The organism is Streptomyces sp. NPDC031111 (assembly GCF_055570675.1).
Genome location: NZ_JBVIGS010000004.1, coordinates 220,612 through 275,869 on the forward strand (window position 1 = coordinate 220,612; position 55,258 = coordinate 275,869).

Genomic DNA, 55,258 nt, shown 5'->3' on the forward strand with positions numbered 1-55,258 from the left:
GGCTTCGGCCTTCGGCGCGGCGGCCGCGGGCTCGGCGGCGGCTTCGGGCTGCGGCTCGGCGGTCGCGGGGTCGGCGTCGGTCGCAGCTTCCGGCTCCGGGGTGGTCTCCGGTTCGGGCTCGGGGGTGGCCTCGACCTTCGCCTCGGGGGCGGCTTCCGGTTCGGGGTCGGGGGCGGCCTCGGCCTTCGCCTCGGGGGCGGCTTCCGGCTCCGGGGCGGCCTCGGGCTTCGGCTCCGGGGTGGTCTCCGGCTCGGGGGCGGTGGGGGCCTCGGGCTTCGGCTCGGGGCGGGGGGACGTGACCTTGTCGAAGGCCGCTGAGACCAGGTCGTGCTCCTCGCGGGGCTCCGGTACGGAGACCGTGCGGGGCGGCGGGGTGGGCTCGGGGGACGGGGACGGAACCTTCGGGGTCGCCGGCGCTTCCGCGGCGGGCTCCGGGGCGGGCGAGGACGGTGACGTACTCGCCGGCTCGGCGGCGTCCACCGCACCCCCCGCTTCGGCGGACCTCGCTTTGCGTGACCGGCCGAACGCGTTCCGCAGGAGAGTGAGAATGCCCATGTGCGCAACCCTTCGCGTGAGTTGATGCCCGTCAATCCCTGGCCAGGACGGACACGTAAGGTTAGCGGCCCGCGAGGGCGATCTTGGGCAGGGTTGGGTTTGCGGAATCGTATCTGTCAAGAGGGCGATTCGGCCCGGCGGCAACTTCCTTAACGCTGACGCAGGTTCACTCACCGTTCACCCAGGCGCCCGGCTACCGCACGTATGTGCCCCTACGGTCGCGCTGACACCACGGGTACCCAAGGAGAGAAAACGTGCGAAAGCTGCTGCCGTTGATCGGAACGCCGTCCGGTTCCCACCCCGGCGGCCGGTCCGCCATGACCTGTCGTTTCCGGTGTGGTGACGCCTGCTTCCACGAGGTGCCCAACACCAGCTCCAACGAGTACGTCGGCGACGTCATCGCCGGAGCCCTCAGCCGCCGGTCCATGATGCGCGCCGCCGCCGTCGTGACCGTCGCCGCGGCCGGTGCCGGGGCCGTCGGTGTCGCCGCCGCTCCTGAGGCGCAGGCCGCCGCGGCCACGAAGGGCCGCCACCACGACCACAAACCCAACGGCGCCCGCGGTCTGCGGTTCGCCCCCGTCGCGCCGAACACGAACGACGCCGTGACCGTGCCGGAGGGCTACCGGCAGAACGTCGTCATCCGCTGGGGCGAGCCCATCCTGCGCGGCGCGCCCGCCTTCGACCCGGAGCGGCAGAGCGCCAAGGCGCAGGCCGGGCAGTTCGGGTACAACTGCGACTTCCTCGCGCTGCTGCCCCTGCGCGGCGAGCGCGACCGGCAGCTGCTCGTCGCCAACCACGAGTACACCGACGAGATCCTCATGTTCCGGGACTACGACCCCGAGAACCCCACGCGCGAGCAGGTGGAGATCGCCTGGGCCGCGCACGGCCTCGCCGTGGTCGCGGTGGACGAGGACCGCAGGAGCGGCGAGCTGACGGCCGTCGGCCGGCACCACCTCAACCGGCGGCTCACCGCCACCTCCGAGTTCCGGCTCACCGGGCCCGTCGCCGGGTCCGACCTGGTGAAGACCTCCGCCGACCCGAGCGGCCGCAAGGTGCTCGGCACCCTCAACAACTGCGCCGGCGGCACCACCCCGTGGGGCACCACCCTGCACGGCGAGGAGAACTTCAACCAGTACTTCGCCAACGGCAGCAGCGCCACCGACAAGCGGTACGGCATCGGCACCGGCGCCACCGAGCGCAAGTGGGAGCGGTTCGACAAGCGGTTCGACCTCGCCCAGGAGCCCAATGAGGCGCACCGCTTCGGCTACGTCGTCGAGCTGGACCCGTACGACCCCGACTCCACGCCCCGCAAGCACACCGCTCTCGGCCGGTTCAAGCACGAGGGCGCGACCGTGCGGCTGACGCACGACGGGCGCCCGGTCGTCTACACCGGCGACGACGAGCGGTTCGACTACTTCTACAAGTTCGTCGGCAGCAAGCGGATGCGGCACGGCAACAGCCGCTGGGCGCGCGAGCACAACCTCACGCTGCTCGACGAGGGCACGCTGTACGTCGCCAAGGTGACCGGTGACTCGCCCGCCATCGAGATCGACGGCACGGGCAAGCTGCCGAAGGACGGCGAGTTCGACGGCAGCGGCGAGTGGATCCCGCTGGCCACCGCCACCGCCGACGGTGCCGTCTCGCACGTCGAGGGCATGACCGCCGAGGAGGTCTTCGTCTTCACGCGGCTCGCCGGTGACAAGGTGGGCGCCACCAAGATGGACCGGCCCGAGGACATCGAGCCCAACCCGGTCACCGGCAAGGTGTACGTCGCCCTCACCAACAACTCCAACCGCGGCAAGACCGGTTACGCCGCCGCCGACGAGGCCAACCCGCGCAACCTCAACAAGCACGGTCACGTCCTGGAGCTGACCGAGCGCTGGAACCGGCCGGAGAGCACCCGCTTCGCCTGGTCGCTGTTCCTGGTGGCGGGCGACCCGGAGGACCCGGCGACGTACTTCGCCGGTTTCCCGAAGGACTCCGTCAGCCCGATCTCCTGCCCGGACAACGTCGCCTTCGACGACCACGGCAACCTGTGGATCTCCACCGACGGCGCCGCCCTCGGCTCCCACGACGGCCTCTTCGGTGTCGCCACGCGCGGCGACCGGCGCGGTGAGCTGAAGCAGTTCCTGACCGTGCCGAAGGGCGCGGAGACCTGTGGCCCGGTCATCCAGGACCGGCGGGTGCTGGTCGCCGTGCAGCACCCGGGCGAGCTGGACGGGGCGACGGTGGACCAGCCGGCCAGCACCTGGCCCGACGGGCCCGGCACGTACGTCCGCCCCGCCGTGGTCGCGGTGTGGCGCGCGGACGGGCGGGACATCGGCGTCTGACGCCGGATTCCGGGAGGGCCGGGTCAGGGCCCGGGCACCAGGTCCTGATCCAGCCACTCCCGGTACGCCGGTGCCTGCCGCGCCACCTCCCGGTACGCCTCGGCCAGATCGGGATAGACGCCCTCCAGCTCCGCCTCCGTACGCGCCGCCAGCAGCAGCCGTACGCCCAGCGGGTCGCCGTGCAGCCGGCGGACCGCCGTCTCGGGGCGGGAGGGCGAGGTCGGCTGGCACACGGTGACGACCTCGCCGATGGCCACCAGGGACGCGGCGGTGTGGTAGTCGCCGTGCAGTACGGGCGGGCTGATACCGGCGGCGCGCAGCACCCGGCGTACGGCGTCCCACTCGCCGTCGACCGCCGGGTCGATCATCCAGCGGTCGCCGGCCAGGTCGGACAGGTGGACGACCGGGTGCGCGGCGGCCGGATGGTCGGCCGGCAGGGAGACGCACTGCGGCTCCCGCTCGACGAGGACCCGGGTGCGCAGGCCCTCGGGGAAGCGCAGCGGGAAGCCCTCGACCTCGTGCACGAAGGCGACGTCGAGATGGCCGTCGGCGACCATGCGCAGCAGCGTGTTGGCGGAGACGTCCATGTGCAGGGTGGGCTCCTGCCAGTGCCGGCGCAGTCGGCGCAGCCAGCCGGCCAGGGCCCGGCTGGCGGTGGAGCCGATGCGCAGTTGACGGCCGTCGACGGCGGCGGCGCGGGCCTCGGTCACCAGGGAGCGCAGTTCGGCCACGAGCGGGCGGGCGCGGCTGAGCACCAGCCTGCCCAGCGGCGTGGGCCGGCAGCCGGTACGCGCGCGAACGAACAGCGCGCCGCCCAGCTCCTGTTCGATGCGCCGCAGCTGCGTACTCAGCGAGGGCTGGGCAACGCCGAGTTGGCGAGCGGCTCGATGCAGACTGCCGGTGTCGGCGATCGCGCACAGCGCCCTGAGGTGCCTGACCTCAAGCTCCATGCCCTGGGAGCGTAAGGCGGAAGTTCAGGTTTCACCAGACATACAAATCCCGCTTGTTCAGGCGGAGTCGGGCGCGTGCGCAGGGGTGGCCGGAGTCGGGCGATAGGGCGGTCCTATCAGCGGTTGCCATCATCACAGCCGCGGCAGGGGCCCACACACTCACCGATGACATGTGACTCACCCCCACCTCAAGGAGTCATCGATGCGCATGCGCATGCCCATGTCCGTCCTCGCCGCCGCCGGTCTGAGCCTCACGGCGCTCGGTCTCGGCACGGCCCCGGCGACGGCGGCCCCCGCGCCCGTCGACGCCGGTTCGGCCGCCTCGTACGCCTCGTACGCCGCGTACGCCGGTTCGTCGGAGGAAGCGGCCGCGAACCGGGCCTTCTTCGAGGCCGTGCTGAAGTCGGCGGCCGAGAAGCGGGCCGCGAACCCGACGAGCACCGCCGCCGTCACCGTCGTCTACAACGCCTCCCGGGCGCCCTCGTTCGCCACGCAGATAGCCCGCAGCACGCAGATCTGGAACAGCTCGGTGTCCAACGTGAGACTCCAGGCCGGCACGTCGGGCGCCGACTTCTCGTACTACGAGGGGAACGACTCGCGCGGGTCCTACGCCTCCACCGACGGTCATGGGCGGGGGTACATCTTCCTCGACTACCGGCAGAACCAGATCTACAACTCCACGCGGGTGACCGCGCACGAGACCGGGCACGTGCTCGGGCTGCCGGACCACTACTCGGGGCCGTGCAGTGAGCTGATGTCGGGGGGTGGGCCGGGGCCGTCCTGCACGAACGCGTATCCGAACTCGGCGGAGCGGTCGCGGGTGAACCAGTTGTGGGCGAATGGGTTCGCTGCGGCGTTGGATGAGGCGGAGAAGGCGTTGCAGAAGTCTGCGCGGTAGCCGGTAGCCGCACGTTGTGGGTGGCCGGGGGGTGTGTCGGCTCGCGGCGCTTGCCGGTGCCGCTGCGCCCACCCGTGCCGCCCCAGCGGCACGACTGCCCGCAGCTAGGGCTACGTGGCATGCAGGGTCAGGTCGGCCAGGACTGTGCGGTGGTCGGTGTTCGGGAGGTTGAGGAAGCGGGTTCGGGTTGTGGTGAACTCCTCCGAGACCAGGACGTGGTCGATCTGGGTGCCGAAGGCCGGGGCCGTGCGGGACGGCCAGGTCGGGGTGCGGTCGGCGCCGTCGAGGCGGGCGGCGTCGCGCAGACCGGTGTCGAGGATGCGGCGGAAGGCCGCGTGGTCCTGGGAGGCGTTGAAGTCGCCGGCCAGCACGGTCGGGGTGTCCCGGGCGGCGGCGGCCGCGTCGCGCAGCCGGCCGAGCTCCCGCTTCCACAGGCCCACCTGGTCGGGGAGGGGCGGCATGGGGTGGGCGAGCTGGAGCCGTACGGTGTGACCGTCGACGTCCGCGACCGCGCCGGGCATGCCCATGGTGCCGGTGACGCCCTCGGTGGGCCGCAGCGCGAAACGGCTGAGGATCACGGAGCCCGCCGACCCGCCGCCCTCCACGGCCTCCCGGTGCGGGTGGGTGTCCGCCAGCTCCCGCTTCAGGGACGCGCCGCAGGTGTACTCGCACTCCTGGACGAACACGACGTCCGGGTTCTCGCGGCGCACCGCGTCGATCAGGGCGTCGGTCGCCCGGCCGAACTCCACGTTGGAGGTCAGCACCCGCAGCTCGGCCACGGGCGGCCCGGTCGGCTCGCCGGTCTTCCCGTACGGCTCGATGAACCAGGCGAGCAGACCGAGCAGGATCACGCCCCACACGGCGCCCGTCCACCAGCGGGCGAGCACTGTGAACAGCAGCCCGGCGGCCGTGGGCACGAGGAGCCAGGGCAGGAACGCGAGGAGCTGGGGCACGGGGGTGATGCCGTCGGTGTCGGCGGTGCGGCAGCCGACGACCACGCTCACCCCGGCGAACAGCAGGGCCGCGCATCCGGCGCCGAACCGCCGGCGTCCTCGTCCCGGCTTTTCGCCGCCGTCGCCGTCCCCGTCCCCGGTGACCGTCGGGTCGGCAGTCGCAGTGTCCAACGTCCCGGCCTTCCGCTCGCGGGTGGGATGCCCGAATCCTCCCTCAAAGACGACCATCGACGGCGGCGGGTTGCCGAATCAGGCCCGGGCTTTCGGTGACGGTCGGGGCGGGGCGGCCGGGGTGGGGGCAGCCGGGCGTTTGCGGCGGGTGCCGACGCGGCCGGTCAGCCAGGAGGCCAGGGCGACCGTCAGACCGAGCGCGAGGAGGAGCCAGGAGGCCGTGCGCAGGGTGGCGGTGAGGGCGTCGTAGACCGCGGCCGCCGCCGGGCGGTGGAGGCGGTCGGGCAGGTCGGCCAGGGTGAGCCGGCGGCCGACGGAGATCGCGACGGCGAGCAGGGCGCCGCCCAGGGCCGTGCCCAGACCGATGGCGGTGAGCGCGCGCCGGCGGCAGGCGGCGACGGCGATCCCCGCGACGGCGAGGGAGACGGTGGCGAGCGGCAGCCAGAAGGCGGCGGCGTCCAGCACGTGATACCCCTTCCGGAGTCCGGCCACCTCCCCGGCCGGCACCACCGCGACCTCGGTGTGTGCGACGGGGATGCGGTGGGCGAAGGGCATGTGGTCGGCGGCGAGCCGCTGTTTCACCTGCTCGGTGACGGGCGCGAGGTCGACGGTGACCGGGCCGGGGGCGGCGGTCTTGTCACGCAGGGCGTGCAGGACCGCGGCGTGGACGGCTCTGTTGCCCGCCTCCCACGCGGTGCGGAAGGCGGCGGTGTGGGTGAAGGAGCGGGCCGCGTCCCGTACGAACGGGCCCGCGGCGGCTGTCGCCTCGGCGTCCAGTTTGCGTACGACCTCGTCCCCGAGGGTGTCGGCGACGGCGTCGCGTACGGCCGGGTCGGTGGCGAGGGGGGTCATGGTGCGGACGTAGTGGGTGGTGTCGGCGAGTTTGTAGGTCGCCCAGGTGGCCAGGGCGGTGCAGGGGGTGAGGAGGCAGGCCAGGGCGAGCAGGGCTGCGGAGATGGCGGTGCGGGGGGCCACGTGTTCAGTGAAGGTGGGGGGTGGCGGGGGCGCGAGTGCGGGTGGGCCGAATGGGGGCGTCCGCGTGGGTGTGGGCCGGGGGTGGGTCGCGCGGCCCGGCGCTTACGGGGTGCCGCTGCGCCCACCCGTGCCGCCCCAGCGGCACGACTGCCCGCAGCCGGGCGGACTATCGCAGGCGGTGGCCTGTGGCGTCCTCGTGGGTGTAGAAGCGGTAGAACATGACCGCGAAGACGCCTGCCGCGGTCAGTAGGGCCAGGCCGGTGGAGCGCAGTACGCTCCAGTCCGCCTGGTTGATCAGGAAGCCGATCGCGATGCCGCTGAAGGCGGCCCACAGCACCGCGTGCAGTTCGCGCCGCAGTTTCGGGGCCAGGGTGAGGAGCGCCATGAGGACCACGGCGAACACCAGCGCGGTGAGGAACCCGAACAGCAGGTTCCAGCCGGTGATGGGCCCGGCGTCGCGCCGGTTGGCCGCCGCCCAGTAGCCGTACACCAGGCCGAGGAGGACCGGTACCGCGACCTTCGCGGCCCGGTGGGTCCGTGCGCTGAAGATGTCGGGAGTCGTCGTGCCGGCCCGCTCGATCGTGCCCCGGGGCCGGGGTGCCGCGTGCGCCATGGGGTACTCCTCTCTCCTCGCCCCACCAGGGCACACCTTCCCGGGCCGACCGGCAAGTGGAGAACGGATGCGGGCGGCACCGCCCCGTGTTTCGCTGGGGCCGTGAGTCCGGGCAACGGGGGACACGGCCTGCACGACCGGTACCCGCGGGCCGGCCGGCGGGACGTCGTGCACCGGCACGAGATGCTCCGGGTCAGGGGCCGCAGCGTCGCCTGGGTGCCGCCGTTGCTGCTGCTCACCGCCATCGCGGTGGCCGACTACAACACCACCGGCGAGTTCCGGATCATCTCCTGGATCGTGCTGGTGCCGGGCACCGCCGCCGCGATCTGCGGAGTGTGGGGCACGGCCCTCTACGCCGTGCTCGCGATGGCCGTCTACACCCTCGTGGACAACGCCTGGCCGCACCAGTTCCAGGCGGGGCTGCCCGACTTCATCCTCGTCGCCGCCGGTGGCATCCTCGCCACGCTGGCCTGCGTGGTGCGGGTGCGCGGTGAACGCCGGGCGCTGCACATGCGGGACGTCACCGAGACCGTACGGCGCACCGTGCTGCGCCCCCTGCCACCGCACTGGGGCGGCCTGGAACACGCCGGGATCTATCTCACGGCGGACGCCGAGGCCCGCGTCGGCGGCGACTTCTACGACATCCAGCCGGGCCCGCACGGCACGCGGGTGTTCGTCGGTGACGTCCAGGGCAAGGGGCTGGGCGCGGTGGAGACGGCGGCGGTGCTGCTCGGCACGTTCCGCGAGGCCGGCTACCACGAGGCCGACCTGACGGTCGTCGCCGACCACCTCGAGGAACGGATACTGCGGCACCGCGCGTACACCACGGCGCTCGGCCGGGGCGACCGCGACCGGTTCGCCACCGCCGTACTGCTCGGCTTCCCCGCGGACCGGACCGATGTCGTGGACGCCGTCGTCTTCGGGCACGAACCCCCGCTGGCCGTCGGCCCCGAGGGCGTACGGACCCTGCCGGCCCGTGGCGGTCTCCCGCTCGGCTGCCGCGACCTGGCGCCCGGCCCGCTGCCGGTGTGCCGGGTCCCGGTCGCCGCCGACGAGACGCTGCTGGTGGTCACCGACGGGGTGACCGAGGCCCGGGACGGCCACGGGGACTTCTACCGGCTCGCCGACGACCTGTCCCGGGCGGTGTCGGCGGACCCCCGGGTCGTCGCGCCGGGCCGGCTGGTCGCCGCCGTACGGGACGGGACGCTGCGGCACAGCCGGGGGCATCTGGTGGACGACACCACCGCCTTCGCGGTGCGGCGGAGTCGGGCGTCCGGGGGCGAAGACCCCGAAGGGGGACGTTCACCGCGGTGACACCACCCTTTGCAGCCGCAGCGGTTACCGTGCTGCCGTAGATGATCGACAGGGGGAGGGGACCATGCCCGGAACCGTGCTGCTGCTGGCGGCCTCGCCGCTGGGCCGCGGGCGGCTGGTGGACGCGGCGTCCGTGCTCCCGGTCCTCGCGGCGGTGCCGCCCGCCGTGCTGTCCGGCACGGACACCGCGAACGTCGTCGAGCTCGCCGACCCGCTGGAGCCGCAGGCCGTGCTGACCCGGCTGCGCGCTGCCGCCGCCGCCCCGGGGCCGCTGACGGTGTACGTCACCGGCCAGCTCCAGCTCGACCGCCGGCAACGGCTGCCCCATCTGGCGCTGGCCCGCACGACCGCGTCCACGGTGCGGTACACCGCGCTGCCGTGGCACTGGTTCCGCGAGGAGCTGCGGCTGCGTCCGGCGGCGGCGACGACGCTGTTCCTCGACCTGCACGCCGACGCCGAGACGTGGCAGGCGCTGTGCGCGCAGCGCCCGCCGGGCCCGTCCCCGCTCGACTGCGGCCGGGACAACGCCGTGTACGGCCGTGTCGCGCCGCCGCCGTCCCGGCGCGGGGTCGCGGCGCCGTCGTACATGAAGGCGGTCGCGACGATTCTGCGCAGCGGGTTCCGTCCGCCGGAGGAGGACCTGCACCAGCAGGCGCTGGCGCGGATCGCGCCGGAGAGCGCGGGCACGGACCTGCTGCTGGCGCAGCGGGGGCCGCTGCCGGGCGATCCGCACGCGGCCGTCACCGCAGCCGTGCGCGCCGGCCGGCACGCGGACGCCGACGCGCTCGCGGCGCGGCTGGAGCAGGCCGCCGGTCTCGCGCACGGGCCCGCCTCCGAGGAGGCGCTGCACTGGACGGAGGTCCGGGCGGACCTGGCCATGCTGGCCGGGGACGCGGCGCGCAGCTGCCGGGCGTGGATGGCGGTCGCGGGCGCTCGTCTGACGGCCGGTCAGCCGGCGGACGCGCCCGCGGTCGAGGCGGCCGTGGACCGGGCGCACCACCAGTGGGGCCGGATCGGCGACCCGGCCCGGGCCCGCGAACTCGGCGTGGCGCTCGCGGAGCTGCGCGGCCGGGTGCCGGGGCGGCGCGAGGGCGCCCTGGACCATGTGCGACGGCAGCTGCGGCAGTTGCAGACGCAGGGCTGACGGACCCTCCCCAGCGGGCAACCGTGGTGCCATGATGGTGAGTTATGGCTGAGGGGGACGGTGTGGCCAACCAGGGCATTCGGGTACGGCTGGACGGGAGCGCGACCGAGAGCGACATCGGGGCGCTGCGCAAGTGGCTGGAGCGGGAGAAACCGCTCGACGAGCGGGTGCGCGCGGGCGAGTTGCGGATCCACGAGCGACCCCGGACGGACGAGACCGGCGCCCCGATGGGCGTCGGCATGGACATCGTCCTCGTCGTCACCGGAGCGGCCGCGAGCGTGTTCTTCCAGGAGCTCCTCGACCAGGTCAAGCGGGCGGTGTCGGCCTGGCAGGCCAACCGGCGCGACGTCGAGGACGGCGACCCGCCGGAGGACAGAGTCGAACCGGTGCACCTCGACGACAGGTAGACCGGTGATCCCTCTCGACCCGCGCGGGCTGGTGAACAGGGCGCTGCTGGTCGGCGTGTCCGAGTACGACCTCACGGAGCCGCCGCACGGCGTGCCCGGCGACCTCCCGGCGGTCAAGCACAACCTGAACCGGATGCGCGAGGTGCTGGCGCGCGGGCGGGTGTTCGGCGAGCGGGAGATCAGGGTCGCCCACTCGCCGTCCCTGGACGACTTCGGGCGGGCGCTGCGCTCGGCGGCCGAGGAGGCCGAGGGGGTGCTGCTGTTCTACTTCGCCGGGCACGGCGCCATTCCCAGCGCGGGCGACGAGCTGTTCCTCCAGATGCGCAACGCCAGTGTGGTCGCGGGCGGGCACGCGGTGTTCCCCGGCGCGGAGATGTTCACGACCGTGCTGACGGTGCTGGCGACCAGCCCCGCCCAGCGGATCGTGGTGATCCTCGACTGCTGCTTCGCCGGCAACGCGGCGTGGATCTGGGAGACCTTCCGCGACAAGCGGCGCGTGCTGCTGCTGATGAGCGTGCAGGCCAACCACCGTATCGACGCGGGCGATCCGGGGACGCCGACGCCGTTCACCGCGGAGCTGGCGGCGCTGCTCGACGAGGGCGGCGGGAGGGGTGGCGGGGCGGGTCTGCCGGCCCTCGCCGACCGGCTGCGGGAACGGATGACGGAGCTCGGCCACCGCACGGTGCGCGGCGAACCGTGGGAACCGCAGTTGCGGGCGGAGCCCGACGCGGACGTGCTGCTGGCACCGGGCGCCGGGGAGGGCGTACCGAGGGAGGGCCCGCCGAGGGAGGGCCCGCCGGGGGAGGGGCCTTCGGGGGAGGGGCCGCCGGGGGAGGGGCCTTCGGGGGAGGGCCCTCCGGGCCCCTCCCCCGGCCCTCCGGAGCCCGTCCCGGCTCCCTGGTCCCTCCGTGCCCGTCTGACCGCGCTCCTCGCCCCGTCGCGCGCCCTGTTCGGCGCGCTGACGGACCGCTTACGCGGGGTCCGTCCGCCGCGCCCGTCCCGGCGGACCGTGACCCGGGTCGTCCTCCCGGCGTTCCTCGTCGCCGGGCTGCTCGGCCTCGGCGTCCACGTCCTGTCGGCCCTCGTCCGTGGTGACGACCCCGTCTGCGCGCCGCCGGTCGAGCTGCGGGTGCTGACCGACCCGGACCTGGAACCGACGGTGCGGGCCGCCGCCGACACCTATCTCACCTCCGACGAGAACACCACCGGCGACGGCTGCCGGCGCACCGGGATCACCGTGTACAGCGCGGGCTCCTCCGACGTGGTCGCCGCGCTGCGCGGGCGGACCGTCGCCTGGCAGGAGCCCGAGGACGAGGACGTCAACCCGCAGCGGGACATCGGCCCGCAGCCGGACATCTGGATCCCCGCCTCCCGGGCCGACGCCGACCGGGTCGAGGACGGCCAGGACACGGACGCCGTCGCCACCCTGGAGCCGGCCGAGGACCCCCTCGCCTACTCGCCGGTCGTGCTCGCCGTCCCGCAGGCCATCGGCTCCGACGCGCTGGACGACCGTACCGGCCACTCCCTGGGCGAGATGATCGACGATCTGACCGCGCGGGACGAGGACGCCGCGGTGCACCGCCCGGACCCGGAGTTCACGGACGTGGGACTGCTCGCCTCGGTCGGCCTGTACGGCGAGGGCGCGACGGCCGTCGCCCGCGGCGAGCGCATGGTCGCCCAGCCCGGGTCGCCCTCCCCCACCGCCGCCGACCTGCTGTGCACGCTGCCCGACGACGACGCCGTCGACCGCCGCACCGCCGCCCTGGTCCCGGAGTTCCTGCTGCGCAGCGGCGTCGGCTGCGACCGCACCACGCGCACCCCGCGCTACGCCCTGTACCCGGAGGACGTCCCCGGTGTGGAGCCGGTGTTCGTGCGGGTCCGCTGGCGGGACGCCGACCGCGACGAGCAGGCCCGGGACGCGTCGGCCGCCGGGTTCGCCGACTGGCTGGCCGGTGAGCGGGGCCGCGCGGTGTTCGCCCGGGACGGTTTCCGCTCCGCGTACGACCGGGAGCTGCTGGACACGGGCGAGGTCGCCGCGGGCGTGCTGCGCGCTCCCACTCCGCTCGACGAGTCGGCCGGCCGGGACGCGATGGAGCGGGCGCTGCGGGCCTACCAGGAAGCGGGCGGCCCGGGGCGGGTGCTGTACCTGCTGGACAGCTCGGGTTCGATGGCCGGTTTGTGGAAGGGCCCGAGCGGTGGCCCCGGTCTGCTACGGCAGTCGCTGGGCGGACTCGGCGGCCGGGACGAGTACGGCGTGTGGGCGGTGGCGGGCACCGGCGACCGCCGGCACCGTACGCTCCTGCCCCTCGACGCGCACGGCCGCGCCGACGCCGAGCGCGTCCTCGCCACCGGCGCCCGGGTCGAGGACGCCGAGGCCGATCCGCACGCGGCGCTGCTCGCCGCGCTGGAGGAGATGAGGAACCGCGGGGAGGACCGGCGGCCCCAGCTGATCGTGCACATCACCGACGGCGAGGACAACGACGTGCTGACCGATGAGCGGCTCGGCGACGTCCTGACCGAGGCGCGTACGTCCGGCGTCCCGGTGACGGTGGTGTCCCTCCAGAGCGGCGGCTGCGACCCGGACCGGCCGGACCGCCGGATCGCCGACGCGAGCGGCGGCCGCTGCCTGGACGCGGGCGACGACCTCGGCGCGTCCCTCCACGACGAGGTCGCCCGTACGGGGACGGGGGAGGGCTGATGACACGAGGGTTCACCGTGCCGCCGACGGCTGTAACGGCGTCCGGCGCCCGCACCGGGGCGGGGGAGAGGGCGATGGTGCGAGGGTTCGCCGCGCCGCGGGCGGCGCGCACGGGCACGGGCGGCGGGGGCGGTGACCTCGGCGGGGCGCTGCACGACGGTCGCGGCGCGGCCCCGCGCGACAGGGGCGCCCGCACCGCGACGGTGGAGCGGGCGATGGTGCGAGGGTTCGCCGTGCCGCGGGCGGCGCTGGTGGTGGCGGGCCGCACGGTTACGGGCGGTGGGGGCGGTGACCTCGGCGGGGCGCTGCACGACGGTCGCGGCGCGGCCCCGCGCGACAGGGGCGCCCGGACCGGGGCGGGGGAGAGGGCGATGGTGCGAGGGTTCGCCGTGCCGCGGGCGGCGCTGGTGGCGGGCCGCACGGGCACGGGCGGCGGGGGCGACGGTCGCGGTGCGGCTCCGCACGGCGGGGTCGCCCGGACCGGGACGGGGGAGGGCCGATGATGCGACGGCTTGCCGTGCTGCTGGCCGCGCTGCTGGTGTTGGCCGGCTGCACCGGCGGTGGGGACGGTGACGGGAAGCCGGCCGTGTCGTCGGCCGGGGACGTGCCCGGCACCATCGTCGTGGCCAGTGGCCGTGACGTCACCGGCAAGAACGGTGTGCGCCAGCAGCTCATCGACGCCTGGAACCTGCGCCAGCAGCGGGCGGGCTCGCACTTCCGGGCCCGGCTGGTGGAGCTCCCGGGCAGCGCCGACGAGCAGCGCAGCCAGCTGCTCGGCGCGCTCCAGTCGCGCAGCGCCGAGTACGACGTGGTCAACCTGGACGTCACCTGGGTGCCGGAGTTCGCCGCGGCGGGGCTGATCCGGGTGCTGCCGGACGACCTGGTCGACGACGACGTCATCCCGTCCGTGGCCGACACGGCCCGGTGGGACGGGAAGGTGTACGCGGCGCCGTTCAACAGCGACGTCGGCCTGCTGTACTACCGGCGCGACTACCTGGCGCGGGCCGGTGTCGAGCGGCCCGACCTCGGCGACGGCCTCACCTGGGAGGGGCTGCGGGACCTCGTCGACACCCTCGACGCCCAGCCCGCGCAGGGCTCCTACAGCAAGGGCTGGACCACCCAGCTCGCCGCGTACGAGGGCCGTACGGTCAACGCGGTGGAGGCGTTCGCGTCCGCCGTGGAGGACTTCGCGCTGGTCGACGCAGAGGGCCGGTACACGGGGACCGTCGAGGACCTGGCCGCGGGGATCGCGGAGCTGCGCCGGCGCACCGAGACGGCGTACACGCTCCAGGACGCCGCCGGCTCCGACGAGGCCGCCTCGCTGAGCGACTTCGCCGAGGGCCGTACGGCCTTCCTGCGGCACTGGCCGTACGTGTACCCCACGCTGTACCGGACCTTCACGCGGGAGCAGCTCGGGGTGGCCCCGCTGCCGGGGCGGGCGGTGCTCGGCGGGCAGAACCTGGCGGTGACCAGCGCGTCGCAGCGGTCGGCGAAGGCGGCCGACCTGATCCGGTTCCTCACCGGGCGGGAGAGCGAGCGCTGTCTCCTGGACGCCGGGTTCGCGGCGACGCGGATCTCGGCGTACGGGGACGGCGTGCGCTGCCCCACGGCCGCCGCGGCGCCGTCCGCGTCCCCCACGGGCGAGGGCGCCGACCCGGTGCCGCGGGACGGGGGCGGCCGTCCGGCCTACGCCCGCACCATCCTGCTGCCGGCGCTGCGGGACGCGGTGCACCGGCCCAGGACCCCGCTGTACGGGGCGTTCACCCAGACGTTCACCGCCCAGCTCGGCCCGCTGCTCGGCGACGACCCGCCGCGCGACGAGTCCCTGGCCGAACGGCTGGACGAGGCCCTGCGCAAGGCCCTCCCCGACTGATGGGGCGCGTGACAGGAGCTACCGGACCGCCGCTTCCACCGGTGCCGTGGTCTGCCGGTCCGGCTCGGGGTCGACGGCCTTGGCCGGACCCGCGTTGGCCGCCAGAATCAGTGCCGCGACCGCCGCGACGGCCGCGGCGAAGCCTCGGGCGTAACGCTCGGTGGTGCGTGTGCGTTCCAGCACGGCGACCTCGCAACAGCAATGGGTTAAGCAGGTTTAATTCGCGGTTTAACCTAGGGGCTGTCGGTCGCGAACGGCAAGAGGGGCTGGGGGAGTTGGCGTGGGGGAGCGGGACGAGCCGGGAACCATCGGGCGGCGGGTGCAGCAGTTACGGGTGGAGCGCGGGCTGACCCAGAGACAGCTGGCCGAGCCGGTGTACACCCCCGCGTACATCTCCACGCTGGAGGCGGGGCGGGTGCGGCCCTCCGACGACGCGCTGCGGCATCTCGCCGCCCGGCTCGGAGTCGCGTTCGACGAACTGGCCACCGGGCGGCCCGCCCGGCTCGTGACCGAGCTGCACCTGCGGCTCACGGAGGCGCAGCGCACGCTCGCCGTCGGTGAGACGGAGGCCGCGGTGGAGCAGTACGCCGGACTGCTCGCCGAGGCGGAGGCGCACGGCCTGGCCGAGGAACAGGCCGCCGCGCTCCTCGGACTCGGCGAGTGCGCCCTGGAGACCGGTGAACTCGTCGAGGGACGCCAGTACTTCGAGCGGGCCGAGACCCGGCTCGCCGACGCCCCGCTGCCCGCCCGGGTGCCGGCGCTGCGTGGCCGGGCCGTCGCCCACTACCTGGCGGGCGAACTGCGGTACGCGGTCTACCTCCTCGAATCCACGATCGACGAGCTGAACCGGGGCGGTCTGCACGACCCGGACGCGCTGCTGCTGCTCTACGCCAGCGCGATCGGCCCGTACATGGACATGGGCGCGCACGCGCGGGCCGCGCAGGCGGCGGAGCTCGCGCTGGCGCTCGCGCCGCGGTCCGGCGACCCGGCGCTGGTGGCGCGCATGCACCGGTCGGTGGCGCGCACGCTGCTCGCCGAGGGCCGCCTCGCCGAGGCGGACGCCTCACTGGCGAAGGCGGCGGAGCTGTACCGCGGGCTGCAACTGCGCACCGAGCTGGCCAACTGTCACTGGATGCGCGGGTACGTGTACGCGCAGAACGGCGAACTGGAGCGCGCCGAGACGGAGATGCGCGAGGCGCTGGCGATGCTGTCGGCCAAGCGGGCCTCCCTCTACATCAGTCAGGTGACCGTCGAGCTGGCCGACGTACTGCGCCGGCGCGGCAGCTCCGAGGAGGCGGCGGCGCTGCTGGAGGACGTGCTCGGCGGGCTCTCCCCCGAGCGGGGCGCGGTGCACGCGGCGGCCGCGCACCGGCTGCTCGGCATCATCGCCGAGGACGCCCGCGACGCCGAGCGGGCCGAGGAGCACTACGTACGCGCGATGAGCCTGCTGGAACGCGCGGGTGCCGCCGGTGACCTGGCCGACCTGTGCCGTCTCCTCGGCGACCTGCTCCGCCGTACCGGCCGGGTCGAGGCGGCCCTGGACGCCTACCGGACCGGCCTCGGCCACCGGACGGCCCCTGGCACGACCACTCTGGGCCCGGCGCCCGCCCAGCCTCCGCTCTGACCGTTTCGGACGGGTCCCGCCGGGTAGTCGGGGCTCGGTTCTGCGGGAGAGCGGCGAAGGAGGCGGTGGGCGTGCGGCCCGGGGACGGCCCTGGGGGCGAGGGCCGGCGGAACGAGCGGGCGGTCGCGGCGATCGCCGCGGGACTGCGCGGTGCCGAGCCGGCCGCCGTACCCGGGAGGCTGTGCGCGGTCGCCGTCGAGCTGCTGCCGGTCGACGGCGCGTCCGTGTCGCTGCGCGGTGACGGCATGCCCGTACAGCTGGGCGCGTCCGGGGTGCGCGCCGCGTACCTCGCCCAGATCCAGGCCACCTTGGGAGACGGCCCCTGCCGGCATGTCCTGCGGACCGGCGCCCCCGTGCTCGCCCGCGACCTCTCCGCCCCCGTCTGCGCCGGCCGCTGGCCCGTCTTCGCCCAGCAGGCGCTCGGCGCCGGCGTGCGCGCCGTGTACGCGCTGCCGCTCGGCACCGGCGCGGTCTGCGTCGGCACCCTCGACCTCTACCGCGGCACCCCCGGCGGACTCACCGACGGGGAGCTGGACGTCGCCCGGCTGGTCGCCGGTGTCATGACGGCGGCGGTGATGGATCTGCCACACGGCGAGGAGCACGACCTCCGGGACGGCGGAGAACCCTGGCTGAGCGGACTGGCCGCCGACCACGACCGCGTCCACCAGGCCGTCGGCATGATCATGGCCCAGCTGGGCGTCGGCGCCGACGAGGCCCTGGCCCGGCTGCGCGGAGACGCCTTCGCGCACGGCCGCACGGCCCTGGACGTCGCGCTGGACGTGGTCGCCCACCGTCGCCGCTTCGACACCCCCTGACGCGATTCCCTACCCTTTTGGTCATGGACACAGCCGTACTCTTCCTCACCTGCGTCGTGATCCTGGGCATCGCGACCCTCCAGGGCAGCCTCTCCCGGACCGAACGCCGCGCGGCCCGCGTCGAACGCAAACTGGACCTGGTCATGGACCACTTGGGCCTGCGCGAGGAGATACCTGGGCGGGACGAGATCGTCGCGCTCGCCCGGGACGGCAGGACGGTCCAGGCGATCAAGCTGTACCGCGAGTCCACGGGCACCGGCCTCGCCGAGGCCAAGCAGGCCGTGGACCGCCTGACCGACGACGCCGGAAGGACCTCCTGACGGTCGTTCGACGGCGGGCGCTCAGCGGGTCGCTCCCGGCAGGTCCTGGGTGCCGATGACGGACAGCAGGCCGAGCAGTTCCGCGCTGTCGGTGCCGACCGCCGGGGTGAACCAGAGGAGCCGCTGCCGGCCGTCCTCGCTGAACAGGTTGAGGCAGTTGACCTCGATCACGCCGAGGGCGGGGTGGACGATGCGCTTGCGGTCGTCGCGGCGGAACGCCACGTCGTGCTCGGCCCACAGCGCGGCGAACTCGGCGGAGCCGTCGAGCAGCGCGCCGATCAGCGCGCGTACCTCCGCGTCCTTGGCGCTCCGCCGCGCGGCGGCCGCGCGCAGGTCGGCGACGAAGGCGCGGGACTGGGCCGCGTGATCGGCCCCCGGGTACAGCCGCCGGGCGTCGGGCTCGGTGAACCACCGGTGGACGAAGCTGGCCCGGGTACCCCGGTATCCGGACTGGTCCCCGAGCAGCGCCACGGCGAGCGGATTCTGTACGAGGGTGACGTGCAGGTCCGTGATGACCTGCGCCGGTGTCGACGTCAGCCGGGTGAGCAGGTCGAGCATCCCGGGGTGCACGTGCGAGGCGGCTCCGCCCTGCACCGGAACCGGACGGTTCGCCAGGTGGAAGAGGTGGTCGCGCTCGTCGGCGGTCAGCCGCAGTGCCCTGGCCAGCGCGGCGAGCATCTGCTCCGACGGCTGCGAGCCGGCCCCGCGCTCCAGCTCGTTGTAGTAGTCCACCGACGCCCCGGCGAGCTGTGCGACCTCGTCGCGGCGCAACCCGGGCACCCGGCGCCGGGGCCCGGAGGGCAGCCCGACGTCGGCCGGGCGGATCCGCTGCCGCCGCGACCGCAGGAAGGCGCCCAGCTCGGCGTGTTTCACAGAACCCATGCCCCCCATGCTCCGTCCGACCGGGCCGTCGGCACAGGGGATGACATCCCCTGGTTCCGCCGGCGGGCGGCGGGCACCGTTGAGGACATGACCACGAACCACACTTCCGAGGCGGCGGCGGTACGGGCCGCCGTCGTCACCGGCGGATCACGCGGCATCGGCCGCGCGGTCGCCCTGCGGCTCGCCGAGGACGGCCTCGCCGTCGTGGTGAACTACGCCAGGGACGAGGCCGCGGCCGAGGAGACGACGACGGCGATCACCGCCGCGGGCGGCCAGGCCGTCGCCGTGCGGGCGGACGTGGCCGACGAGGAGGCGGTCACCGCGCTGTTCGACCGGGCGGAGCGGGAGTTCGGCGGCGTGGACGTCGTCGTGAACTGCGCCGGCCGGGCCGCCACGTCCACCGTCGCCGACCTGGACCTCGCGCAGTTCGACGCCATCCACCGCACCAACGTCCGCGGCACGTTCGTGGTGGCCCGGGAGGCGGCACGGCGCCTGCGCGCGGGCGGCTCCTTCGTCGGGTTCTCCACTTCCGTGGTCGGTACGGCGTTCCCCGCCTACGGCGCGTACGCGGCGAGCAAGGCCGCCGTGGAGGCGATGACGCTGATCCTCGCCCGCGAGCTGCGCGGCCGGGACATCACCGTGAACACCGTCGCCCCCGGGCCCACGGCCACGGACCTGTTCCTGGAGGGCAAGACCCCGGAGCAGGTCGACCGGCTCGCGAAGACCCCACCGCTGGAGCGGCTGGGCACCCCGGAGGACATCGCCCGGGTGGTCGCCTTCCTCACCGGCCCCGAGGGGCACTGGGTCAACGGCCAGGTCCTGCGGGCCAACGGCGGCATGGTCTGAGCGGCGTCCACGAACACCTTTCACCCCTGGATCGAAAAGGAGCAACAACCATGCCTTTCGCCAACTTCAAGGTCCCCGCGGGAACCCTCACCGCCGAGGACAAGAAGAAGATCGTCGAACGCACCACCGACCTGTACGCGGAGATCTACGGTGAGCGGGCCCGGCCCACCACCGTCGTCCTCGTCGACGAAGTCGTCGACGGAGGCTGGGGCGTGGCCGGCGACGTCCTGACCGCCGCCATGCTCAACGGCGACGCATGACCTCCGCCGGCAGGGGGCCGGCCGTCAGACCCGTACCCGCGCCTGCCGGCCGACGTCCGCCAGGCGGTCCGCGCCGAGCTGGGTCATCGCCTGGGTGACCTCGGGGAGGACCGCGCCGAGGCCGCCGTTGGTGAGGGTGATCGTGTCCTCGCCGACGCGGGCCGCGGCGAGGTTCACGGTGAGGTACGTCGGGGCTCCGTCGGACGCCTCTCCGGTCATCGTCAGCCGCAGTCCCGCCCGCGCGTCGCCGGCCTCCGGGAGCGGGAGCTCCGCCACCTCGACGAGCTGGGCGCCTGCCCGGGTGGTCGTCGCCTCGAACCGTTCGCACTTCTCCGGGAGCGTGGCCATCCACTCCAGGACACGGTCCACGTCGGCGGGCGGGTGCGCGGCGACCTGGTACCGCAGCTGGCTGTCGTTGTAGGCGTCGTCGAGCGTGACCGTGGCGCTCGGTCCGGACGGCGGGCCGAACAGCTCCTCCGTGTAGAGGGCGTCGAGCAGCCGGTGGCAGTCGGCGTCGTCCGTCTTCGCCTTGAGCATCCCGTCCCGCCAGGTCGCCGCGCCCCGGCTCGCCATCCACGGCTCGCCCAGGTCCGTCTCGGTGATCAGCGCGGCCCGCAGCTGCTCCTCGTTCAACGCCTGCGCGGAGGGCGAGGGCCGGGCGGCGGGGGACGCCCCGGCGGACGCGGAGGCCGCCGGCGCCTCGGGCACTCCCTCGGGCAGCGCGCGGGGCACGTCCCGGGTGACCGAGGTGCAGGCCGCCGTGGTCAGCAGGGCCGTCACCGACAGCGCCGAGGCGAGGAGGACGCGGGCGGCGGCCAGGGCATGGGTCATCGAGGTGCCTCCTGGGGGAACCGGGCCGTCCACGGTCGGACGTGCTCTTACGGCACCACCGCCCCGACCACCCCACCAGCGCGGCGAGCCGTCCGGGTGAGACGAGCCCACCGTGCGGGGCCATCGCCGCCTCGTCCGCGAGCGCGGCCCGTGCGACGCCGGCCGTCCGGGTGGGCCGAGCCCGCTGTGCGGGGCCATCGTCGCCTTGGCCGCGAGCGCGGCCTGTGTGACGTCGGCCGTCCGGGTGGGCCGAGCCTGCTGTGCGGGGCCTTCGTTGCTTCGGCTGTGAGGGCGGTCTGTGTGATGTCGGCCGCCGGGGTGGGATGGGCCTGCTGTGCGGGGCCATCGTCTCCTCGGCCGTGAGCGCGGCCTGCTCGACGCCGATCCGCCGATGGGCGCGCGGGCCTGCCGTACCGGCTCCCGAGGGCGCCCTCGTACGGCACACCTGGAGCCGCGGGCACGGCGCGGCGCCCTGCCCGCGGAGGAGCCGGTGCGGCATCGCGGGCCGGGGGCCCGCGTAGGGTCGCAGGCACGTGCCCAGGCGGAAGGAGTCCTCGTCGTGACCCACGGTCGGCCCATCCCGGTGATCATCGACTGCGACACCGGTGTCGACGACGCCCTGGCCCTGCTGTTCGCCGTACGCCACCCGGGGATCGACCTGCGCGCGGTGACCTGCGTGGCCGGGAACACCGACGTGGACGGCGTCGTCCGCAACACGCTGACCGTGCTGGAGCGGGCGGGCGCGCCGGACGTCCCGGTGGCGCGGGGTGCCGAGCGCCCGCTGATCGAGGCGGCGCGCTCCGCCCGCCATGTCCACGGCCACGACGGCATGGGCGACCTCGGCCTGCCCGCCCCGCGCCGCCGCCCCGTCGACGTCGACGCGGTGACCCTGCTGCGCCGGGAGATCCTCGCCTCCCCGCGCCCGGTCACCCTCGTGCCCACGGCCCCGCTCACCAACATCGCCCTGCTGCTGCGGACCCACCCGGAGGTCACCCGCAACATCGAGCGGATCGTGTTCATGGGCGGCGCGGCGGCCGTCGGGAACGCCACCCCGGTCGCCGAGTTCAACGTGTGGCACGACCCGGAGGCCGCCGCGATCCTGCTCACCGCGGGGGTGCCGATCACCATGTACGGCCTGGACGTGTTCACCCGGGTCGTCGTCCCGGCGGCGGACGTGCGAAGACTGCGCGCGAGCGGCGAACCGGGCACGCGGCTGGCCGGTGAACTGCTCGCCCATCGGCCCGCCACCCCGGGCAGCCGCCCCGACGACCCCGCCGAGGACGCCGGCGGCCTCGGCGACGCGGGCGCGCTGTGCGCCGTCGCCGACCCGGAGGGCCTGACGACCCACCGCCTCCCGGTCGAGGTGTCCCTGGCCCCCGGCCCCACGCGCGGCCAGACCGTGGTCGACCGCCGTCCCTGGGTCGGCGAGTCCGAGATCCACGAGGGCACCCGCGAGCAGCCCCTGGTGGACGTCGGTCTGGACGTGGACGTCGCCCGCTACGTGGGGCTGTACCTGGCCACGGTCGAACGCGCGGTGGTGTAGTCGGTCGCGGATTCGATTCCGGTATGTGGGACGAACGTGCCGCGCGCCACACCCGCAGGGAATGGCTCCACGCTGCCGGTGTGTTCGCTTTTACGGTGTTCTGGACAGATTCTCTGCCGGTACCCCGCACGCACCCAGAGGAGACCGCGTGACCGATCGCATCACCACGCCCGACCCCCGGCCGCCGCACCCCGCCCCCGCCGCCACGCCCGACCTCTCCTCCAAGAACCCGGACTGGTGGCGGCAGGCCGTCGTCTACCAGGTCTACCCCCGCAGCTTCGCCGACGCCGACGGCGACGGACTCGGTGACCTGCGCGGCATCACCCGGCGCCTCACCCATCTCGCCGCGCTGGGCGTCGACGCCCTGTGGATGAGCCCCTTCTACCCGTCCGAGCTCGCCGACGGCGGCTACGACGTCGCCGACCCGCGCGACGTCGACCCCCGGCTGGGCACCCTCGACGACTTCGACGCGCTCGTCGCCGAGGCCCACCGGCTCGGCCTGAAGGTGATCGTCGACATCGTCCCCAACCACAGCTCCGACCAGCACGTCTGGTTCCAGGAGGCGCTCCGCGCCGGCCCCGGCTCCCCGGCCCGCGACCGCTACGTCTTCCGGGACGGCCGGGGCGCGCGGGGCGAGCTGCCGCCCACCGACTGGCAGTCCGTGTTCGGCGGCAGCGCCTGGCAGCGGGTGCCCGACGGACAGTGGTACCTGCACCTGTTCGCCGCCGAGCAGCCCGACCTCAACTGGGGCCACCCGGACGTCCGCGCCGACGTCCGCACCACCCTGCGGTTCTGGTCCGACCGGGGTGTGGACGGCTTCCGCGTGGACGTCGCGCACGCCCTGGCCAAGGACCTCGACGAGCCGCTGCGCGACCTCGGCGCGCCCGAGCTGAGCCGCGAGAGCGCCCTCGCGGACTTCCCGCCCGGCACCCACCCCTTCTACGACCGGGACGAGGTGCACGAGATCTACCGCGACTGGCGCAAGATCCTCGACGCCTACTCCCCGCCCCGGATGGCCGTCGCCGAGGCCTGGGTCCCGGGCGCCCGGCGCGCCCTGTACGCCCGTCCCGACGAACTGGGCCAGGCGTTCAACTTCGAGTATCTCCAGGCCGCGTGGGACGCGGAGGAGCTGCGCCGGGTCATCACCGAGTCGCTGGAGACCGCGCACGCCGCCGGTGCCTCGGCGACCTGGGTGCTCTCCAACCACGACGTCGTCCGGCACGCCTCCCGTCTGATGCTGCCGCCGGGCACGGACGAGAACGCCTGGCTGCTGTCGGGCGGTCACGCCCCCGCCGTCGACCCGGACGCCGGACTGCGCCGGGCCCGCGCCGCCACCCTGCTGATGCTGGCCCTCCCCGGCTCGGCCTACGTCTACCAGGGCGAGGAACTCGGCCTGCCCGAGGTCGCCGACCTGCCCACCGAGGTCCTCCAGGACCCGATCTGGGAGCAGACCGGGCACGTCCGCAAGGGCCGCGACGGCTGCCGGGTGCCGCTGCCGTGGACGACGACCGGACCGTCGTACGGCTTCGGCGCGGCCGGTGCCTGGCTGCCGCAGCCGCCCTCCTTCGCCGCGTACGCCGTCGAGGCGCAGGACGGGGTCGAGGGCTCGACGCTGGAGCTGTACCGCACGGCGCTGCGGCTGCGCCGCAAGCTGATCGACGGCGAGGGGATGACCTGGGCGGAGGAGACCCCGGCGGGGGTCCTCCAGTTCGACCGGGGTGACGGCTGGCGCTGTGTGGCCAACCTGTCCGCCGCACCGGTCTCCCTCCCGGCGGGCGAGCTGCTGCTGACCAGCGCACCCCTGGAGGACGGCCGGCTCGGCCCGGACAGCACGGCCTGGCTCAGCCGCTGAGTGCGATCGGCGCCCCGTTCCCGGCCGTCCGGGAGCGGGGCGCCGGCCTCAGGACGGGCCCCCGGCCCGCCGGTACGCCGGGGGTTCCCTGGGTGGCTGCGGGTGCCCGTCGGCCTTCAGCAGGGGCACCCGATGGCGCTCGGGACGGTGCAGGCCGTCCGGCGGGACCCGGCTGCGCGGCGCGTCGGACACACCGGGCAGCGGTATCGGGCGGCGCGCGACGAGGTGCCCGACCCAGTGGTGTCCGCAGCGCGCGCAGGACCGGGCGCCGTCGGGGGTGTACGGGGACGGGACCGCGGTGTTGTCCCGGTAGAAGTACTCCCACTCCTCCCCGCGGCCGTCCATGTTGCGCTGGACGTCGTAGTCCACGCTCCAGTGGTGCCAGCACGTGCCGCACGTGAACTCGACCCGCTCGACGGCAAGCTCGGTGATCACATCGGAACACCTCCCGCGCCCGTTCCGCTGCCTCTTGTTCCACCTTGCCCCTTATGTCGACCCCGTGGCCACACTCACCTGCCGTCCCGGCCACCCGTCCGGCCGTTCAGCGCGGGCGGCCCGCGCCGGCACCCGGCCAGAATCGGTCCGGGGGTGTCCGTGACCGCCGTACAGGGAGCCCGCCGACGATGAACAGGTCCAGCAAGACAGCGGCCGCCGCCGCGCTGACGGCGGCCGGGATCCTGGCGGGCCTGTGGCCGCCGGCCGCGGCGTCCGCCGCCGAGGGCGCCCGCTCACCCGCCGCGCACGACCGGGTGCTCTGGGGCTCCGTGACCATTCCGCCCGGCCGGGACGGCATCATCGAGGCCGCCGGGTTCACCGGACCCGCCCTCGGCACCGGTTCCACGCTGACCCTGACCGCCCCCGCCGGGACCCGGGTGTCGGGTGTCCCCCTCGAATCCCCCGGTTACCGCGGCGCGGTCGCCGCCGACGGCCGTACCGCCCGCTACACCGCGACCTCGGCGGAGCGGCCCTGGCGGGCGGGGACCTTCCCCTTCGTACTGGCGGTGCCCGCGGACGCGGTGCCCGGGACCCGGCTGGACGGATGCGCCCTGCGGCTCGCCGACGCGGACGGCGCGTCCCGGGCGGCCGGCGGCTGTCAGGTGACCGTGGGGCTGGCGGAGCCGGTCCTGACCGGCCCGGAGTCCGGAGTGCCGCTGGGCGCACGGCCGGCGATCGCCGGCACCGCCCATCCGGGCGCGCAGATCACCGTCTCCGACAAGGACGGCCACGAGGTGTGCGCCGACACCGCCGGGGCCGACGGCCGCTGGGGCTGCACCCCCGGGGCCGCCCTTCCCGACGGCCCCAACCGGCTCCAGGCCACCGCCGCCCTGAACGGCGTGAGCGCGTCCAGCGAGCAGATCCAGATCACCGTGGGGGACGCCGACCCGCTCCGGTGACCCTGCCCGGTTCAGACGTGCCCCGGGCCCCCACTGCCGAAGGCGCCGCTGGATCCGGGCAGCCAGCGCCTGCGCTTCTGGTCCTTGCCGGTCCTGGTCGCGGCGTGATGGAGCTCGTAGGGCATGAGCCGTGAGCCGCTCTTCGACATGTCCGGCATCTCGTCCGGCTCCCGCATCTCCCGCATCTCGCGGACCGCACCGCCGTCCGGCAGCTTCGGCTGGTCCTCGGCGGTGGGACGGGGCTCCTCCTGGTCCATGTACCGCATTCCGACACGTACGGCCCAGATCAGCGCACCGGCCACGATCAGCCCGCCGATGAAAGCCGCGATCACAGCCCACCTGTGCTGGCTTGCGGCCAGAACTACATACGTTGCCGTGTCCATGGTTCCGAGTATGGACGAAGAAATGAGATAAAGCGCCCGGAATGCCCGGCCGGATGTGGGCCGGAACTCCGCCCGGACGGACCGGTCCCGTCACGCTCCTGGCCGTCCCGGCGGGCGGCCGGTCCCGTGCCGTGGCAGATTTCGGCCAGAGGGAAGGCCGGGACGGGCCGTCGCGTCCCCACGTGTGCAGCTCGGGGCCCGGCCCCGGCCTTCCCGCCTTCCCCGCGCCGTCGTCCGGTCATTCGATCTCGCGCATCATCTTCTCCATCGAACCCACCGACAGCCTGGTCTGCGTCAGCTCGTCCGCGGTGCGGCGCTGGAGCTCCACGGTGTCCTCCAGGAGCTGTGCGTACCGGGCGGCGAGTTCCTTGTACTGCTCCTCGCGGGCGGCCAGCATCCGGGCCCGCCAGGTGGCGGCCACCTGCCAGACGATCACGATCATCAGGCTGAAGAACCCGGCCGCGCCGACGGCGCCGACCAGGACGCCCAGCTCCTCGGCTCCCGCGGCCTGCGTCACCAGTTCGTCGTTCACTTGGCTCCTTCTTTCGCGCTTCGGTCCGACCGGTCCTTGCCGGGGTCGTCGGTGCCGGCGGCCCCGGCGTCGGTGAGCGTCGCGGCCGCGCGGGCGACGGTGTGCGGGGTGAGTTCGCAGACGAACGGCGTGACGTCGTAGTACTTCACCGTCCTGCCGTCCTCCGCGGACTCGAGCGTGCCGATGACGAGCCCCGCCGCCTCCAGCCGCTGGAGGTGCATGTGCAGCAACGGGCGGCCCATGCCGATCTCGCGGGCCAGCGCGCTGACGTAGTTCCGGTTCTCGACGAGCGCCGCGACGATCCGCATGCGGTGCGGGTTGCCGAGCGCGGAGAGCACCTTCAGGAGCTCGTCGCCCGTGCTCGCCGTCGGCGGGACCTCGGGCATCGCGGCCCCTTTCCCTCGTACCTGTCAGAAAACGCTGACAGCCCCCGGTGGGACCTGTCAAAGATTTCTGACACATCTCAGGGGCGGATCGGGGACGGGTGGGGGACACCTCAGGGTCGGCCCGGGGACATGGTCAGCAGAGTTGCCGCCGCCCCGGCAGTTTTTCCGGTGAGGCGACTAGAGTTTCCCCGTGGGGAACCCGTCCCCGTGGCGGACCGTGCCCACGTGGTCCGCGGAAAGGTGCGTATGCCAGCGGAGAGTCAGCCGTACGCCGACGGCCGGCAGCCCGACCAGGACCGGCTCCCCGTCGCCGACCGGCTCGACGACGACCACTTCCCGGCCTACACCATGGGCAGGGCCGCCGAACTGGTCGGAGCCACACCCGCCTTCCTCCGCGCCCTGGGCGAGGCGCGGCTGATCAGCCCGACGCGCTCGGAGGGCGGCCACCGCCGCTACTCGCGTCACCAGCTGAGGCTCGCCGCGCGGGCCCGCGAGCTGGTCGACCAGGGAACACCGGTCGACGCCGCGTGCCGCATCATCAGCCTCGAGGAACAGCTCGAACAGGCCGAACGGGTGAACGAGGAGCTGCGCCGACGGGACGCCGACGCGGTCCGCGGACCGCGGTGAAAGTCTGCCCCCGCCGGAACAGAAATTGCGCTCCCGCTGACGAATATCTCTTTCCTCAAACACGCCGACGGTGTTTTATTCCAGTGATTTTCCTCGCTTGGCGTTGACAATTTCCGTGCTAGGCTGACGTCAGTTGCAGTTGTGGTTGCCAGTTTGCTACCGGGTCTCCGGGCAGGTGATCATCGCGACGATGAAGGGATTCGTAAAGTGCGAGTCCCCGCACTGTCTCAGGAGAATTGATATGGCCACCGGTACGGTGAAGTGGTTCAACTCGGAAAAGGGCTTCGGCTTCATCGAGCAGGACGGCGGCGGCGCCGACGTCTTCGCCCACTACTCGAACATCGCCACTTCGGGCTTCCGTGAGCTGCAGGAAGGTCAGAAGGTGAGCTTCGACGTCACGCAGGGCCAGAAGGGCCCGCAGGCGGAGAACATCGTCCCCGCCTGACCAGCGCGCAGGGATTCAGGAGCAGGGGTCCGCACTTCGGTGCGGGCCCCTGCTCCCTGTTTTTCCCCGCACTTATTCGCCCGCATTTCGTGCGAGATCAACGTGACCGCAACCCTTTTGCCCGCAGCGCGTCCACCGCGATCCGCGCCGCCGTCCCGATCACCGCGTCGGCCGCCGGAAGGGTGGCCGCCGTGTGAGCGGTCCGGGTGAACACGGCGACCGCGTAACGGCCGCCGTCCGGATACTCGACGACACCGACCTCGTTCCGCAGGGTCGGCAGGCTCCCGGTCTTCCCGGCCACATGCACGTCGTCGAAGGGGAAACCGGAGGCCAGGCGGTGCGGCCACACCTGGAGCCCCATGATCCGCCGGACGGCCGCCCCGTGCTCCGGCGTACACGCCTCGTCCCGCCACACGGCGCCCAGCAGCCGCGTCATGTCGCGCGGCGTACTGCGGTTGGTGCGGGCCGGGTCGAGCGCCCGCAGCCGGGTGATGACCCGGGGGTCGGCGAGCGCCCGCGCGCCGTCGGGGCCGGCGTCCTCCTTCACGGTGGCGAGCATCTCGCCGAAGGAGTGCACGGCGAGCGTCCGCGTGAGGCCCAGCCGGGCCGTCGTCGCGTTGACGGCGTCGAGACCCACCCGGCGCAGCAGCAGGTCGGCGGCGGCGTTGTCGCTGACCGCCATCATCAGATACGCCAGGTCGCGCAGGGACAGCCGCGCCGCGTCCAGCATGGCGGCGACCCCGGTGGGACCGGTGGTGCGGCCCGCGGGCGGGCTCTCCACCTGCTCGGTGAGGTCCAGCAGACCGGCCGCGGCCTGCTCGTGCAGCGTGACCAGTACGCACAGCTTGTGGACGCTGGCGGTGCAGACCGGCTGGTCCGCCCCGGCGTCGAGCTGCGCCCCCGAGTCGATGTCGAGCGCGTGCAGCCGGCCGGTGACCCCGGCGTCGGTGAAGGCCGCGTGGATGCGGGCGAGGGCGTCGGTCACAGCCAGTACTCCGATGCCGGGCGCAGGTGCAGCGGGCGGGTCGGTGCGTCGGGGACGGCTCCGGCGGTGGTGCGCAGCGCGTGCGTGGCCGCCTCGGCGAAGGCGTGCACGGCGGGGTCGCCGCGCCCCTTGGACCAGGCGGCGGAGTGCCGCAGCGCGGGCGCCCCGCCGGTGAGCGGACGCCACACGACGTCCGCGTCCCCGTCCCCGGTGGAGGGCGGCAGGGCGTCGCGCGGGCACAGGGCGACGGCCCCGGCGGAGAGCACCAGACCGCGTACGAAGCTGGAGCCCTGGCCGTGGCGTACGGCCGCCGGGGTGAAGCCGCCCCGGGCGCAGGTGGTCAGCAGGTCGTCGTAGAGGGCCGGGGCCGCGGCGCGCGGGAAGAGGATCAGCTCGTGGCCGGAGAGCGCGACCAGCGGTACTTCGTCGAGCCCGGCTGCCCGCGCCGCGCGCGGCAGCAGGACGCCCAGCTCGCGCCGCAGCACCGGGCCCAGTTCCAGACCGGAGACGTCGCACGGGTGGTGGACGATGCCGACGTCCAGCTCGTGGGCCGCGAGCCGGGCGAGCTGCTGCGCCGTGGACAGTTCGTGCAGCTCCAGCTCCAGACCGGAATGGCGGCGCCCGAAGTCCGCGAGCAGGGCGGCGACGGTCTCGCCGGAGAGGTCCGGCGGCAGGGCCGCCCGCAGCAGCCCGGTCTCGCCGTCCCGCACCCGGCGCGCGGTGGCGAGGAACGACTCCGAACGGGCGAGCAGTTCACGGGCCTCGGGCAGCAGCAGCCGCCCCGCCTCGGTGATCGTCACCTGACGGCTGGTCCGCTCGAACAGCCGGACGCCCAGCTCCCGCTCGAGCCGCTGGATGCGCTGCGACAGCGGCGGCTGGGCCATTCCCAGCCGGGCCGCGGCACGCCCGAAGTGTGACTCTTCTGCAACAGCCACGAAGCACTCCAGGTGCCGCACCAGGTCCACAACCAGTAATCATATCGAGCGTTAATCAATTCATGATTGATAGCGGACTTGGACGGACCGCCCTCTCCGCTGCTGTGGTCGGGGCATGAACACCTATCCCGACACCCGTTCCGGCCGCCGTCGCCCGCGCAGAACGACCAGATCCCTCACCGCCGTGGCCGTGGTGGCCGCGGTCGCCACGGGCGGGGCCTACGCCGCCGGATTCGGCCCCTTCGAGAAGGAGTCCGGCCCCGACCCGGAGGCGGTGGCCGAGGCCCGCGCGTTCCTCGCCGACTGGTCCGCCGGCCGTTACCCGGCCGCCGCCGCCCGTACGACCAGTCCCGAACGCGCCGAACAGGTGCTGGGCAGTTTCACCACCGGGCTCGACATCGAGAAGCCGAAGCTCACGGCCGACCGGCCGGAGGAGACCGGCGACGCCACCCTCACCGTGCCCTTCACCGCGAAGATGCCCGTCACGGGCCTCGGCACCTGGACCTACACCTCACAACTCCCCCTGCGGAAGCAGGACGACGGCGCCTGGAAGGTGGACTGGAAGCTCTCCCTGGTCCACCCGAGGCTCAGCGACACCGAGAAGTTCCGCCTGGAACGCGAGGAGACCGAGCCGGTCGAGGCGACCGACCGCAACGGCGCCACCCTGTCGGGCGCCACCCACCCGTCCCTCGCCCCCGTCCTGGCGCAGCTCGCCGCCGGCGGGGAGGACGGCGGACCGCGCGGCGCGGTGCACCTCGTCGACCGGGCCACCGGGGAGGTGGAGCGCACGGAGGCGTCCTTCGGCGGCGGGAACACCACCAAGAACGACGGCCCCGTCCGCACCACCCTCGACGCCACCTGGCAGTCGGCCGCCGAACGCGCCCTCGCCGAGGCCGACGGCAAGAACGCCGCGCTCGTCGCCCTGCGCATCGACGACGGCGAGATCCTGGCCGTCGCCAACTCGCCCGCCTCCGGCTTCAACCGCGCCGTCTCCGGCACCTACGCGCCCGGATCCACCTGGAAGATCGTCACCAGCGGCGCCCTGCTGCTGAAGGGCGCGGTCGCCCCCGACGACGTCGTGGACTGCCCCAAGTACCTCACGGTCGGCAAGCGGTTCCAGAACGTGGAGACCTCCGAACACCCGGGCGCCACCTTCCGCAAGGACTTCACCGAGTCCTGCAACACCGCCTTCATCAGCCTGCGCGGCAAGCTCGGCGAGGGCGAGCTCGGGGACGTCGCGAAGAAGTACTTCGGCGTCGGCCAGACCTGGCACGTGGGCGTCCCCTCGTACGACGGCTCCGTGCCGGTGCCGCGCGACGCGACGGAGAAGGCCGCGTCGATGATCGGGCAGGGCCGGGTCCAGGCCAACCCGCTGATCATGGCGTCGGTCACCGCGACGGCGGTGTCCGGCACCTTCCACCAGCCCTCCCTCGTCGACGGCACCGAGGACGAGACCACCACGACCCCGCTGCCGCCGGAGGTCGTCACCCAGCTGCGCGCCCTCATGCGGGCGACCGTCACCGAGGGCACCGCGCGCGTCCTGGCCGACCTGCCCGGCGAGATCGGCGCCAAGACCGGCACCGCCGAGGTCTCCGACGAACAGGACAACAACGGCTGGCTGGTCGCCCACCGGGGCAATGTCGCCGTGGCCTGCGTCGTCGAGGAGGGCGTCACCGGCGGTGGCTCGGCGGGACCGGTGATCCGCTCCCTGCTGTCCGCCGTACCCGAATCCTGACCGCCCCCCTGGAAGGAAGCCTCCCACCGTGACCGCACACCCCTCCCGCCGCGCGTTACTGCTGGCCGCCGCCCTCGCCCCCTTGGCGGGATGCGCCACCGACACCCCGGAGCGCGACAGCGGCGGGAACCCCGCACCGACGCCGCCCCGCCGCGCCACCACCCCCGCGCCGGTGGACCCCCGGAGCCTCACCGACCTCGAACGCGAGTACGGCGCACGCCTCGGGGTGTACGCCCTCGCGACCGGGACCGGCGCCACCGTCGTCCACCGCGCCGACGAACGCTTCGCGTTCTGCTCCACCTTCAAGACGCTCGCCGCGTCCGCCGTCCTGGACCGCGACCCGCTCTCGGGCCTGGACCGCCGCGTCACCTACACCCGGGCCGACCTGGTCGACTACTCCCCCGTCACCGAGAAGCACGTCGACACCGGCATGACCCTCCGCCAACTCTGCGACGCGGCCGTCCGGTACAGCGACAACACCGCCGCCAACCTGCTGCTGCGCGACCTCGGCGGCCCGCGCGCCCTCACCGCCCACCTGCGCGGACTCGGCGACTCGGTGAGCCGCCTCGACCACTACGAACCCGAGCTGAACAGCAACCCGCCGGGAGACCCGCGGGACACCACGACCCCCCGGGCCGTCGCCGCCGACTACCGCGCCCTGGTCCTCGGCGACGCCCTGCCGGCCGCCGAGCGCGCCCTGCTGACGGACTGGCTGGTCCGCAACACCACCGGCGACCTGCGCATCCGGGCGGGCGTCCCCCGCGACTGGAAGGTGGGCGACAAGACCGGCACCGGAGACTGGGGCCGGGCCAACGACGTCGCCGTGCTCTGGCCGCCCCGCGACGCCCCCCTGGTGATCGCCGTCCTGACCGAGCGCCGGGACCGCGAGGCCGAACCCAGTGACGCCCTGATCGCCGAGGCCACCCGGCGCACCCTCACGGCGCTCGGCTGAGGCTCAGCCGAGACAGATCACGAGGAGGCAGAGCCGGGAGGAGTCCGGGGAGGTCGTCGAGGGAGCGGACGGGGTGCCCTGTTCCGTGCCGCCACCGCTGTCCCCACCGTTTCCGTCATCGCTGTCGTCGGCCGGGGGCGGGGTGGTCGGCCGGGTGGCCGTATCGGAACCGTCGTCCCGGGAATCGGAGCCGGACGCGGAGCCCGAGACGGAGCCGGAGGCGGATCCCGCACCGGTGTCCACGTCCGCTTCCGCGCGGGCGCCGGTGTCCGGGACGGCCGTCCGTGGCTGCGACGGCGCCACCGTGCGCGGGGACGCGGCGCTGTCGGTGTGGGTGCGGGCCGGGGCGGTCGTGGCCTCGTCCGTCCGCTCGCGTTCGTCTTCGCCCTTCCCCGACCGCTCCGTACGCTCGGGGGACGGCGTGGGGACGTCCAGGTCGCCGTACTGGTCCGCCGGGGCCTTCCCGCCGCCCATGCCCCGGAGGTCGGGCGCGGTGGCGGCCTGGGCGCGGTCTCCGCCGCTCCGGTCCATCGAGGCGAGGGTCAGCCCGCCGCCGACGAGGGCCACGGCCGTCGCGACCAGGGCGCGCCGCTGCGTCTTCTTCCAGCGGGCCAGCTGCCGCCGCCGTGCCGCCCGGCCCGTGCCCGCGGCCACGGTGTGGGGCACGTCGTCGGGAGCGGCGGCCGGGGGAGTGCCGACCGGGCGGGCTTCCTCCGAGGACGCCGGACCGGGAACGGTGCGACCGCCGATGACGCTGGGCGCGATGTCGGGGGCGTAGGCACCGCAGCCGGGGCAGACCAGGGCGCCGTTCAGATGCCGGCGACACGTGGAGCAGTAGTCCATCCGCTGTCTTCCTGAGTTGGCGTACCGACGCCGACGCCCGCCGGGCGACCGGTCCGGAGCAGGGAACAGCCACGCTAACGAGGCCCGCGACCCACTGTGTGCAGCCCGTGTGCCTCTCCTGCGCACATTCTCTGCCCACCGCGCGAGAAGGCCGTGAGCATGCATGTCGCACCACCGCACAACGGACACAGTCGCTTGGTCGCATGCCGCACCTGCTCGGAAGGCACCACAGTGAACCCCCGTACCACCCCCCACACCCGCGCCGCCGTCGTACGGCGCTCCGCCCTGCTCCTGACCGCCGCCCTCTCGGCGCTGTCGCTCACCGCGTGCGGCGTCGTCGACGCGGTCGGCGGCGGCGACGACGAGTCCGCGTCGCCGCGCAAGAGCTACGACATCACCGTGGGCCTGCTGCTGCCCGACCGGTCCACGGCGCGCTTCGAGAAGTTCGACCACCCCCTCATCAAGGAGCGGATCTCCTCCCTCACCAACAAGCAGGGCCAGGTCGTCTACGCCAACGCCGAGGGCAGCCAGAAGAAGCAGAGCGAGCAGTTCCGGAAGCTGGTCGCCGACCGTGTCGACGTGATCGTGGTGGACGCGGTGGACTCCGAGGCCGTCGCGCCGGACGTGGAGAGGGCGAAGGCGGCGGGCATACCCGTCATCGCGTACGACCGTCTCGCCGAGGGCCCGATCGACGCGTACGTCTCCCACGACAACGAACTCGTCGGCCAGGTGCAGGGCCGCGCCATCGTGACCGCGCTCGGTGAGAACGCCGAGACCAGCAAGGTCGTCATGATGAACGGCGCGCCCACCGACCCGAACACGGCGCTGTTCCGGCGGGGCGCGCTCGGCGAACTCGACGGCAACGTGGACATCGCCAAGTCGTACGACACCACGAAGTGGCTGCCCGAGGTCGCCGCGGCGAACATGCGCAAGGCGATGAAGGAGGTCGGCGTCGGCGACATCGCGGCCGTCTACTCGGCGAACGACGGCATGGCCGGCGCCGTCATCGAGGTGCTGGAGGACGCGGGCGTCACCGACCTCCCGCCGGTGACCGGGCAGGACGCGGATCTGGCGGCGGTGCGGCGGATCGTCTCGGGCCGGCAGTACATGACGGTCTACAAGTCGTTCCTGCTGGAGGCGACGGGGGCCGCGGACATGGCGGTGGCCAAGGTGCAGGACCGGGACATCCAGTTCGACGCGCTGGCCCGTGACGTGATCGACAGCCGGACGCGGAAGGACATCCCGGCGATGCTGGTCCCGGTGGTCGCGCTCACGAAGGAGAACATCGAGGACACGGTGATCCAGGACGGCGTCTACACCGTCGAGGACATCTGCGCCGGGTCGTACGCGGCGGACTGCGCGGAGATCGGCCTGACCCCGTAGGAAACGGCCGGCCCCCGGAGGACCCGGGGGCCGGCCACTCGCTCGTGCGTCCCTACGCGAGGTTGCCGCCGAAGCGGACGACCAGGCGGCCGTCCGAGGCGAAGGACCAGCTCAGGGCGCCGGAGTAGGCGCCGCACCGGGAGCCGTTGGAGCCGGTCCAGAACTGGTTCGAACTGTCCGCGTTGCCCACGGTCTTGTCGTTGGACCCGTCGTCGCTGCGGCACGAGGTGTTGTTCCGGAAGACCGAAGTGCCCGCGTCGAAGGAGAAGTTGCGCTCGGCGTTGTCGATGCTGACGTTGTCCGAGACGGTCATCGTGCCCGGGTTCCGGTTGTAGGTGAACCCGTGCTTGCCGTTGTCGTAGGCGATGCTGCGCCGGATGACGTGGTCGACCTCGATGTCCTCGCCGCCGAGCTTGTAGCCGTTGCGGTCGCCGTTGCCGGCCTGGCCGCCGTTGCTGAGGGTGCCGTTCTCGTAGGCGAGGGAGTCCTCGATGGTCACCGCGCCGATCGGGCCGGTGTCCGACTTGGTGTAGAGGTCCCAGCCGTCGTCGATGTTGTTGTGGGCCACGGCGTACCGGAAGACGTTCCCCGGGCCGGAGGTGAGCTTGGCGGCGAAGCCGTCGGCGTCCTCTCCATCGGAGTCGGCGTTGTCGTGGGACTCCGCGCTCAGGATGAGGTTGTTGGACGGCCACTGGTCGCGGGGCGTGTCGGAGGTCATCCGCGAGAGCTGGAGCCCCGTGTCGCGGTTGTAGCGGGTCACGGTGCGCTCGAAGACGTTGTTGCTGCCGCCGACGAAGATGCCGTTGTCCCCGGCGCGTTCGACGACGACTCCCTTGACGTGCCAGTACGACCCGTTCACGGCGAGCCCGCGGTTGGACGAACTCTCGCTCTGCGCCGAGAAGTTCAGTACGGGCGTCTCGCCCGGGTAGGCGGCGAGCTCGGTACGGTCGCCCGCGGTGCCGTTGTTGCCCGCGGGGATGGTGACGGTCTGGGAGTGGTTGTACGTGCCGCCGCGCAGGTAGATGGTGCCGCCGGGGGTGATGCGGTCGATCGCGGAGGTGAGCGTCGTCGGGTCGGACTGCGTACCGGACGCGCCGGCGCTGCCGCCCGGTGCGACGTAGAGGGTGGCACCGGTGGGCGGCGGCGTGGTGGTGTCGCCGCTGGTCTCGACGTCGATGTAGTCGATGTTGGGCAGTCCGGCGGACGAAGTCGGGCTGAACCGTACGGTGTTGCTGCCCGACCGCACCGGCACGGTGAGCGTCTTCGTCGTCCATCCCTCCCAGGTGCCGGTGGCCTCGAAGGAGGCGGACGTGACGGTGCTCCCGTTCACCACGACGTTCGCGGCGCGGGCGCTGCCGCTGCCGTTGGCGAACCGGACCTGGACCGTCGCCGTGCCGGCGGCGGGGGCGTTCACGGTGAACTGGACGTAACCGCTGGTGCCGTTGGTGCCGTTGCAGAAACCGCTGCCGGAGAAGCCCGACCAGTCGGAGTCGATGGTGCCGGTGCAGACCGCCGAGGATCCCTCGGCCTCGTACCGCACGGACGCGGCCTGCGCGGGGTTGGCGGACAACGCGACGAGTGTGCCGGTCAGCAGGCCGGCGCAGGCGAGGGCGGGTCTCAAGTGCATCGTTCGTCTCCAGATTCGGTCGGCCGATCGGACGAGTTGCTCTTGTTCGAGTCCGTGAACGGGGAAAGCGCTTTCTGGGAACGTAGAGGGCTGCCGTGGACGCGTCAAGAGCCTTGACGCTGAATCTGGTTCATACACATGAACGTGCCCGGTGTTCGGCGGGGTGCTCCGCGTGGGTGTGGGCCCGGGGTGTTCGCGTGGCCGGTGCCGTGCAGGCGCCCCGCGTGGGGGCGGGCCGGGGGTGGGTCGCGCGGCCCGGCGCTTTCGGGGTGCCGTCGCGCCCACCCGTGCCGCCCCAGCGGCACGACTGCCCGCGGATGCGGCGGGGCGGCTGCCCGCGGATGGGCGCAGGCGGCTGACGGCGGCGGGCACGGCGTGCCGCTGACCGCGGAGGGTGGGACGCAGGGGCCGTGCCCCCCGGCGGCGGATTGCCGCCGACGGCGGGGAGGGGACGGGGCGGGGGTGGCCGCCCGCAGTGGCTGGCGCGTCCGCGCCCTCAGCCCCTCCAAGAAACGTGATCCGCGCCAGTCCGAGGACGGACACCCCCGGCGCGGCCCCGACCCACCCACCCACCGTGGGCGTCAGGCCAGTAGGTGGGACAGGGGGCCCGGCCCACCCACCCACCCACCGTGGGCGTCAGGCCAGTAGGTGGGACAGGGGGGCCCGGCCCACCCACCCGCCCACCCACCGTGGGCTTCGCAGGCCGGGGTGAGTTCGACGCCGCCCCGGCCCGCGCCCGAGCGGGTCAGTCGCGGCCGAACAACCGGCGGCTGCTGCCGAGGTCCAGGAAGACCGTCTCGCCGCTGGAGTCGTTCAGGCCGTCGTTGTCGGTGACGGCGTACACGCGGCCGTTGCCCGCCACGGTGAGGCCCTCGAGCTTCTCCTGGGTCCAGCCCTTCGTGGCCCGCAGGTCGGGCAGCACGTCGTGGGCGAGCCGCTTCGGCAGGACGGGCAGCGTGCCCGCAGGCGCGGCGGACTTCGGCAGATCGACCGTGTAGATCCGCTTGACCGCCGCGGCCGGCCCGTTCAGCTTGTCGCGCTCGATGACGGCGAGCTTGTCGCCGACCACCGTGATCTCGGACAGGCCGATCCAGTCACCCGCCGCGCTGGTGCTGCCGAGCCGGTACCCGTACCAGCTCCAGGTCCCGGCCCGCACGTCGTAGCGGCCGAGCCGGACGACACCCGCCGGGTCCGACTTCGCCTCGCGCTGGAGCGTGGCCCAGACGATCTCGTGACCGCGGGCGTCGGTCGTGGCGGTGACACCCTCGAAGCCCTGCGAACCGAGGTTCGCCGCGACGTCCGACGGCAGCGGGACGACCTGCTGGGTGGCCCCGGAGCGGTCCAGGCGGACCAGCTGGTTCCCGGCACCCGTCTTGCCCTCCACGGCCAGCCAGAACCCGCCCTGCGGCCGGGCGAAGATCCCCTCGGCGTCATAGCCGGCCGGCTTCCCGTCGGCACCCTTGACGGTCAGCTCCCGCGTGATGACGGCCGGCCGGTGGCCCGCGTCGATCGTGAGGATGCGGGTGGTGGCGTACGCGGCGTCCGTCACCGTGTACAGCTCGTCGGACCGGCCCGGAACCGCCGACAGGGCACCGAGCGCGCCCCAGCCGATCGGCGTGCCCGCGGAGTCGGCGGAGACGAGCGACGGCTGGCCGGGTGTGCCCTTGCCCAGGCGGAAGAGGCTCACCGAGGCGCGCACACCGGCCTCGGCGTCGTCCACCTCACTGGAGACGGCGAGCAGGCCGCGCGACGGGATCGGCAGCAGGCCCTCGGGGCCGTTGGTGGTCGGCAGCACCTGCTTGAACACCGGCCGGGTGGGCCTGCTGAGGTCGTAGACCGCGACGAAGTTGCCGCGCTCGGAGCCGACGAAGGCGTACCGCACGCCGTCGTACGTGGCGATCGCCAGGCCCTCCGGCTCGGTGCCCTTGTTCTCGGAGCGGCCGTCGTCGAGCAGGCCGTGACGGGCGGCGATGTGCTCGAAGGTGTTGCCCGCGTCCCAGACCACCTTCCCGGTGCGGCTGTCGAAGACGCTCCAGCCGCGGGTGCCGCCCTTCCAGTCGCCCTCGTTGGCGGTGGCCAGGTAGCGGTCGTCGATCCAGCCGACCGCGTCCGGCTCGCGCGGCACGTCGGTGATCGAGCCGGTCTGGTCGATCACGTCGTCCTCGACGGTGTCGATCCCGTCGATGGACGCGGTTCCCGCGCCGAACGCCTTGGTGATCCGCCCGGTGGGCAGGTCGACGAGGACGACGCCGTTGTTCTCCTGGAGGGTCACGGCGAGCTGTCCGCGGCCGTTGACGGAGACGTACTCCGGCTCCGGGTCGGTGGGTGCGGCGATCCCGGCGGCGGTCAGCACGGGCAGCGCGGACCCGTCGGCCCGGGTCAGCGGGACCTCGCGGAACTCCCACTTCGCGGGCGAGGACCCCTTCAGGTCGACGATCCGCACGGACCCGGCGGGCGCCTGCGGCAGGTCGCCCTCCTCGCCGCCCTCCGGGGTGGCCTCCTCGTCGCGCTCGTTCTCGATGGCGATGGCGGCGTACCGCTTGTCCTTGCTCAGCGCGATCGAGTCGGGCTGCCCGCCGAGGTCGTGGCTGGCCACCCGGGTGCGGGTGCGCAGCGAGATGACGTCGAGGCGGCCGGAGGGCTCGGTGTAGGAGGCGCTGGTGTTCACCACGACCAGCACGTACGGCCCGACGACGGTGACGGAGGTCGGCTCGTCCTCGGCGTTGCCCAGCGAGGCCAGGGACAGCGTGCCCAGGCCCTTGGGGCGGCCGGGGGAGCTGATGTCGAGGAAGCCGATCCGCTTGGCGGCGGCGTCCGTGTACACGAGCGTGCGGCCGTCCTCGCTGGTCGCGGAGATCTCGGCGACGGTCTCGGAGGCGGCGTCCTCACCCGCCGGACGGTTCTGGAAGACCGGGTAGGTCGCGGTGCGTTCGAACGCCACCGGCCGGTGCCGGTCGTGATCCGCGCCCTTCCCGTGACCCGCGTGCGCCACGCCCGCGCCCGCCAGGGCGCCCGCGGTCACGGCCAGGGCCGCGAGCGCGGCGTGGGTTCTCTTGGGGAGCATCGTTCCTCCGGTGTGATCCACTGCGGAGCCGGATCGTCGCACCCGGGGACCAGTGCCGACGGTCGCCCGGGTGAACAGCACGCGAAGATCGCGTACTTCGTCGGCGCTCCGGCGTTCCGCTCGGTAACGGCAACACCGGTGCGGGACAACGGAGGTACGGCCGCTCAGCCCCGGACGGGAACGGGCCCGCGCCGGGCCCGGCGCAGAAACGGCGCTTCGACGAGGTAGTACGACAGCAGGGCCATCACGCCGGTCAACAGCACCGTGGCCGGCAGCAGCCCGTCCGTCATGCCGAGGGAGGCCAGCAGCCGTACGACGGGGTAGTGCCACAGGTAGATGCCGTAGCTCAGGTTGCGGCCCACCCAGGTCAGCGGCGTCAGTGAGAGCAGCCGGGACAGCCGGGCGTCGGGGCGCAGTTCGAGCGCCGCGACCAGGGTCGCGGAGAGCACCGCGACGAACAGGAACCCGACGGTGTACCAGGCGGCCGTCGGGAGACCGGCGTCGGCGGTCACCGGCATCCGCCAGGCCACCAGCGCCAGCACTCCCAGCGCGGGCCAGGCGAGCCGGCCCGCCCAGGTGCGCAGCACCGCCAGCCGGGGATCGTCCGCGCGCAGCCGGGCCAGCGCCACGGCGACGAGGGCACCGGCCAGCAGCTGGTCGGCGCGGGTGTCGGTGCCGTTGTAGATGCGGTGGGCCGCGTCGGGATTCCACAGGGCGCAGCGCCACAGCACGGGCAGGGCGCACAGGGCCGCCGTGCAGAGGAGCACCGTCCGGGCGCGGGTGTACCGCAGCAGCGCCAGCAGCAGCAGCGGCCAGAGCAGGTAGAACTGCTCCTCCACCCCCAGGGACCAGGTGTGCGCGAGCGGCCCCATCATGTCCCCGTACGGCCCGGACTCGGCGGCCCGTACGACGTTCACCAGGAACAGCGCCGACAGCCCCGCCGCCCGCAGTGAGCCGTCGAACCCCCACAGGGTGGTGGTCGCCGCCAGAATCGCGCACACCGCGCACAGCGCCAGCAGCGCGGGAACGAGCCGGAGCCAGCGCCGCCGGTAGAAGGGGAGCAGGGCGACGCCGCCGGTGCGGGCGTACTCGGCGAGCAGCAGCCGGGTGATGACGAAACCGCTGATGGTGAAGAAGACGTCCACGGCGACCGAACCGCCCGGCAGCAGATCCGGTGCCACGTGGTAGGCGAGCACCAGCGCGACCGCCACCGTCCGCAGCCCGTCCAGGCCGCCCACCCGGCCACCGCGCTCCACGGCGGACGGAAAGCCCCGCCTTCCCGTCCCTCCTCTGCTGACCGAGGGTCTGGCGCGTCCGCGAGGCCCCGCCGCCGTCGTCGTCGGATCGGAATCTTCTGCTGTCGCCGGGCCCGCTTCCTGCGCCATGAACGAGATCGCTCCCCGCTGCCGACTACATGGGAGTAACTCGGAGCGCCTGTCCAAAAACCCCGGAGGCATTCCTTCCGCGTTCGCGTCCCACCGGATCGGCCCAGGTGGACCGCCGCCCCCAGCCCCCATGGTCCGCCGCCCGCGCTCCCCGCGCCCGGGCCGGGCTACGATCCGGGCATGGCCCTGAGCATGAAGGACGTGGACGTGTTCGAGGCCTCCAGGCCGCGCCTGGAGGCCATCGCCTACCGCCTTCTGGGCTCCGCGAGTGAGGCCGAGGACGCCGTGCAGGAGACGTTCCTGCGCTGGCAGGGCGCCGACGTCGGGCGCGTCGAGGTCCCCGAGGCATGGCTGACGAAGGTGCTCACCAACCTCTGCCTCAACCAGCTCACCTCGGCCCGCGCCCGGCGCGAGACCTACGTCGGTCAGTGGCTCCCCGAGCCGCTGCTCGCCGGCGACCGGATGCTCGGCCCCGCCGACACCGCCGAACAGCGCGAGTCGGTCTCGTACGCGGTCCTCGTCCTGCTGGAGCGTCTGACGCCCAACGAGCGGGCGGTGTACGTGCTGCGGGAGGCCTTCGACTACCCGCACCGGGAGATCGCCGCGATCCTCGACCTCACCGAGGCCGCCAGCCAGCAGATCCTCCACCGCGCCAAGAAGCACGTCGCGGACGGCAAGGCCCGCGCCGAGATCGACGAGGCCGCCGCCCGGCGGATCGTGGACGAGTTCCTCACGGCCGCCACCAGCGGCCGGACCGAGCCGCTCGTACGGCTGCTCACCGAGGACGCCGTCGCGGTCGGCGACGGCGGCGGCAAGGTGCCGGCCCGGGCCAGGGCGTTCGAGGGCGCGCACGCGGTCGCGACGTTCATGCGGGGCCTGTTCAAGCCGGCCAAGGCCAAGCGCGACCTCGTGGGCGGTTCACCCGGCGTCTTCGCCACCACCGCCAACGGCGACCCCGCCCTCGTGGCGGTCGTCGACGGCCGGGTCGTCGGTGTCATGTGCTTCGCGGTCACCCCCGAGGGCATCACCGCGATCCGCAGCCAGGTGAACCCCGACAAGCTCGAACGCGCGACCCGCCACTGGGCGGGCGCCGACCACGGAGAACCCCTGCTCATCGCCTTCTGAGGCTCACGTGACGCACGCATGACGAGCATGTGACGCGCATCACACCCGACTGCTGTCAGGGAACGGCGGGCTGCCCGGTTCAGGGGGCGAAACCCGCCGAAGAGCCGACGACAGGAGCAGGGAAATGCAGCACCGCATCATCGTCCTCGGAGCCGGATACACCGGAGCCATCGCCGCCGGCCGACTGGCCAAGCGGCTGCGCCGCGAAGACGTCGCCATCACCCTCGTCAACGCCGAGCCCGACTTCGTCGAGCGCGTCCGGATGCACCAGCTCGCCGTCGGCCAGGAGCTCAGGCCCCGCCCCTTCAGCGAGATGTTCGCGGGCACCGGCGTGGAGCTGAGGCTGGCGAAGGTGACGGGCGTGGACGCCGACCGTAGGACCGTCACCGTCACCGACGACAGCGGCGGAACCGACGAACTGGCGTACGACACCCTCGTCTACGCCCTCGGCAGTGGCTGGAACCCCCAGGACGTCCCCGGCGCCGCCGAACACGCCCACCAGATCGCCGGCCGCCCCGGCGCCCTGCGCCTCCGCGAGCGCCTGGCCGAGCTGGACGCCGGCCGGTCCGTGGTCGTGGTCGGCGGCGGCCTCACCGGACTGGAGGCGGCGACGGAGATCGCCGAGGCCCGCCCGGACCTCGACGTGTCCCTCGCCGCCCGCGGCGAGCTCGGCGACTGGCTCTCCCCCAAGGGCCGCCGGCACCTGCGGAAGGTCTTCGACAAGCTCGGCATCACCGTCCACGAGCAGGCGTCCGTCACCGCCGTCGGGGCCGACCGCGTCACCACCGCCGACGGCCGCGTCCTCCCCGCCGAGGTCACCCTGTGGACCACCGGCTTCGCCGTCCACCCGATCGCGCGGGCGACCACCCTGGAGACCACCGGCACGGGCCAGATCGTGGTCGACGGCACCATGCGCTCGGTCTCCCACCCGGACGTGTACGCCATCGGCGACGCGGCCATGGTGATGGGCCCCGGCGACAAGCCGCTGCGGATGTCCTGCGCCTCGGGCACCCCCACCGCCTGGCAGGCCGCCGACTCCATCGCGGCACGCCTGACCGGCGGCAAGCTCCCGAACGCCCCGCTGCGCTACTTCAACCAGTGCATCTCGCTGGGCCGCAAGGAGGGCCTGATCCAGTACGTCACCGCCGACGACCGCGCCGTGCGGGCGGCCCTGACCGGACGCGCCGCCGCCGTCTACAAGGAGCTGGTCTGCAAGGGAGCGGTCTGGGGCGTGGCCAACCCGACCCTCGGCATCCCGACCCGCCGCCGCCCCGCACTCCAGGAGCCGTCCACCCAGGAGGCTCCGCTCAGGGCCGCGGCCTGATCCCCCCACGGCCCCGGGCGCCCAGGACGACACGGGCGCCCGGGGCAGGCGCGACTCGGCGGGCACCCCCTAGTGGCCGGCGGCCCGTGCGGTGACGCGCTGAACGGCCTGGACGGCGAGGTCGGGCCGGGCGACGTGGACGTAGTGGTCGCTCCCCTCGGCCGTACGCAGCGTGCTCCGCTCGGAGAGCGCGAGCCACTGGCGCTGGCCCTCGGACCACATCCGCTCCAGCGCGGGGCCGTACTCGGGCACCGAGGCGTACTGGGTCTCGTGCTTGATGATCTCCACGGGGATGTTCCCGGCGGAGCGGACCTCCCCGTCGGCGATGACCAGGTTCTCCGGGTTCTGTCCCGCGTTCACCGCGAGCGCCTGCTCGCGCAGTTGGGCCGCGGGGCCGGTGGCCGACTCGGGAATCACCTTCGAGATGTCGGCCGACAGCTTCGGAATGGTGGCGTCCAGCAACACCAGGCCCTTCACCCGGTCCTGGTGGTCGGGTGCGTAGCGGGCGGCGATCCACCCGCCCAGGGAATGGCCGGCCAGGACCACCGGACCGTCACCGGCGACCCGGTCGAGCACCGCGGTGAGGAGCCTGCCGGCGTCGGTGACCTGCTGGGGACCGTCGGGCTTGTCGCTCTCGCCCTCACCGAGCCGGTCGTAGGAGCAGACCCGGTGCTTCCCGCTCAGGGTCTTCTGGAGGCCGGCCATTGTGTCCAGCCCGTCCCCTCCTCCGGGCATCAGGACGACGACGGGCCCGCCGTCCGCCGCCTCGCCGGAGCAGGAGACGTTGACCGAGTGCCCGTCGACTCGGATCTTCCCGGTGCCGGAGACCAGGTCTTCCGCGCCCTTCTCGGCGGTCGCGGTGGGCTTCGGCCGGGAATCCGTGCCGACGGTCTCCTCGCAGGCGACGAGCCCTGCGCCGGCCACGGTGCAGCACAGCGCGGCCACGGCCGCCGCCTTGATGGTGCGGATCACGAGACGCTCCAGGGAGGTGAGGGGAGGGAACAGTCGGTCGCCCCGGGCCGGAACCGGCTGCCCGGCGACCACGACTGGACCCTATGAACGCCGCGTCCCGGAATCGTCACCCCGTGGTGGACACCTGCGTGTAGCTCACGGGAGGGACGGACACCGCGCAGAATGGCCGGATGTCCTGGCATGACGTGAACACACAGGAACCGGGGACCGGCTCCTGTCTCCCCTGGGCGGCCTCCGCACTGTTCGGAGCGGCGACGGGCTGTGCCGCCTGGGCACTGACCGTCTGGGCCCGCGCGTACTGCGACGCCGGTTACGACGCCGGCGGACGCTTCGAACTCAACGCCCTGCTCCCGCTGGTGGTGATGGCCGGAACGGTCGTCGGACTCGTGGCCCTCGCCGTCGGCCGACGCCTGGCGCCGCACGCGCCGACAGCGGTACGCGCCGCGCTGCCGACGCTGCTGGTGATCGCCGCGACGGTGGCGCCGGCCTGGTGGCTCTTCGCGACCCGCGGGACACTCGACGGCTATCCCGGCGACTCCGGCCTCTGCCCCGCGAGCAACGTCCCGCCCCAGTGGCCCTCCTGGATCCCCTCCTGAAGGAACTCGGGGCACCGGGTCACGGCATCTCGCCGCGCATCCGCTTGGCGGCCCGGCCCAGCAGGGTCATGGCGCCCAGACAGATCGCGGTGACCGTGCCCCCGACGGCGATGGGCATCGGGTCGGCGTCCTTGATGCCGTTGCCCAGGATCAGCGCACCGACCGCCATGATCACGGAGTACAGGGCGCGGCCCACCTTGGCACCGGCCGGGATCCCCCGGAGCAGCTGCGGGATCGTGCTCGCCGCCGCCACCCCGAGGGCGCCCGGGATGGACGCGCCGAGCAGCAGGAAGCCGAAGCCGAAGGAATTGCCGAACGCGCCTTCTCCGGCGCCCATGTGGAGAAGCCAGCCGACCGCACCCAGGGACAGCAGGGCGAGCAGCCCGTTGAGGTAGGCGGCCAGCGTGGCGGCCTTGCGCGCGCTGGGCAGATGCGCGGCGGGGGACCGCCAGGCGTCCGGCGTGATCTGCCGCAACTGGCGGCGCAGCGCGACCATCTTCTGGAACGAGACGACACCGACGGCCGACAGCGCGAGACCGATGAGCGCGGCGATGAATCCGGTGGGCTGTTCGGTGAAGCCGTAATGGAGTCCGCCGAAGGCGAGCGGGAAGCCCACCACGTATCCGACGGCGAACATCTTGCTGGTCCGCTGGATCCTGATGACCAGCTCGCGCTGATTCACGTTGAGCCCGGGATCGATCACCATCTGCGCGTCACCGACCCGCTGCGGCGGCACCGGCTGCTGGTACTGCCCCGGGTGGGGCGGCTGCTGCGGGGGCCAGTTGCCCTGCTGCGGCGGATGGGGCTGGTACGGCTGCTGAGGGTGCTGCCCCTGCGGCGGATACTGCCCCTGCTGCGGATAGGGACCCTGCGGCTGCCCTGGATACATGCGTGTCTCCCCCGAAACGGCGTGTTGTCGGCCCGCGAGTCTGCCATATGCACGCCCGCGCATCTTTTGGCTCGGGCGCCGGTCTCGTAGGCAAACGGTGAAGATCGACCGCCTCGACCGCCTCGACCGCCGCCCCGGCAGCACGGTCAGTTTTCGAGAAGCGCCGGTGCCCCGGCCGCCCGTACCGTCGAAGCCATGGACTCCATCGACTCCGTCACCCTGGAGGTGGCCGACCCCAGGGCCGCCGCGCACTTCTACTCCGCCGCCTTCGGACTGGACCCGTCACGGGTACGGGTCCGCGCTTCCGAGGCCCCGACGACCGGCTTCCGCGGCTTCACGCTGTCCCTGGTGGTGTCCCAGCCGGGCAACGTCGACGCGCTCCTCTCCGCCGCCCGCGACGCCGGCGCCACCGTCCTCAAGCCCGCCGCGAAGTCGCTGTGGGGCTACGGCGGAGTCGTCCAGGCCCCGGACGGCACGGTCTGGCAGCTCGCGACCTCGGCGAAGAAGGACACCCGACCCGTCACACGGGACGTCGACGAACTGGTGCTGCTGCTGGGCGTGGAGGACGTGAAGGCGAGCAAGCAGTTCTACGTCGAGCAGGGCCTCACCGTGGGCAAGAGCTTCGGCGGCAAGTACGTCGAGTTCGCCACCGGACCGGGCACCGTCAAGCTCTCCCTGTACAAGCGCCGCGCCCTCGCCAAGGTCGCGGGTGTCCCCGCCGACGGCACCGGCTCGCACCGCCTCGTACTCTCCGGCGCCACCCGCCCGTTCACCGACCCGGACGGCTTCACCTGGGAGCCGACCGCCCCGCTGACCGTCTCCGGCTGACCCGCTCAGCCCGCCTGGGCGTCGTCCGGGAGCCTGGCGGTGTCCTCGGCCGCCGGGGCCTCGACGGTCACGGGACGGTTGACGTCCAGGAAGGTGACGGTCAGGTCGAGCGGCCCGCCACTGGTGCCGCCCCGCACACGGAACTGCTTGGCGCGGTCGTCGCCGTCGAGCCACAGGTCCATGGTGAGCGTGTCCGAGACGCGGAGCCCCATGAACTGATCGAGGGCCTCGGTCCGCTGCTCCCGCGCCGCCCCGTCCGGGGCGGAGTCACCGGCGGCGCGCAGTCCATTCAGGTCGACCGTTCCCTTGTAGTGCGTCGTCCTGTCCCCGTCGACCGTCTCGCTCCCGATCCTCCGCACGTTCTTGGACCCGGTGAGCAGCGTGGACTGCACGACCGGGCTTCCCTCGAGCTGAGGGGGCAGTACGCCGTAGGAGTTGTTGTCCACGGAGATGCCTCCCCATGCGGCGGGATCGGCTCCGAACCAGCTCCTGCCCGCCGGTTTCCCGGTGGCGACCGCGCTCCCGCCGACGTACATCGCCCCGTCGACGAACCGGACCTTCAGCTCGCCACCCGCACCGCCCTGATCGGCCGTGGTCATCTTCATGCTCATGGCCGGCGGTTCCGTCCTCATGGATGCCTCGGCCTCCAGACGGCCCTTCTCCGGCACGGTCCCGGTGACCCGGTAGCGGAGCGACGTGATGTCCGCGGAGTTCTCCGCCGCCTCCGCCACGGCCGCCGCGGGTGTCACGTCGGACGGACCCTCGCCACCGGAGCCACTTCCGGCGCCACAGGCGACCGCACCCCCGGCCAGCAGCACGACGGCGTACGCGGCGATCGTGACCGCGCGCGGAACGGAACGACGTGGAACGCCCACTCTTCCCCCCAACCCAGGTGGCAGCCCCCCTGCCGAGGCCGCGAGCGTACCCGACTACCGTGCCCGCAACGCCCGTCCACGTCCGCCGCCTTGAGGAGCCACGATGCCCGGAGAGACACCCGAGACACCCGAGCCGCCCGCGCAGGACCTGCGCACGCTGATACCGGAGTACGCGGGCCTGGTCCGGGACACCACCCTCCTCAACCCGGAGCCCGGCGACCCCGGCGCGCGGGAGAGCTCGCTGGGCGGCCCGCTGCTGTGGCCCGCGGACGAGCCGTGGCCGTACTGCGCGCAGGAGGACCACTGGACCTTCGGGCCCGACTGGAACAACCGGAACGAGATCGTCCCCGGCGCGGTGCCGATGGTGCCGATCCTCCAGCTGTTCGCGCGGGACGTGCCGGGACTGGAGTTCCCGGAGGGGAAGGACCTGCTGCAAGTCGTGTGGTGCGCGCTGATCCACGAGCAGGATCCGGGGCCGGTGATGCCGCGCCTGTACTGGCGCGAGGAGGCGGAGGTCGTGGCCGGGGGCGCGCTGTCCGAGATCCCCGAGGCGGGCGAGGGGGAGTACGACGAGGACAACATGCCGGAGCCGTCCACGCTGTCCCCGTCCACCGAGCGGGACTGGCCGAGGTGGCTCGATCTGCCCAAGGACATGTGGGAGACCTGGGAGCCTCGTTTCCGGCTGCCGTCGGGCGGCTCCCGGTGGCCGTCGGACTCCAACGTCATCGCGACGAAGGTCGGCGGCTGGCCCGCCTGGACGCAGCCCGCCGACTGGCCGGACTGCGCCCGCGGACACCGCATGGAGCACCTTCTGACCATCACCGGCGACATCCAGCTGGGCGACTGCGGCGGCGTCTACTTCTTCCACTGCCGCCAGTGCCCCGGCCACCCGTGGGACTGGCGCTTCGACTGCCACTGACAGCCCGTCCCGCACCGGCGCCGCCCCGGTCGTACGCCCCTCAGGACACAACCGGCCAGGGACCCTTGCGGCCACCGCTTCTCTCTTCCGGCCCCCCTGACCCGCGGCGAAAGTAGTCCCTGCCGCCGGACGCCACCCCCGTACACCACCCTCACAGCCGCACCGCGAGGCGTCTGTGAGGGCCGGGGACGCGCGTTCGCCCACTCGACTTCCGTGCCGCAGGAGAAGCCATGAAGCTGAGCAATGCCGTGCGCCGTACGTCCGCAGTCCTGGCCGTCGGGGCGATGTCCCTGGGCCTGGTCACCGTCGCCGGCGGGGCCGCGCAGGCCGTCGCCTCGTGCACCGGCAATGTGTCGGTCTACGGCACGCTGTCGGACGGCAGACTGACGTACACGGCGATCGAACCGAACACCGGCGACCGCGTGAAGACGCTCATCGGCCCGGACCTCGGCTTCACGCCGAAGGCGATGGCCACGCTCAACTTCAACACGGTGCTGGTCACATCGACCAGCGGGGACCTCTACCGCGTCGACGTCCAGACCAACAACACGTCCCTCGGGCTCGCCGGGATCGTCAAGATCTGGGACGGCGGCTGGACCTTCGACAAGATGGTCTACGACGGCGCCGGCCACCTCTACGGCACGGTCGACGGGCAGCTCCACCAGTACCTGGTGTCGCAGGACAAGCCCTCCGGGTCCGCCCACATAGGCCGGCACGTCGTGATCGACACGGGCTTCGTCCTCAAGACGCTCGCCGCCGCGGGCGACGACCGCATCATCGCCTCCACCTCGGACGGACGGCTGCTCAGCTACAAGATCAACGGCGTGGGCGACTGGGACCGCGCGGTGCTGAAGTCGAGTGGCTGGTCGGCGGTCGACTCGCTGTCCTCCCCCGGCGGGGGCCTCTACTACGGCCGTACCAACGGCGGCCTGTACTGGTACCACGACGCCGACCCGACCGACGGGGACGGCAGCGACATCGCGTACCACCCGAACGACCCGGTGGACGCCTCCGGCTGGACGCAGACCCTCCTGTCGGCCTACGCGGACAACTGCGCCTACGTGCCGCCGACCCCGCCGAAGTCCGTGCAGGGCGGCACGATTTACCGCAGCGAGGTCATGACCCGCGCCAAGGACTGGTACAACCGCAACATCCAGTACAGCCAGAGCGCCGACGCGACCGACATCGAGGGCGACGACTCCTACCGCACCGACTGCTCCGGTTTCGTCTCCATGGCGTGGCACCTCACCTCCTCGCTGACGACGCAGAGCCTCTCCCAGGCGAGCAGCCAGATCTCCAAGGCCGACCTCAGGCCCGGTGACGCGCTGAACTCCAGCAGCCAGGGGCACGCGGTCCTCTTCGCGGGCTGGAAGGACCAGGACGCGGGCACCTTCTACTACTACTCCCTGAGCAGCCCGGAGTCGGACATGAACTACCGGTCCGCGAACGTCTACAGCGGCACCATCGACAGCCACGCCGCCTCGTCCTACGTCGCCCTGCGCTACGACAAGATCGCCTGACGCACGACGCCCCAGAGGGCCCCGCCGGAGGAGGCGGGGCCCTCTCGTGCTCCGTGGGGCGGTGGGGGCCTACTGCCAGCCGGCGTCGTCGGCCGTGTCGACGGCGGGAGAGGCGACCTCGGCGGCCTTGGCGGTACGGGTGCGAGGCATGGCTGTCCGTTCCTTCCTTGTCCTGGCCGGGGCTCCCAGGTTCGTCGCCGACCCGGGCACGTGAGAAGGGTTCCTCGCTGGACGGAACGGGCCTTGGACCGATGCGTCCACGCCCGCCGCCTCAGTCCACCGGCTGCGCGTCGAACGCCAGCGGCATCAGCGGTACCTCGGCACCCGTCAGTCGCGCCGCCGCCAACTGCGGGACGTCGCCCAGCAGTCGGGCGCAGACACGGACGGCTCGTTCCTCGGCCTCCTCCAGCCCGTCGGTCAGCAGATAGAAGCCCAGGGTGAGCCGGGAGGGGGAGCGGAGGTGCACGGCGAGGTGCTCCACGCGGTCGTCGCGGACCAGGGACGAGCGCACCAACTCACGGACGTCCCCCGGCAGTCGAGCGCCCGCGGGAAGTTCCAGATGCGCGTGGACGAGATACATGCGCTTCAGCGTCTCAAGGGAAAAGGTTGCCAAGTGCCGCCTCGAGATGGCCGGTTGTGGCCCTGGCCCGTTCCGTCCTCGCCCTGTGCCGACGTGTTGCCGCTCTGCGAAGATCGCCACTCAACAGGGGATGTTGTGTGCAGAAACGGGGGGACCCACGTGCTGACCGCACTCGGACTCGACTCCGTCGCGGAGACGGTGTACCGCACCATGCTCAGACACCCGGCCGCCGGTGTGGCGGACCTCGGCGACGCCGCGGGACTGCCCGAGGAGGACGTGCGCGACGCCCTCGACACCCTGAGCGAGCTCGCGCTGGTGCGTCCGGCCGCCGGGGACGCGGAACGGCTGCGGGCGGTCTCGCCGGACATCGGCATGGAGATCCTCATGGCCCGGCAGCAGGCCCGGCTGGCGGAGCAGCGGCAGCGCCTGGAGGCCTCGCGGGTGGCGGCGGCCCAGCTCATCTCCGAGTACGCCGAGCTGCGGCCGGTCACCGGCCATCCCGGGGTGGAGCAACTGGTGGGCCTCGACCAGATCCGCGACCGGCTGGCCGCGCTCACCCGTGAGGTGCGCGAGGAGTTACTGACGTTCGCGCCGGGCGGACCGCAGACCGCCGAGAACATGGCCGCGTCCCGGCCGCTCAACCAGGATCTGCTCGGCCGCGGGGTGCGGATGCGCACGATCTACCTGGACAGCGTGCGCACCAACAGGCCCACCGTCGAGCACGCCGACTGGCTGGCCCGGCTGGGCGGTCAGGTCCGTACGGTGCCGTCGCTCCCCACGCGGATGATCCTCATGGACCGGCGGATCGCCATGATCTCCGTCAGCAGCGACGACACCGCCGCCGGCGCCGTACTGCTCACCGGACAGGGCACGCTCACCGCTCTCTGTTCGCTCTTCGAGACCACTTGGGAGTCCGCCCGGCCCCTCGGCCAGGTCGTGCCCGTCGACGCGCACGGCCTCACCGGGCAGCAGGCCACCGCCCTGCGTCTGCTCGCCGAGGGCCACACCGACGAGGCCATCGCCAAGCGCCTCGGTGTGTCCCACCGCACCGCCCGCCGTATCGCCTCCGAGCTGATGGACCGCCTCGGTGCCCGCAGCCGCTTCGAGGCAGGCGTACGCGCCGTCCAGCAGGGCTGGCTGCCGTGCCACCCCTGACGCCCGTGCCGGGGCCGGACGCGTTCAGCGCACCGGGAAGCCGAAGGAGTACCCCTGCTCCTTGAGCCAGGGCAGTACCTGGCGCAGCGCTTCGACGGTCTGGGAGCGGTCGCCGCCCGCGTCGTGGAAGAGCAGCGTCGGCCCGTTGGGGAGCTCCCGCTCGACGGTGGCGACGATGGCGTCCGCACCCGGCTGCTCGAAGTCCTTGGTGTCGACGTTCCAGCCCAGCGGGCGCATGCCCTCTGCGGCCGCCACCTTGCGGCTGTGGGGGGTGAAGGCCCCGCCGGGCGCCCGGTAGTACATCGACCGGACGCCCCCCGACGCCTTGGTGATCATGCGCTCGGCGTCCAGGATCTCCTTCGACTGGTAGGCCTCGGACTTCTTGTCCATGGCGGTGTCGTGCGAGACGGAGTGGTTGCACAGCCGGTGCCCGGCCGCGACCACCTCCTTCACGAGGTCCGGGTGGGCCTGCGCCTGCGTCCCCGTCACACAGAACGTGGCCTTCACCCCGTGCTCGCGCAGCAGGTCGAGCACCTGGGGCGTCCACTGGGGGTCGGGGCCGTCGTCGATGGTGATGTTGACACCGCGCTCCCCGGCGTCCGAGGCGTGCACGATGGCCGGGTCGACGGGCTTGACGTCACCGCCCGGCTTGGCCGACGCGGGAGCCTTCGACGAGGAACTGTTCACGGCGTCGGCCTGCGCGGTCCACACCGAGGCACCGACCGCCAGCATCGTCACCCCGAGTGCCGCCCCGGCCACCTTGCCGTACCAGCCCCGCCCAGCACCGTGCCGTGCCATGTCCGCCCCGCCTTCAGTTGGTTGCCCGCCGAACCCCAGCCACCGTGAGGATCACCTCGCAGGACGAGCAACGGACCTCCCGGGATGCGTCCGTTACCGATCACGGACAATCCCGGAGGAGTTCACGGACAACTCGACGCGCACCGGCCGCGACGGGCCCGGAGGCCGCGACGAACGTGGCTGTGTAACCGGCTGGTGACAGCGTTGTCCTACGACGGCGACGACGGGATCCCCGCACCCCCAGGCCCCCTCCTCCTGAGCGAAGAAGCACTGAGAGCCGAGGACGCCTCGGCCTCACCTCCACAGAACCGATCAGCAAGGGGATCTCATGTTCGGCAACCGTCGCAAGGCCGTCCTCGCCGCCGTCGCCCTCGCGGGCTCAGCCGTGCTGATGACGGCGTGCCAGGACACGGACACGGACGACACGCAGGGATCCTCGTCCTCCTCGTCGGCGGCGAACACCGGCAAGAGCGCGGACAAGAGCGCGGACAAGGGCACGGACAAGGGCACGGACAAGCGCACCGACACGACGGGCGGGGGAACCGACGAGGGGGCCGGCTCCGGCGTCGACACCGGAAACGGCGAGCGGGTCCCCGTCGAGCAGAGCTGCGGCGCCAACGACATCTCCTGGAGCACCCGCTCCGAGACCCAGGCCGGCGGCTACATCCTGATCACCGCGAAGGCCAAGCCGGGCATCACCTGCTACCTGCCCGCCGCCCTGCCGACCGTGGCCTTCGGCTCCGACGGCACCGAGGCGGGCCCCGCCGAGCAGTCCGTCGGCGAGCAGATCAAGCTGAGCGGCGACACGGCCGCCTACGCCGGAGTGAACCCGAAGACCACCAACGGCGACGGCGGCAAGGAACTGGACACCATCATCGTCGCCGTCGGCGACAACGACCCCAACCCCGTCTCCCTGCCGGTCGGCACCATCGTCGTGGACGACCCGATCGTCACCAACTGGCACACGTCCTCGACGGACGCGGTCCCGTTCGCCTGAGGGGTCGACGAGAGTCAACGCGCTGAGTCAGTACGGCCCTTGACGTCGTGTCCGCTACTCCTAGGGGGCCCGGGCGGGACGACGTACGCGCTCAGCGGCGGCCTGGCCGACCTCCTCGCGGGCAAGCCCAACGACGGCTTCACCCTGACCCCGGTCACCCCTGCTCCAGGAGCCTCGCTTCGAGGTCGCGCAGGTCCTTGGCTATGTTGGCTCCGACCTGGCGGGCCAGCAGCGGCGCCGCGAGCCTGTAGAACCCTCCCCCGCCGCCCCGGACGCGGATGCGGGCGAGGGTGCCGTCCGGGTGGGGGTCGAAGGTGTACGTGACCCGCATGGGCATCGGGCCCGCCACGGAGGTCATGTCCAGCAGGGTGGGGGGTTCGTACGCGGTGACCCGCAGGACGTAGTCGATGCGGCGGCCCAGGAAGTACGCCGTACGGGTCACCTCCGCCCCCGTTCCGAAGCCCCCTCCCTCCGCCTCCGTGGTGAGCTCGGCCGTGCGGATCCCCTGCGTCCAGTCGGCGTCGTGGCGCCAGTCCATGGCGTAGGCGGCCACGGTTTCGGGCGGCAGCGGGATGATCCGGTCGGCCGTCACGTCGATCGTCATGGCACCGAGCCTCCTCCTCCCCGAGAGGGGTCACCACCCGGTGCGGACGGGACCGCCGCCGCCGTACGCCATGACTCCGCACGGCACGCGAGAACGCGCCGGAACGGGACAAACCGGAACCCACGCGAGACGCTGCCCCCATGACCACCACACCCCCACCCGCCGCCGGCGCCCCTCCCCGCTTCGACGACCTGACCGCCCTCTACATCAACTGCACCCTCAAACCGTCCCCGCAGCTCAGCCACACCCAGGGCCTGATCGACAAGAGCGCGGAGATCATGACGTCGTGCGGGGTCACCACGTCCGAGATCCGCGCCGTCGACCACGACATCGCGCCCGGCGTGTACCCGGACATGACCGAGCACGGTTTCGCCGCCGACGAGTGGCCCGCACTGTACGAGCGGGTGATGGCCGCGGACATCCTGGTCATCGCCGGCCCGATCTGGCTGGGCGACAACAGCTCGGTGACCAAGAAGGTGATCGAGCGTCTCTACGCCTGCTCCAGCCTCCTCAACTCGCAGGGCCAGTACGCCTATTACGGCCGAGTGGGCGGCTGTCTGATCACCGGCAACGAGGACGGCGCGAAGCACTGCGCGATGAACGTCCTCTACAGCCTCCAGCACCTCGGCTACACGATCCCGCCCCAGGCCGACGCCGGCTGGGTCGGCCCGGCCGGCCCCGGACCGTCGTACCTCGACCCCGGTTCCGGCGGCCCGGAGAACGACTTCACCAACCGCAACACGTCGTTCATGACCTGGAACCTCATGCACATCGCGGGCCTGCTCAAACGCGCCGGAGGAGTCCCCGCGTACGGCAACCAGCGCTCGCGGTGGGACGCCGGCTGCCATGCGGGGGCGGACAACCCCGAACACCGCTGAACGGAGGCGGTCCGATCGCGGGCACCGCCTCCGTACTCCGCCGTCCTCGTGATGGGTACCCGTACTCATGCCCGAGCGTGTCCTCCGGCGCATCTTTGGGAGCACCGACCCGGACGGACCGAAGGAACCTCGATGCCGAACGCCTCCCGCCAGAGCCGCATCCCGCGCCTGCGCCAACTCCTTGCCCTGGCCACGGGCAACTGGCTCGCCCGCGGCTATCTGGCGGTGTTCGCCGCCTCGGTCCTGGTCATGTTCCTCGCCCCGGGCAGTGACTTCGCCGCGGCCCCCCTGCTGCTCACGGCACCGCTCTCCCTGCTGAGTGTGGTTCTCCCCTACGGCCCCGGCACCGCGGGCGGCGGGACGGCCGAAGTGCTCGCCGTCGGCCTCTGGACGGTTTGGCTCCTGTTGTGCGCCCTCGTGAATGCCGCCGTGCTGGGTGCTCTCGTCACCGGGAGGGCCTTCTCCGAACGGAGGGGAGCGGAGCCGGCGCACTCCGCGCGCCCTCACCCTCACGGCATCCGGGCCCTGCTCGCACCCGCCGTCGACAACTGGCTCGCGCGCGGCTATCTCGCCGTGGTCGCGGCGGCGCTGGGCTTCTTCCTCTACGCCGTGTACCTGTCGCCGGACCCGGGATTCGCCGCCATCTGGCCGCTCATGGCCACGGCGCC

Annotated in this window: 55 protein-coding genes and 1 pseudogene (1 of these 56 cut by a window edge); 31 read left to right on the forward strand and 25 right to left on the reverse strand. The window is 73.2% G+C overall.

Features of this window, described 5'->3' with window-relative positions; translation table 11 throughout:
• A pseudogene (locus ACZ470_RS11325) lies at positions 1–555 on the reverse strand (VWA domain-containing protein); the annotation flags it as partial.
• A gap of 254 nt (positions 556–809) precedes the next feature.
• On the opposite strand from ACZ470_RS11325, the gene ACZ470_RS11330 reads away from it, so the two are divergent.
• The gene (locus ACZ470_RS11330; RefSeq protein ID WP_468426629.1) at positions 810–2,885 is read left to right on the forward strand and encodes a PhoX family protein; all 2,076 of its coding nucleotides are present in this window, start codon (positions 810–812) and stop codon (positions 2,883–2,885) included.
• 23 nt (positions 2,886–2,908) lie between these two features.
• Here ACZ470_RS11330 and ACZ470_RS11335 read toward each other — a convergent pair whose 3' ends face one another.
• Positions 2,909–3,835 carry a LysR family transcriptional regulator gene (locus ACZ470_RS11335; protein ID WP_468426630.1) on the reverse strand — a complete coding sequence of 309 codons (927 nt, stop codon included), beginning with the start codon at positions 3,833–3,835 and terminating at the stop codon, positions 2,909–2,911.
• A gap of 202 nt (positions 3,836–4,037) precedes the next feature.
• On the opposite strand from ACZ470_RS11335, the gene snpA reads away from it, so the two are divergent.
• Complete coding sequence (gene snpA, locus ACZ470_RS11340) at positions 4,038–4,733, forward strand: snapalysin (protein ID WP_468426631.1); 696 nt, start codon at positions 4,038–4,040, stop codon at positions 4,731–4,733.
• A gap of 110 nt (positions 4,734–4,843) precedes the next feature.
• Here the strand turns inward: snpA and ACZ470_RS11345 are convergent, their stop codons facing one another.
• The 3 genes from ACZ470_RS11345 to ACZ470_RS11355 form a co-directional block, all read right to left on the reverse strand.
• Complete coding sequence (locus tag ACZ470_RS11345) at positions 4,844–5,857, reverse strand: endonuclease/exonuclease/phosphatase family protein (RefSeq protein ID WP_468426632.1); 1,014 nt, start codon at positions 5,855–5,857, stop codon at positions 4,844–4,846.
• A 78-nt stretch (positions 5,858–5,935) separates the two neighbouring features.
• Positions 5,936–6,832 (reverse strand): hypothetical protein, encoded by an 897-nt coding sequence (locus tag ACZ470_RS11350; protein ID WP_468426633.1) that lies wholly within the window; start codon positions 6,830–6,832, stop codon positions 5,936–5,938.
• Positions 6,833–6,998: 166 nt separating this feature from the next.
• On the reverse strand, positions 6,999–7,445 hold the full coding sequence (locus ACZ470_RS11355; RefSeq protein ID WP_468426634.1) for a hypothetical protein: 447 nt from the start codon (positions 7,443–7,445) through the stop codon (positions 6,999–7,001).
• Positions 7,446–7,628: 183 nt separating this feature from the next.
• Here ACZ470_RS11355 and ACZ470_RS11360 point away from each other — a divergent pair, with 183 nt between their 5' ends.
• The 6 genes from ACZ470_RS11360 to ACZ470_RS11385 all read left to right on the forward strand — a co-directional run bounded on the left by ACZ470_RS11360 (position 7,629) and on the right by ACZ470_RS11385 (position 14,881).
• The gene (locus ACZ470_RS11360) at positions 7,629–8,759 is read left to right on the forward strand and encodes a PP2C family protein-serine/threonine phosphatase (RefSeq protein WP_468426897.1); all 1,131 of its coding nucleotides are present in this window, start codon (positions 7,629–7,631) and stop codon (positions 8,757–8,759) included.
• Positions 8,760–8,823: 64 nt separating this feature from the next.
• On the forward strand, positions 8,824–9,903 hold the full coding sequence (locus ACZ470_RS11365; RefSeq protein ID WP_468426635.1) for a hypothetical protein: 1,080 nt from the start codon (positions 8,824–8,826) through the stop codon (positions 9,901–9,903).
• A 44-nt stretch (positions 9,904–9,947) separates the two neighbouring features.
• A complete protein-coding gene (locus ACZ470_RS11370) occupies positions 9,948–10,310 on the forward strand; it encodes a hypothetical protein (protein ID WP_468426636.1) in 363 nt (120 codons plus the stop codon).
• Positions 10,311–10,314: 4 nt separating this feature from the next.
• Positions 10,315–13,008, forward strand: coding sequence for a vWA domain-containing protein (locus ACZ470_RS11375; protein ID WP_468426637.1), 2,694 nt, complete (start codon positions 10,315–10,317; stop codon positions 13,006–13,008).
• On the forward strand, positions 13,008–13,511 hold the full coding sequence (locus ACZ470_RS11380; protein ID WP_468426638.1) for a hypothetical protein: 504 nt from the start codon (positions 13,008–13,010) through the stop codon (positions 13,509–13,511). The genes ACZ470_RS11375 and ACZ470_RS11380 overlap by 1 nt, the downstream gene beginning before the upstream one ends.
• Positions 13,508–14,881, forward strand: a complete 1,374-nt coding sequence (locus tag ACZ470_RS11385) for an extracellular solute-binding protein (RefSeq protein ID WP_468426639.1) — start codon at positions 13,508–13,510, stop codon at positions 14,879–14,881. Before ACZ470_RS11380 ends, ACZ470_RS11385 begins: the two co-directional genes overlap by 4 nt.
• Positions 14,882–14,899: 18 nt before the next feature.
• Here the strand turns inward: ACZ470_RS11385 and ACZ470_RS11390 are convergent, their stop codons facing one another.
• Complete coding sequence (locus ACZ470_RS11390; protein WP_468426640.1) at positions 14,900–15,064, reverse strand: hypothetical protein; 165 nt, start codon at positions 15,062–15,064, stop codon at positions 14,900–14,902.
• 97 nt (positions 15,065–15,161) lie between these two features.
• Between ACZ470_RS11390 and ACZ470_RS11395 the strand changes: the two genes are divergently transcribed.
• From ACZ470_RS11395 to ACZ470_RS11405, 3 genes are all read left to right on the forward strand, one after another.
• Complete coding sequence (locus ACZ470_RS11395) at positions 15,162–16,505, forward strand: helix-turn-helix domain-containing protein (protein ID WP_468426641.1); 1,344 nt, start codon at positions 15,162–15,164, stop codon at positions 16,503–16,505.
• Positions 16,506–16,570: 65 nt separating this feature from the next.
• Positions 16,571–17,320, forward strand: coding sequence for a GAF and ANTAR domain-containing protein (locus tag ACZ470_RS11400; RefSeq protein WP_468426642.1), 750 nt, complete (start codon positions 16,571–16,573; stop codon positions 17,318–17,320).
• A gap of 23 nt (positions 17,321–17,343) precedes the next feature.
• Entirely contained in the window at positions 17,344–17,640 is a 297-nt protein-coding gene (locus tag ACZ470_RS11405; RefSeq protein ID WP_468426643.1) for a hypothetical protein, read from the forward strand.
• Positions 17,641–17,661: 21 nt separating this feature from the next.
• Here the strand turns inward: ACZ470_RS11405 and ACZ470_RS11410 are convergent, their stop codons facing one another.
• Positions 17,662–18,531 (reverse strand): helix-turn-helix transcriptional regulator, encoded by an 870-nt coding sequence (locus tag ACZ470_RS11410; protein WP_468426644.1) that lies wholly within the window; start codon positions 18,529–18,531, stop codon positions 17,662–17,664.
• 78 nt (positions 18,532–18,609) lie between these two features.
• Here ACZ470_RS11410 and ACZ470_RS11415 point away from each other — a divergent pair, with 78 nt between their 5' ends.
• Positions 18,610–19,368, forward strand: coding sequence for an SDR family oxidoreductase (locus ACZ470_RS11415; protein ID WP_468426645.1), 759 nt, complete (start codon positions 18,610–18,612; stop codon positions 19,366–19,368).
• 50 nt (positions 19,369–19,418) lie between these two features.
• On the forward strand, positions 19,419–19,628 hold the full coding sequence (locus ACZ470_RS11420) for a 4-oxalocrotonate tautomerase family protein (protein ID WP_468426646.1): 210 nt from the start codon (positions 19,419–19,421) through the stop codon (positions 19,626–19,628).
• A 24-nt stretch (positions 19,629–19,652) separates the two neighbouring features.
• On the opposite strand, the gene ACZ470_RS11425 is transcribed toward ACZ470_RS11420, so the two are convergent.
• Positions 19,653–20,459: a hypothetical protein gene (locus tag ACZ470_RS11425; protein ID WP_468426647.1), complete on the reverse strand. Its 807-nt coding sequence runs from the start codon at positions 20,457–20,459 to the stop codon at positions 19,653–19,655.
• A 559-nt stretch (positions 20,460–21,018) separates the two neighbouring features.
• On the opposite strand from ACZ470_RS11425, the gene ACZ470_RS11430 reads away from it, so the two are divergent.
• Both ACZ470_RS11430 and ACZ470_RS11435 read left to right on the forward strand, forming a co-directional pair.
• Positions 21,019–22,002: a nucleoside hydrolase gene (locus tag ACZ470_RS11430; RefSeq protein ID WP_468426648.1), complete on the forward strand. Its 984-nt coding sequence runs from the start codon at positions 21,019–21,021 to the stop codon at positions 22,000–22,002.
• Positions 22,003–22,150: 148 nt separating this feature from the next.
• On the forward strand, positions 22,151–23,854 hold the full coding sequence (locus ACZ470_RS11435) for a glycoside hydrolase family 13 protein (RefSeq protein WP_468426649.1): 1,704 nt from the start codon (positions 22,151–22,153) through the stop codon (positions 23,852–23,854).
• Between the two features lie 48 nt (positions 23,855–23,902).
• Here ACZ470_RS11435 and ACZ470_RS11440 read toward each other — a convergent pair whose 3' ends face one another.
• A complete protein-coding gene (locus ACZ470_RS11440) occupies positions 23,903–24,289 on the reverse strand; it encodes a hypothetical protein (protein ID WP_468426650.1) in 387 nt (128 codons plus the stop codon).
• A 188-nt stretch (positions 24,290–24,477) separates the two neighbouring features.
• On the opposite strand from ACZ470_RS11440, the gene ACZ470_RS11445 reads away from it, so the two are divergent.
• Positions 24,478–25,248: an Ig-like domain-containing protein gene (locus tag ACZ470_RS11445; RefSeq protein ID WP_468426651.1), complete on the forward strand. Its 771-nt coding sequence runs from the start codon at positions 24,478–24,480 to the stop codon at positions 25,246–25,248.
• 11 nt (positions 25,249–25,259) lie between these two features.
• On the opposite strand, the gene ACZ470_RS11450 is transcribed toward ACZ470_RS11445, so the two are convergent.
• From ACZ470_RS11450 to ACZ470_RS11460, 3 genes are all read right to left on the reverse strand, one after another.
• Positions 25,260–25,631, reverse strand: coding sequence for a DUF6479 family protein (locus ACZ470_RS11450; RefSeq protein WP_468426652.1), 372 nt, complete (start codon positions 25,629–25,631; stop codon positions 25,260–25,262).
• A 238-nt stretch (positions 25,632–25,869) separates the two neighbouring features.
• Positions 25,870–26,163, reverse strand: coding sequence for a hypothetical protein (locus ACZ470_RS11455; protein WP_468426653.1), 294 nt, complete (start codon positions 26,161–26,163; stop codon positions 25,870–25,872).
• Positions 26,160–26,549, reverse strand: a complete 390-nt coding sequence (locus ACZ470_RS11460) for an ArsR/SmtB family transcription factor (RefSeq protein ID WP_468426654.1) — start codon at positions 26,547–26,549, stop codon at positions 26,160–26,162. Before ACZ470_RS11460 ends, ACZ470_RS11455 begins: the two co-directional genes overlap by 4 nt.
• Before the next feature lie 246 nt (positions 26,550–26,795).
• Here ACZ470_RS11460 and ACZ470_RS11465 point away from each other — a divergent pair, with 246 nt between their 5' ends.
• Both ACZ470_RS11465 and ACZ470_RS11470 read left to right on the forward strand, forming a co-directional pair.
• Entirely contained in the window at positions 26,796–27,176 is a 381-nt protein-coding gene (locus ACZ470_RS11465; protein WP_468426655.1) for a MerR family transcriptional regulator, read from the forward strand.
• A gap of 241 nt (positions 27,177–27,417) precedes the next feature.
• Positions 27,418–27,621: a cold-shock protein gene (locus tag ACZ470_RS11470; RefSeq protein ID WP_003969786.1), complete on the forward strand. Its 204-nt coding sequence runs from the start codon at positions 27,418–27,420 to the stop codon at positions 27,619–27,621.
• Between the two features lie 97 nt (positions 27,622–27,718).
• Here the strand turns inward: ACZ470_RS11470 and ACZ470_RS11475 are convergent, their stop codons facing one another.
• Positions 27,719–28,606: a serine hydrolase gene (locus ACZ470_RS11475; protein ID WP_468426656.1), complete on the reverse strand. Its 888-nt coding sequence runs from the start codon at positions 28,604–28,606 to the stop codon at positions 27,719–27,721.
• Complete coding sequence (locus tag ACZ470_RS11480) at positions 28,603–29,541, reverse strand: LysR family transcriptional regulator (protein WP_468426657.1); 939 nt, start codon at positions 29,539–29,541, stop codon at positions 28,603–28,605. The genes ACZ470_RS11475 and ACZ470_RS11480 overlap by 4 nt, the downstream gene beginning before the upstream one ends.
• Before the next feature lie 115 nt (positions 29,542–29,656).
• Here ACZ470_RS11480 and ACZ470_RS11485 point away from each other — a divergent pair, with 115 nt between their 5' ends.
• Positions 29,657–31,276, forward strand: a complete 1,620-nt coding sequence (locus ACZ470_RS11485; RefSeq protein ID WP_468426658.1) for a penicillin-binding transpeptidase domain-containing protein — start codon at positions 29,657–29,659, stop codon at positions 31,274–31,276.
• 28 nt (positions 31,277–31,304) lie between these two features.
• On the forward strand, positions 31,305–32,228 hold the full coding sequence (bla, locus tag ACZ470_RS11490) for a class A beta-lactamase (RefSeq protein ID WP_468426659.1): 924 nt from the start codon (positions 31,305–31,307) through the stop codon (positions 32,226–32,228).
• A gap of 3 nt (positions 32,229–32,231) precedes the next feature.
• On the opposite strand, the gene ACZ470_RS11495 is transcribed toward bla, so the two are convergent.
• Positions 32,232–33,071 carry an SCO2400 family protein gene (locus ACZ470_RS11495; RefSeq protein ID WP_468426660.1) on the reverse strand — a complete coding sequence of 280 codons (840 nt, stop codon included), beginning with the start codon at positions 33,069–33,071 and terminating at the stop codon, positions 32,232–32,234.
• A 231-nt stretch (positions 33,072–33,302) separates the two neighbouring features.
• Between ACZ470_RS11495 and ACZ470_RS11500 the strand changes: the two genes are divergently transcribed.
• Positions 33,303–34,454, forward strand: a complete 1,152-nt coding sequence (locus tag ACZ470_RS11500; RefSeq protein WP_468426661.1) for a sugar ABC transporter substrate-binding protein — start codon at positions 33,303–33,305, stop codon at positions 34,452–34,454.
• 52 nt (positions 34,455–34,506) lie between these two features.
• Here ACZ470_RS11500 and ACZ470_RS11505 read toward each other — a convergent pair whose 3' ends face one another.
• The 3 genes from ACZ470_RS11505 to ACZ470_RS11515 form a co-directional block, all read right to left on the reverse strand.
• The gene (locus ACZ470_RS11505) at positions 34,507–36,081 is read right to left on the reverse strand and encodes a CBM35 domain-containing protein (RefSeq protein ID WP_468426662.1); all 1,575 of its coding nucleotides are present in this window, start codon (positions 36,079–36,081) and stop codon (positions 34,507–34,509) included.
• 745 nt (positions 36,082–36,826) lie between these two features.
• Positions 36,827–39,145: an esterase-like activity of phytase family protein gene (locus ACZ470_RS11510; RefSeq protein WP_468426663.1), complete on the reverse strand. Its 2,319-nt coding sequence runs from the start codon at positions 39,143–39,145 to the stop codon at positions 36,827–36,829.
• Positions 39,146–39,309: 164 nt separating this feature from the next.
• The gene (locus tag ACZ470_RS11515; protein ID WP_468426664.1) at positions 39,310–40,401 is read right to left on the reverse strand and encodes an acyltransferase family protein; all 1,092 of its coding nucleotides are present in this window, start codon (positions 40,399–40,401) and stop codon (positions 39,310–39,312) included.
• A 309-nt stretch (positions 40,402–40,710) separates the two neighbouring features.
• Between ACZ470_RS11515 and ACZ470_RS11520 the strand changes: the two genes are divergently transcribed.
• Complete coding sequence (locus ACZ470_RS11520) at positions 40,711–41,655, forward strand: RNA polymerase sigma-70 factor (protein ID WP_468426665.1); 945 nt, start codon at positions 40,711–40,713, stop codon at positions 41,653–41,655.
• 124 nt (positions 41,656–41,779) lie between these two features.
• The gene (locus ACZ470_RS11525) at positions 41,780–42,979 is read left to right on the forward strand and encodes an NAD(P)/FAD-dependent oxidoreductase (RefSeq protein ID WP_468426666.1); all 1,200 of its coding nucleotides are present in this window, start codon (positions 41,780–41,782) and stop codon (positions 42,977–42,979) included.
• Between the two features lie 69 nt (positions 42,980–43,048).
• Here ACZ470_RS11525 and ACZ470_RS11530 read toward each other — a convergent pair whose 3' ends face one another.
• Complete coding sequence (locus ACZ470_RS11530; protein ID WP_468426898.1) at positions 43,049–43,951, reverse strand: alpha/beta fold hydrolase; 903 nt, start codon at positions 43,949–43,951, stop codon at positions 43,049–43,051.
• A 170-nt stretch (positions 43,952–44,121) separates the two neighbouring features.
• Between ACZ470_RS11530 and ACZ470_RS11535 the strand changes: the two genes are divergently transcribed.
• Positions 44,122–44,547, forward strand: coding sequence for a hypothetical protein (locus ACZ470_RS11535; protein ID WP_468426667.1), 426 nt, complete (start codon positions 44,122–44,124; stop codon positions 44,545–44,547).
• 19 nt (positions 44,548–44,566) lie between these two features.
• Here ACZ470_RS11535 and ACZ470_RS11540 read toward each other — a convergent pair whose 3' ends face one another.
• Positions 44,567–45,436, reverse strand: a complete 870-nt coding sequence (locus ACZ470_RS11540; RefSeq protein WP_468426668.1) for a hypothetical protein — start codon at positions 45,434–45,436, stop codon at positions 44,567–44,569.
• Between the two features lie 195 nt (positions 45,437–45,631).
• Here ACZ470_RS11540 and ACZ470_RS11545 point away from each other — a divergent pair, with 195 nt between their 5' ends.
• Positions 45,632–46,264 (forward strand): VOC family protein, encoded by a 633-nt coding sequence (locus tag ACZ470_RS11545; RefSeq protein WP_468426669.1) that lies wholly within the window; start codon positions 45,632–45,634, stop codon positions 46,262–46,264.
• Between the two features lie 5 nt (positions 46,265–46,269).
• Here the strand turns inward: ACZ470_RS11545 and ACZ470_RS11550 are convergent, their stop codons facing one another.
• A complete protein-coding gene (locus ACZ470_RS11550; protein ID WP_468426670.1) occupies positions 46,270–47,139 on the reverse strand; it encodes an SCO4651 family lipoprotein in 870 nt (289 codons plus the stop codon).
• 103 nt (positions 47,140–47,242) lie between these two features.
• Between ACZ470_RS11550 and ACZ470_RS11555 the strand changes: the two genes are divergently transcribed.
• A complete protein-coding gene (locus ACZ470_RS11555; RefSeq protein ID WP_468426671.1) occupies positions 47,243–48,058 on the forward strand; it encodes a DUF1963 domain-containing protein in 816 nt (271 codons plus the stop codon).
• A gap of 230 nt (positions 48,059–48,288) precedes the next feature.
• Complete coding sequence (locus ACZ470_RS11560) at positions 48,289–49,578, forward strand: tachylectin-related carbohydrate-binding protein (protein ID WP_468426672.1); 1,290 nt, start codon at positions 48,289–48,291, stop codon at positions 49,576–49,578.
• A 69-nt stretch (positions 49,579–49,647) separates the two neighbouring features.
• Here the strand turns inward: ACZ470_RS11560 and ACZ470_RS11565 are convergent, their stop codons facing one another.
• Positions 49,648–49,788 carry a hypothetical protein gene (locus ACZ470_RS11565; RefSeq protein ID WP_468426673.1) on the reverse strand — a complete coding sequence of 47 codons (141 nt, stop codon included), beginning with the start codon at positions 49,786–49,788 and terminating at the stop codon, positions 49,648–49,650.
• A gap of 61 nt (positions 49,789–49,849) precedes the next feature.
• Positions 49,850–50,158 (reverse strand): hypothetical protein, encoded by a 309-nt coding sequence (locus tag ACZ470_RS11570; RefSeq protein WP_468426674.1) that lies wholly within the window; start codon positions 50,156–50,158, stop codon positions 49,850–49,852.
• A 159-nt stretch (positions 50,159–50,317) separates the two neighbouring features.
• On the opposite strand from ACZ470_RS11570, the gene ACZ470_RS11575 reads away from it, so the two are divergent.
• Positions 50,318–51,313, forward strand: coding sequence for a helix-turn-helix domain-containing protein (locus tag ACZ470_RS11575; protein WP_468426675.1), 996 nt, complete (start codon positions 50,318–50,320; stop codon positions 51,311–51,313).
• Positions 51,314–51,337: 24 nt separating this feature from the next.
• On the opposite strand, the gene ACZ470_RS11580 is transcribed toward ACZ470_RS11575, so the two are convergent.
• On the reverse strand, positions 51,338–52,111 hold the full coding sequence (locus tag ACZ470_RS11580; protein ID WP_468426676.1) for a polysaccharide deacetylase family protein: 774 nt from the start codon (positions 52,109–52,111) through the stop codon (positions 51,338–51,340).
• Positions 52,112–52,439: 328 nt separating this feature from the next.
• Between ACZ470_RS11580 and ACZ470_RS11585 the strand changes: the two genes are divergently transcribed.
• Positions 52,440–53,108: a DUF4232 domain-containing protein gene (locus ACZ470_RS11585; RefSeq protein WP_468426677.1), complete on the forward strand. Its 669-nt coding sequence runs from the start codon at positions 52,440–52,442 to the stop codon at positions 53,106–53,108.
• Positions 53,109–53,262: 154 nt separating this feature from the next.
• On the opposite strand, the gene ACZ470_RS11590 is transcribed toward ACZ470_RS11585, so the two are convergent.
• Positions 53,263–53,712 carry an SRPBCC family protein gene (locus tag ACZ470_RS11590; protein ID WP_468426678.1) on the reverse strand — a complete coding sequence of 150 codons (450 nt, stop codon included), beginning with the start codon at positions 53,710–53,712 and terminating at the stop codon, positions 53,263–53,265.
• A 140-nt stretch (positions 53,713–53,852) separates the two neighbouring features.
• On the opposite strand from ACZ470_RS11590, the gene ACZ470_RS11595 reads away from it, so the two are divergent.
• Together ACZ470_RS11595 and ACZ470_RS11600 are read left to right on the forward strand one after the other, a co-directional pair.
• Positions 53,853–54,590 carry a flavodoxin family protein gene (locus tag ACZ470_RS11595; protein ID WP_468426679.1) on the forward strand — a complete coding sequence of 246 codons (738 nt, stop codon included), beginning with the start codon at positions 53,853–53,855 and terminating at the stop codon, positions 54,588–54,590.
• Positions 54,591–54,722: 132 nt separating this feature from the next.
• Positions 54,723–55,258: the 5' portion of an SCO4225 family membrane protein gene (locus tag ACZ470_RS11600; RefSeq protein ID WP_468426680.1), read on the forward strand. The gene runs 187 nt beyond the window's last position; only the first 536 of its 723 coding nucleotides appear in the window; the start codon lies at positions 54,723–54,725; the stop codon falls past the right edge of the window.

Bases quoted from the DNA above. Each gene is read 5' to 3' on its own strand.
- ACZ470_RS11335 (WP_468426630.1), bottom strand. From the start codon at position 3,835: ATGGAGCTTGAGGTCAGGCACCTCAGGGCGCTGTGCGCGATCGCCGAC.
- snpA (WP_468426631.1), top strand. From the start codon at position 4,038: ATGCGCATGCGCATGCCCATGTCCGTCCTCGCCGCCGCCGGTCTGAGC.
- ACZ470_RS11355 (WP_468426634.1), bottom strand. From the start codon at position 7,445: ATGGCGCACGCGGCACCCCGGCCCCGGGGCACGATCGAGCGGGCCGGC.
- ACZ470_RS11360 (WP_468426897.1), top strand. From the start codon at position 7,629: ATGCTCCGGGTCAGGGGCCGCAGCGTCGCCTGGGTGCCGCCGTTGCTG.
- ACZ470_RS11365 (WP_468426635.1), top strand. From the start codon at position 8,824: ATGCCCGGAACCGTGCTGCTGCTGGCGGCCTCGCCGCTGGGCCGCGGG.
- ACZ470_RS11370 (WP_468426636.1), top strand. From the start codon at position 9,948: ATGGCTGAGGGGGACGGTGTGGCCAACCAGGGCATTCGGGTACGGCTG.
- ACZ470_RS11380 (WP_468426638.1), top strand. From the start codon at position 13,008: ATGACACGAGGGTTCACCGTGCCGCCGACGGCTGTAACGGCGTCCGGC.
- ACZ470_RS11385 (WP_468426639.1), top strand. From the start codon at position 13,508: ATGATGCGACGGCTTGCCGTGCTGCTGGCCGCGCTGCTGGTGTTGGCC.
- ACZ470_RS11405 (WP_468426643.1), top strand. From the start codon at position 17,344: ATGGACACAGCCGTACTCTTCCTCACCTGCGTCGTGATCCTGGGCATC.
- ACZ470_RS11410 (WP_468426644.1), bottom strand. From the start codon at position 18,531: ATGGGGGGCATGGGTTCTGTGAAACACGCCGAGCTGGGCGCCTTCCTG.
- ACZ470_RS11415 (WP_468426645.1), top strand. From the start codon at position 18,610: ATGACCACGAACCACACTTCCGAGGCGGCGGCGGTACGGGCCGCCGTC.
- ACZ470_RS11420 (WP_468426646.1), top strand. From the start codon at position 19,419: ATGCCTTTCGCCAACTTCAAGGTCCCCGCGGGAACCCTCACCGCCGAG.
- ACZ470_RS11425 (WP_468426647.1), bottom strand. From the start codon at position 20,459: ATGACCCATGCCCTGGCCGCCGCCCGCGTCCTCCTCGCCTCGGCGCTG.
- ACZ470_RS11445 (WP_468426651.1), top strand. From the start codon at position 24,478: ATGAACAGGTCCAGCAAGACAGCGGCCGCCGCCGCGCTGACGGCGGCC.
- ACZ470_RS11450 (WP_468426652.1), bottom strand. From the start codon at position 25,631: ATGGACACGGCAACGTATGTAGTTCTGGCCGCAAGCCAGCACAGGTGG.
- ACZ470_RS11460 (WP_468426654.1), bottom strand. From the start codon at position 26,549: ATGCCCGAGGTCCCGCCGACGGCGAGCACGGGCGACGAGCTCCTGAAG.
- ACZ470_RS11465 (WP_468426655.1), top strand. From the start codon at position 26,796: ATGCCAGCGGAGAGTCAGCCGTACGCCGACGGCCGGCAGCCCGACCAG.
- ACZ470_RS11470 (WP_003969786.1), top strand. From the start codon at position 27,418: ATGGCCACCGGTACGGTGAAGTGGTTCAACTCGGAAAAGGGCTTCGGC.
- ACZ470_RS11485 (WP_468426658.1), top strand. From the start codon at position 29,657: ATGAACACCTATCCCGACACCCGTTCCGGCCGCCGTCGCCCGCGCAGA.
- ACZ470_RS11495 (WP_468426660.1), bottom strand. From the start codon at position 33,071: ATGGACTACTGCTCCACGTGTCGCCGGCATCTGAACGGCGCCCTGGTC.
- ACZ470_RS11505 (WP_468426662.1), bottom strand. From the start codon at position 36,081: ATGCACTTGAGACCCGCCCTCGCCTGCGCCGGCCTGCTGACCGGCACA.
- ACZ470_RS11510 (WP_468426663.1), bottom strand. From the start codon at position 39,145: ATGCTCCCCAAGAGAACCCACGCCGCGCTCGCGGCCCTGGCCGTGACC.
- ACZ470_RS11520 (WP_468426665.1), top strand. From the start codon at position 40,711: ATGGCCCTGAGCATGAAGGACGTGGACGTGTTCGAGGCCTCCAGGCCG.
- ACZ470_RS11525 (WP_468426666.1), top strand. From the start codon at position 41,780: ATGCAGCACCGCATCATCGTCCTCGGAGCCGGATACACCGGAGCCATC.
- ACZ470_RS11535 (WP_468426667.1), top strand. From the start codon at position 44,122: ATGTCCTGGCATGACGTGAACACACAGGAACCGGGGACCGGCTCCTGT.
- ACZ470_RS11540 (WP_468426668.1), bottom strand. From the start codon at position 45,436: ATGTATCCAGGGCAGCCGCAGGGTCCCTATCCGCAGCAGGGGCAGTAT.
- ACZ470_RS11545 (WP_468426669.1), top strand. From the start codon at position 45,632: ATGGACTCCATCGACTCCGTCACCCTGGAGGTGGCCGACCCCAGGGCC.
- ACZ470_RS11555 (WP_468426671.1), top strand. From the start codon at position 47,243: ATGCCCGGAGAGACACCCGAGACACCCGAGCCGCCCGCGCAGGACCTG.
- ACZ470_RS11560 (WP_468426672.1), top strand. From the start codon at position 48,289: ATGAAGCTGAGCAATGCCGTGCGCCGTACGTCCGCAGTCCTGGCCGTC.
- ACZ470_RS11570 (WP_468426674.1), bottom strand. From the start codon at position 50,158: ATGTATCTCGTCCACGCGCATCTGGAACTTCCCGCGGGCGCTCGACTG.
- ACZ470_RS11580 (WP_468426676.1), bottom strand. From the start codon at position 52,111: ATGGCACGGCACGGTGCTGGGCGGGGCTGGTACGGCAAGGTGGCCGGG.
- ACZ470_RS11585 (WP_468426677.1), top strand. From the start codon at position 52,440: ATGTTCGGCAACCGTCGCAAGGCCGTCCTCGCCGCCGTCGCCCTCGCG.
- ACZ470_RS11590 (WP_468426678.1), bottom strand. From the start codon at position 53,712: ATGACGATCGACGTGACGGCCGACCGGATCATCCCGCTGCCGCCCGAA.
- ACZ470_RS11595 (WP_468426679.1), top strand. From the start codon at position 53,853: ATGACCACCACACCCCCACCCGCCGCCGGCGCCCCTCCCCGCTTCGAC.